The 57671-nt window shown below is 52.9% G+C and carries 29 protein-coding genes, 2 pseudogenes and 1 CRISPR repeat array (1 of these 32 cut by a window edge); of the genes and pseudogenes, 9 read left to right on the top strand and 22 right to left on the bottom strand.

Annotated features, from left to right (window positions below; all coding sequences use genetic code 11):
• The 4 genes from CA13_RS29725 to CA13_RS29710 all read left to right on the top strand — a co-directional run.
• Positions 1–532, top strand: partial view of a serpin family protein gene (locus tag CA13_RS29725; protein ID WP_146402843.1) — the 3' portion only. The gene continues 791 nt to the left of window position 1, outside the view; 532 of the gene's 1323 nt are visible here — the last part of the coding sequence; its start codon lies beyond the left edge, outside the window; the stop codon is at positions 530–532.
• Positions 533–945: 413 nt separating this feature from the next.
• Positions 946–1701 (top strand): HAD family hydrolase, encoded by a 756-nt coding sequence (locus tag CA13_RS29720; protein ID WP_146402841.1) that lies wholly within the window; start codon positions 946–948, stop codon positions 1699–1701.
• Between the two features lie 15 nt (positions 1702–1716).
• Positions 1717–1869, top strand: coding sequence for an IS1096 element passenger TnpR family protein (locus tag CA13_RS29715; protein ID WP_146402839.1), 153 nt, complete (start codon positions 1717–1719; stop codon positions 1867–1869).
• Between the two features lie 56 nt (positions 1870–1925).
• On the top strand, positions 1926–3215 hold the full coding sequence (locus CA13_RS29710; RefSeq protein WP_419195003.1) for a CIA30 family protein: 1290 nt from the start codon (positions 1926–1928) through the stop codon (positions 3213–3215).
• A 335-nt stretch (positions 3216–3550) separates the two neighbouring features.
• Here CA13_RS29710 and CA13_RS29705 read toward each other — a convergent pair whose 3' ends face one another.
• The 4 genes from CA13_RS29705 to CA13_RS29690 are packed head-to-tail and all read right to left on the bottom strand — an operon-like array spanning position 3551 to position 5739.
• The gene (locus CA13_RS29705; protein ID WP_419195002.1) at positions 3551–4156 is read right to left on the bottom strand and encodes an alpha-ketoglutarate-dependent dioxygenase AlkB family protein; all 606 of its coding nucleotides are present in this window, start codon (positions 4154–4156) and stop codon (positions 3551–3553) included.
• Positions 4156–4551 carry a DoxX family protein gene (locus tag CA13_RS29700; protein ID WP_146402836.1) on the bottom strand — a complete coding sequence of 132 codons (396 nt, stop codon included), beginning with the start codon at positions 4549–4551 and terminating at the stop codon, positions 4156–4158. Before CA13_RS29700 ends, CA13_RS29705 begins: the two co-directional genes overlap by 1 nt.
• Positions 4548–5195: a DsbA family oxidoreductase gene (locus CA13_RS29695; protein ID WP_146402834.1), complete on the bottom strand. Its 648-nt coding sequence runs from the start codon at positions 5193–5195 to the stop codon at positions 4548–4550. The genes CA13_RS29700 and CA13_RS29695 overlap by 4 nt, the downstream gene beginning before the upstream one ends.
• A gap of 13 nt (positions 5196–5208) precedes the next feature.
• Positions 5209–5739, bottom strand: a complete 531-nt coding sequence (locus CA13_RS29690) for a hypothetical protein (RefSeq protein WP_146402832.1) — start codon at positions 5737–5739, stop codon at positions 5209–5211.
• Positions 5740–5847: 108 nt separating this feature from the next.
• Between CA13_RS29690 and CA13_RS29685 the strand changes: the two genes are divergently transcribed.
• Entirely contained in the window at positions 5848–6702 is an 855-nt protein-coding gene (locus tag CA13_RS29685) for an endonuclease/exonuclease/phosphatase family protein (protein WP_146402830.1), read from the top strand.
• A 302-nt stretch (positions 6703–7004) separates the two neighbouring features.
• Here the strand turns inward: CA13_RS29685 and CA13_RS29680 are convergent, their stop codons facing one another.
• The 18 genes and pseudogenes from CA13_RS29680 to CA13_RS35865 all read right to left on the bottom strand — a co-directional run.
• The gene (locus CA13_RS29680) at positions 7005–8294 is read right to left on the bottom strand and encodes a hypothetical protein (RefSeq protein WP_146402828.1); all 1290 of its coding nucleotides are present in this window, start codon (positions 8292–8294) and stop codon (positions 7005–7007) included.
• Positions 8295–8738: 444 nt separating this feature from the next.
• Positions 8739–9977: a DUF5658 family protein gene (locus CA13_RS29675; protein WP_146402826.1), complete on the bottom strand. Its 1239-nt coding sequence runs from the start codon at positions 9975–9977 to the stop codon at positions 8739–8741.
• Positions 9978–10081: 104 nt separating this feature from the next.
• On the bottom strand, positions 10082–10753 hold the full coding sequence (locus CA13_RS29670) for a hypothetical protein (RefSeq protein WP_146402824.1): 672 nt from the start codon (positions 10751–10753) through the stop codon (positions 10082–10084).
• Positions 10754–10972: 219 nt separating this feature from the next.
• On the bottom strand, positions 10973–15244 hold the full coding sequence (locus CA13_RS29665) for a sulfatase-like hydrolase/transferase (protein ID WP_146402822.1): 4272 nt from the start codon (positions 15242–15244) through the stop codon (positions 10973–10975).
• A 670-nt stretch (positions 15245–15914) separates the two neighbouring features.
• Positions 15915–17756, bottom strand: a complete 1842-nt coding sequence (locus CA13_RS29660; RefSeq protein WP_146402821.1) for a TolC family protein — start codon at positions 17754–17756, stop codon at positions 15915–15917.
• A 59-nt stretch (positions 17757–17815) separates the two neighbouring features.
• Positions 17816–19165 (bottom strand): HlyD family secretion protein, encoded by a 1350-nt coding sequence (locus tag CA13_RS29655; protein ID WP_146402819.1) that lies wholly within the window; start codon positions 19163–19165, stop codon positions 17816–17818.
• A 6-nt stretch (positions 19166–19171) separates the two neighbouring features.
• Positions 19172–21373, bottom strand: a complete 2202-nt coding sequence (locus tag CA13_RS29650; protein ID WP_146402817.1) for an ATP-binding cassette domain-containing protein — start codon at positions 21371–21373, stop codon at positions 19172–19174.
• Positions 21374–21445: 72 nt separating this feature from the next.
• Positions 21446–24238: a phosphoenolpyruvate carboxylase gene (gene ppc, locus CA13_RS29645; protein WP_146402815.1), complete on the bottom strand. Its 2793-nt coding sequence runs from the start codon at positions 24236–24238 to the stop codon at positions 21446–21448.
• Positions 24239–25040: 802 nt separating this feature from the next.
• On the bottom strand, positions 25041–27641 hold the full coding sequence (locus CA13_RS29640) for a cellulase family glycosylhydrolase (protein WP_146402813.1): 2601 nt from the start codon (positions 27639–27641) through the stop codon (positions 25041–25043).
• 375 nt (positions 27642–28016) lie between these two features.
• Positions 28017–31346: a CRISPR direct-repeat array (repeat unit 35 nt; unit sequence GTTTCAATCCGCGTTCGCTCTCGCGAGCGAACGAT).
• Between the two features lie 196 nt (positions 31347–31542).
• A pseudogene (gene cas2, locus CA13_RS29635) lies at positions 31543–31830 on the bottom strand (CRISPR-associated endonuclease Cas2).
• A gap of 13 nt (positions 31831–31843) precedes the next feature.
• Positions 31844–32875, bottom strand: coding sequence for a type I-C CRISPR-associated endonuclease Cas1c (cas1c, locus tag CA13_RS29630; RefSeq protein ID WP_146402811.1), 1032 nt, complete (start codon positions 32873–32875; stop codon positions 31844–31846).
• Positions 32872–33531, bottom strand: coding sequence for a CRISPR-associated protein Cas4 (cas4, locus tag CA13_RS29625; protein WP_146402809.1), 660 nt, complete (start codon positions 33529–33531; stop codon positions 32872–32874). Before cas4 ends, cas1c begins: the two co-directional genes overlap by 4 nt.
• 12 nt (positions 33532–33543) lie before the next feature.
• Positions 33544–35751, bottom strand: coding sequence for a CRISPR-associated endonuclease Cas3'' (locus CA13_RS29620; RefSeq protein ID WP_146402807.1), 2208 nt, complete (start codon positions 35749–35751; stop codon positions 33544–33546).
• 26 nt (positions 35752–35777) lie between these two features.
• Positions 35778–36626 (bottom strand): type I CRISPR-associated protein Cas7, encoded by an 849-nt coding sequence (locus tag CA13_RS29615; protein ID WP_146402805.1) that lies wholly within the window; start codon positions 36624–36626, stop codon positions 35778–35780.
• A complete protein-coding gene (locus CA13_RS29610) occupies positions 36604–38742 on the bottom strand; it encodes a hypothetical protein (protein WP_146402803.1) in 2139 nt (712 codons plus the stop codon). The genes CA13_RS29615 and CA13_RS29610 overlap by 23 nt, the downstream gene beginning before the upstream one ends.
• Entirely contained in the window at positions 38735–39376 is a 642-nt protein-coding gene (cas5, locus tag CA13_RS29605) for a CRISPR-associated protein Cas5 (protein ID WP_146402801.1), read from the bottom strand. Before cas5 ends, CA13_RS29610 begins: the two co-directional genes overlap by 8 nt.
• A 1696-nt stretch (positions 39377–41072) precedes the next feature.
• Complete coding sequence (locus tag CA13_RS29595) at positions 41073–41246, bottom strand: PDDEXK nuclease domain-containing protein (RefSeq protein ID WP_419195001.1); 174 nt, start codon at positions 41244–41246, stop codon at positions 41073–41075.
• A 34-nt stretch (positions 41247–41280) separates the two neighbouring features.
• Positions 41281–41466: pseudogene (locus CA13_RS35865) on the bottom strand (hypothetical protein); the annotation flags it as partial.
• A gap of 26 nt (positions 41467–41492) precedes the next feature.
• Here CA13_RS35865 and CA13_RS35860 point away from each other — a divergent pair.
• The 4 genes from CA13_RS35860 to CA13_RS29570 form a co-directional block, all read left to right on the top strand.
• Positions 41493–41684 (top strand): hypothetical protein, encoded by a 192-nt coding sequence (locus CA13_RS35860; RefSeq protein ID WP_419195000.1) that lies wholly within the window; start codon positions 41493–41495, stop codon positions 41682–41684.
• A 1-nt stretch (position 41685) separates the two neighbouring features.
• Complete coding sequence (locus tag CA13_RS29580) at positions 41686–41937, top strand: hypothetical protein (RefSeq protein WP_419194999.1); 252 nt, start codon at positions 41686–41688, stop codon at positions 41935–41937.
• A gap of 562 nt (positions 41938–42499) precedes the next feature.
• On the top strand, positions 42500–44344 hold the full coding sequence (locus tag CA13_RS29575; protein ID WP_419194998.1) for an amidohydrolase family protein: 1845 nt from the start codon (positions 42500–42502) through the stop codon (positions 44342–44344).
• 1039 nt (positions 44345–45383) lie between these two features.
• The coding region (locus tag CA13_RS29570) for a cadherin domain-containing protein (RefSeq protein ID WP_419194997.1) at positions 45384–57671 on the top strand (12288 nt) is incomplete at its 3' end.

The following is a 57671-nucleotide window of genomic DNA, read 5'->3' as shown; positions in this document are numbered from 1 at the left end:
CGAGTACCGATACGGCGACATTGACGATATTCAAATTCTCGAACTGCCGTATGGCGATGGCAGCTTGTCAATGGTCGTGCTGCTTCCAAAAGCCGTCGATGGACTCGCTGATCTTGAAACCAATCTTAGCTTCCCCAATTTGAAGCGATGGATGGCGAGCGTCAGACATGAAGACGAAGTAAGAGTCTTCATGCCAAAGTTCAATACATCCTCCGAGTTCGAAATGAGCCGCACGCTTGAGACCATGGGGATGAAGTCGGCATTTGATGCTAATACCGCCGACTTCTCTGGCATGACGGGTGACAAGGATCTGTTCATTTCTGCGGTGATCCACAAAGCCTTTGTTGATGTGAATGAGCAAGGAACGGAGGCGGCTGCGGCGACTGACAACATGGCCTTTGGGGGCGGTGTCGAGACGGAACCGAAGCAAGCACCCATATTCCGAGCAGACCATCCGTTTGTGTTCATGATTCGTGACAACCGGACACAGGCAATCATGTTTCTAGGAAGAATCACCAATCCGCTGGAGTAGCTCTGTGCGTCAATACGCATAGGAACCGACGACGCCGACCAGCGACACGCTCCACCTCGACCCTAAGTGCTGAGACACCTCATTGTTCAGCCAGACCTTCCCATTGGCGTTCTCAACTTGGTCATAGATCCACTGTGATCATAGGCCCACTTTACTCTTCAGGTGTTGGCGGCATCACTGTCGTTCGTCACCCCCGGTATGGAATATCTGGAAGAAGAATTGGGCTGAGACCAATCAAGGTTCCCAACAAAACTTGGCGGTATGCGTTCGTGTGATCTTTTGAGGCGAATTCTTCCGGCTAATATTTTGGAATCTAGCCATCTCGCTCACTTCCTCATTTCAAGGTTATCGATCAGACTCGTGCCGAAGAAGTTCAACACGAACAGAACAAAATAGCTCACAAGGTTTTGGCCATGCCGTTTCGAATAACAGGGAAATACGATCTTGTCATCTGTGACATTGACGGTTGCCTATCTCCCGAGTCACACGCCCCAATCAACATTTCGGGACTGGCGAAGATCGCCGAACACAACCGTCTTGCGATTCAAAATCGTGATCGCCCTGTCGTCACGCTTTGCAGCGGCAGACCAATTGGCTTTGTCGAGTGTCTCTGTCGGCTCATCCAGAACACCTTGATTCCCTGTATCGGGGAAAACGGGGTCTGGCTCTGGCGACCGGCCGACAATTCGTTCGAATGTGATCCGGCCATTACCGACGAGCACATGGAAGTCGTGCATCAGGCTCGGAAACTTCTACGCTCACTTTTTGAAGCGAATGGAGTGATTCAGCAACCGGGAAAGTCAGCGTCGGTGGCTCTCTACCATCCCGATACGGCTTTTCTCCGGTCCATCGTGCCAACGATTGCCCAGGAGTTTCAGAAACGGAACTGGCCGATACGAGTTTCGATGACTTGGCTCTATATCAATTGCGATCTCCAGCACATCAACAAGGCGACTGCGATAGATCGACTGATAGCTCAAAACAGCATCAAGCCGGAACGAACCGCAGGGATTGGCGATACGATGGGTGATAGGTTTATCGCGGAGCGTGTTTCGTGGTTCGGATGTCCAGCGAATTCCGAAGCCGAGATTAAAAAGGCAGCCACCTACGTTTCGCCACACGACGAAGTTGAAGGTGTATTGGATATACTTGACCAATTAGTCCACTGACAGCAATGACGAACCATGCCTGTTTCACGACGAGCATTTTGCGGAGTCTGGGGCTACGCCGAATTCCTGAAATCCATCGCCGATCCGATGCATCAGCAACATGACGACATTGTAGAATGGGCAGGCAAGTTTGATCCTGAAGAGTTTGATGCAGCAAGAACAAATTAGGCGGTTTGGCGTAGATTGCCGGATTGGAGATAGTACCGATGAAAAGGATAAGCCAAATGAATCGAGCGACATTTCTTTTAGCAGCGTTATTGATCGCAGCAGGCATGCCAGCGAACGCTGAAGAGCGAATCCTATTCAAGTTTGACAAGCCTGACGACGCCAAACCTTGGCGGACCGTGAACGACGGCGTGATGGGCGGTCGCTCTGATGGTCGCTTCAAAATCAACGAAGACAAGAATATGCAGTTCTTTGGCAGCTTGTCGCTGGAGAATAACGGCGGCTTCGCTTCGGTCCGAGCCAGACAAGGGAATCTCGCACTGGAAAGTGACGACGTGATTGTGGCCCGAGTCCGTGGTGACGGTAGAGAGTACACGGTGAACGTCTACACGCAGCCCAACCTCGGAGGGTATTCCTATCGCCAATCATTTCAGACAAAGAAAGGTGAATGGATCGAAGTCGAGTTTCCGGAAAACAAATTCGTGGCCACTTGGCGAGGCCGATTCTTTCCAAACGAAAAGCTCGATCCCAGCAAAGTGACTGGTCTGGGGTTTCTGCTTGGCGATAAAAAATCGGGGCCATTCAAACTTGAAGTCGAGTGGATCAAGGTCCGCAACAATCTTGGTGAGATGTTCAAAGCGTTGTGCGAAGGGACGTACAAGCATCACCTTCAAGGCGTTTGCACCGACGAGAAGTCGATCTTTTGGTCGTTCACCACGACGGTCGTTAAGACTAACATGGAGGGGACGTTGCTGAAGCAAGTGCCGGTCGCCAATCACCATGGCGATCTCTGCTTCCACGAGGGCAAACTCTACGTCGCTGTGAACCTCGGCAAGTTTAATGACCCACAGGGCAACGCCGATTCATGGGTCTATGTCTATGATGCTGAGACGCTAACCGAACTTGCTCGACATGAAACGCAGGAAGTCTTCCACGGAGCAGGTGGGATCGGCATTCGGGACGGCCACTTCTTCGTTGTAGGCGGTTTGCCGGATGAGATCGAAGAGAACTACGTCTACGAGTATGACAGAAACTTCAAGTTCCTGACAAAGCACGTCATTCAGAGCGGCCACACGCATCTAGGAATTCAGACTGCGACCTTCGCCCATGACCGCTGGTGGTTAGGCTGCTACGGCGACCCAAAACTTTTGCTCGTCACGGATACTGACTTTCGCATCGAGGGCCGCTATGAGATCGACTGTTCTTTTGGGATCGATGGTCTGTCTGGCGGTCGCATCCTTGTGGGCAACGGGCGTTGTGAGAAAGACAAAGGCTGCAATGGAAATGTGCAGACGGCATTTCCAGACAAGAATGCCGGATTCACCTTTCAAGGCGGTGCGGTGAAGTAATCAAAGTACGCTGCCGTCGGTGCCACTACGCCACCAACAATTCTCTCCAACCCGACCCCAAGTGCTGAAACTCAGCCATGGTCAGCCGAACTTGACCATGGGCCTTCTCAAGCTGCTCGTAGCCGAACCTCAGCATCAAGATTCCACGTTACCCGTTGCATCTCCATTTCTCAATCAAACAAACTGGAATCGTGGAATCGTGGAACAACCTGCGAATGGCCCTTCGAGACAATAAAGCCAACCCAGATCAAGAGTCAAACTCGATTTTGAGCAATATGTTGTCTGGATCAAAGTCGCAAAACGGACATTGATTTTTCGGTCCATGCTCGATCCCTTCAATCGCCAAGCGAACCCTTTGAATCTTGTGCAGGCTTAACAATTTGCCGGTAGGTCAGATTGATCCGCTCTTCGACCGGTTGCTTTGTCTTGGGAATCTCATGTTTCCAGAATTGTTGCATCGTTCCCGCCATGATAATGAGCGTACCGTGACCGACCGGGAATTTCATTGTTTCCTTTGTCTTGTTGTGTTTGATCCGAAAGCTCCGAGTCGCTCCCAACGACAACGACCCGATTACGTTCCCCATTTCGGGCTCGTCATCGGCGTGCATCCCCATACTGTCTTGACCGGAACGGTAGCGGTTTAGCAGGCAGTAGTTGTACTGGCCCTGAACAGCTTCGATCTTCTCCTTGATCTCAAGTAGCGTCGGCGTCCATGGAAGGGCGACATTGACGGTGCCTGAATAGCGATAAGTCGCACCTTCATCCCCATAAGAAGCCGTCAAACGAGGCTGCATGTGACCGAAAATACCCGGCTTCTGTTCCCAGACACAGTTGTCCCGCAATTCGCAGAAGTACCGATCCGCGATTTCAAAAGGCAAGAAAGATTCGGCGTAGAGCAGAATACCTCCATCCGTGAGTTTGATGGTTTGCAATGAGTTCACTACGCCCGCTCCTTCTCTAAATCGACGCCCCGATCCGGTCTTGTATGCCAATAGGCCCACAGGATGAAGCCCCCCTGCAATGGAAGTCGGAGCAGGTGAATGATCGGCGAGGCGGGAAGAATGTCCTGATGCTGGTAGAGATACACGTTGGCAGGAAACACGGCAATCAGCAGTGCGATGATTCCCCACGCCGCCAAATGCGAACATTTTGGAATCAGCAGCAGGATACCCAGCAGAATTTCACAAACGCCGCTGACCAGCACCAATTCACCATGAAACGGAAGATAGGGCGGCACAATTTTCAGGAAGAACTCTGGGTTCACGAAGTGCATCGTGCCAGCCACGATCATAAAAATCGCCAGTAGGGTTTTCGAGATCGGCTTGATGCGTTTCATGGATTGGCCTGTTTGAACGCATCGAGAAAAGTCTCCGGGGCCTGAGCACCCGACAATGCGATCGCATTGTTGATGATAAAGAATGGAACGCCATCGACATGATACCGCTGAGACATTTCTCTGCCGTTGGTGATAACATCCAATCCATCATCACCGTTCAGCATGGTGTCAGCATCTTGCCGGTCCAGTCCAACTTCCGCAGTCACGTCAATGAGTGTTTCGCGATTACCGATGTCTTTTCCCTCCGTGAAGTAGGCTCGGAACAGTGCCTCCACCATGGCGTCCTGACAATTGTTTTTACCAGCCAACCCAATCAGCCGGTGAGCATCAACCGTGTTTGGCGTTCGCTCCGTTTTGTCGAAAGCGAAATGAATTCCTTCGGATTCACCAACCGCAATGACTTGCGCGTCCAGTTCCATGGAACGTGCCCAACTGCCGAATTTTCTAATCCGATATTCTTTGCGACGGATGCCCTCTTTTGGCATCGTTGGATTCAGTTGGAAGGGATGCCAGTGAACCTGCACGTCGTGCGGGTCGTCAACATGCTGATCGTCAACGGCATTAATCGCCTTCTCAAGTCGCCGTTTGCCGATGTAGCACCACGGGCAGATTACATCGGAAATCACATCGACGGAAAGATTCATTGCAACTCCCTGCTTAACGATAAAAATCGATCCAGTTTAACCTGATCGATTTAGGATTGTCCTCAAGCAAGGCTTTGGGCAACTTCATCTCGAAGTAGCCTTCCTTCAGCGGGATTGTTTTCGTCGGTTCCCCATCCTTGTCGACCATTCGAATCTCCATCCACAACGGCTGCTTCACGTCCAGTGGCAAATTTTCCTTGCCGTCCCTCCAGAGTCGCACCTTGCCATCCTGACTCAAAACCGAAGCTTCAAGAGTGACTTTGCCGCTGGTAACTTTGAGATTCTCAAGTCCCTTTAGGTGCAACCGCAACATCATGGTAGTCGGCCATTTGTTGCTACGGCGCTCGATGACTGCCTGACTGATACCGAATGGGCTGCGAACCGAAATGACGGCCTTGTTCTGTTCGACCGTGACTTCAGCTTTGTCGTCATCACGCTTTGTGGTGATTTTGAATGGAGGATCATCCCCGCAAGCGGTGACGCAATTCATCATTCCCAAGATGGGAGGCAAGAAAAGGAACGTGATTGCCAAAAAGTGTGACATGGTGGCGACTTCAACTCGATTCGTTTCAAACAGGTTCTTGACTGCCTTAATTCTATCGAAGCAAGCAAAGTCGGGCTAGAATGGACGAACATAACCTTGGAGATGCCAATGACAATTTCACGCCGACAATTCGGCGGAGCACTCGGAGCAGGTCTCGCCGTAGCCAACGCACATTTGTTCGCGGATGAACCGAATTCCAAGCCGCTTCGAATTATCGCCTACAACATTTTTGGACTCACCGGTTGGCCACACCAACGCAACTTGGCAAAGCAAGCTGTTGCCAAAGGCCAGATGACAAAGCGGCTGGCGATGGAATTAGCTCTCCACGAGCCCGACATCATCAACTTCTCAGAATCACCCAAGGAGGAACTGACCAAAGAAGTAGCCGAACTTCTGGGAATGAATCATGTTCGACTACCGAGCGGCGGAAATTGGCCGGGAACTCTGTTGAGCAAGTTTGAAATCACCGAGTCTCAGAACGCACCCATGACGGGCGCGAGACCAAAGGAATTGTTCACTCGGCATTGGGGGCGAGCCACAGTGAAATTGCCTGGCCACGAAAAACTCATCGTGCATTCGGCACATCTGTACCCAACCGCCGATCCTTCGGTTCGGCTGAGAGAGATCCGAGCAATGATCGAATCGATGAAACCAGATCTCGATGCCGGGCGGTCGATGCTTTTAATCGGCGATCTGAATCACGGTCCTGACACAGACGAATACAAACATTGGATTGACGCTGGATGGGTGGATACGTTCGCCAAGACCGGTAACGGCGAAGGCCCCACGATCAAGTCTGACATTCCCCAGTGGCGGATCGATTACGTCATGGCTGCTGGACCAATCGCAGATCGGATTGTGGAATCAAGGCCGTTGTTTGAGGGAGCCTTTAGACTACACATCAACGACAAGGAGTCTTTTGCCTTGAGTGACCACTTACCGCAGTTGGCAGTTTTTCGATAATCAAAACAATTCGACGTGACCACGTCCGAAGCGCTAGAACTCTTTCTGATTCCACCCGAGATTGCCAACTGGTTGCGTGTCTCACCTGACACCGTTCTTGGCTGGATCCGCCGTGCTGAACCTAGGGCGGTCAATGTTGCCATCGGAACGAAACGGGCGAGGTGATCGAGACAGTCATAAGAGCCTCGACGAGTTTCTGCGGCTTGGCGACACTCACCACTCTTTGCCATTTTGGTTCTGTGTTCGTCCCTGAATGTTGGCCGCCATGGCCACATTCGATGCGGCTTTCGTCTTGCCTCTGACTACGCCACGATATCGCTAACGTCAATCAGATGCACTTGCCGCCCCTCACCGGTGTGTGGCGAGTCGATCGCGACTCGCTTTCCGTCGTTGCTGCTGCGAGGGTGCGTGTCGCAGCGCCATTCGCCAGTGTATTGCCTTGGTGAGCGGAAACCGCCCAACTCAACCTTGCGGCCCGAAGGCACATGAAACAGATACGGCTTTTGCTCGCGTGTTTTTGCGTCGGGATATGTATCGTTTAGAATCCACTCGTCGTTGGTATTGGGCACATAGGTGTTGTGACCGTTTCGCGTCATTACACCCTCGCCGACGATCTGTACTTCGCCGGTTTGGTCTTTGAAAAGGTAGAATGCATCCTTCTTTCCAGCGGGCCGAGTCCAAGCACAGACGTGCGTCGAATCTCGCCAAATGAAGTGCGATGTGTTGCCGGATGGATCGAGGATGTAACGCTGTGTACCGTCCATATTCACCGTGAACATCCGCGTGGTGAACCGACCGGTTGGCTCGGCGTTGGCACCGCTACCGATGCTGTCACGCCAACGATGCAAGACAATGAAGCGGTTGCTATCGGGGCTGATAAGCAGATGATTGAAATAGTTCCATTTGTCAGCCAAGGACTTGCCCATATGATCGATCTTCGCGGCGTCGGCCAGCGAGAAGATCAATTCAGATTCACCAGTCTCGATGTTCATCTTCCAGACGCCGGAGTTCTCCGGAGCGTGTTCTTGCGGGTACCTACCGTCAAGCCCAACATAGCCATAGCCGGGTCGCATGCGTTGAATGCGCGCGAAATCAGAGGTTACGGCCCATTTTCCATCAGCACTCAGTGCGTACACGGGCCGCGGCAGCGTACGAGTTTCTCGCGTCTTGACGTCCATCACTCGGCACACATATTTGTCACCTTCGCGATCATTCCAGACAACTTCCGAATCAGACTGCGGACGCCACTGCAACATACAACCTTGTTGCCATCCCCATGCGCTACTTGTGCCCAGTTCAATCCACTTGTCGTTGTCACCAGTATCGACCATGCCGACTTGGATCACATCGTTATCGCGTGGCGTACGGCCTTCAAAATCGGTTTGATTGGACAGCACAAAGCGGTTCGTCGGATCAAACTCCAACTTGTCGTAGTAGCCGAACCAATGGTGCTTTGGGCCGTGTGTGATCGTGCGAACCAAAGGCCAAGGTTGTTGTGACTGTTGGCCGTTCGCGATTGCCCCCAACAACGGAATCGCCGAAGCCGTTGCAATGGATTTCAGGGCCGCTCGTCTTGAGAGGAGTGAGTTCATTTAAGAGTTTTCGGGTGGGATTTTGATGCGACTGGTATCTTGAAAGAACGGGCAAAGACAGTCAGCGTCGGCAGGAAAGCATACGTCCATTTCACAGATGTGAATCAGGTAATGGGCGTGTTGCACACCCAAAATAGTCTCGCACACCAGATTCCAACAAGCAAGTCTCTTCCCAAAATCAGCCATTCCAAGTCCACGGTTCGAGCCAGCTCATCATTTACCAGATAGTGCCTGGCTTAGCATAAACAACCTAAGTGACCTGCGTCCCAAAAAATGAATTATGAGTTGTGCGAGTGGACCGGCCCCGGGGAACGCAAACGCAACTCTTCCTGGTTTTCCATAAGACTTTCCAGGCGTTGCATTGGTACGTGTGATGCCCGCCTTCGGAGAATTCCCAAATGTACAAGGGATTGTTATTCGCAATCGTCCGCAATCGAAATCGGATCATGCCAACAGCGAATGAAACGTAAGCCATCGCGCCGTCAGTAACGTCAATACCAGACAACACCACCACGTCGCTTTGCGTGTGAGCGGCAGACGACGATACAAAAAAAGTATAGCGACGGCGAAGGAAGTGACTCCCATCTTAAACGCCAACAATTGCAATGGATCGGCAATCAACTTGCTGCCAATTGGATTGAGTTCCCTCATCGAACCCGTTTGATGTGCCAACATGGTCCAAATCAAGTCAACAGCCGACAATATCGCGATAATCGACAGTGAGCGAATTGCGTTACCTGTAAGTTTGTCGGTCGGTTGGTCTGCATCATCCATTGTGAAGGTTGGCTGCGCGATTGTCATCAGATGTCCCACCGCAAACACGACAACGATCAAGGCCAACATCGTCAATGGGTAATGAAGACGACGCGAAAGCTGGTGAACGGCGACTTCGCCATCAACAATCAACCGGGCCTCATTCAACTCATCTACTTGTTTTTGAGCTCGACAAAGAAACTCTTCCGTCGGTTGAAATTGACTGGCAATGTGTCGCCAAATTTCTCGATCGGCTCCCACACCTGCGCTACTGGGAACTTCGATCTCGTCGCCACCGTCCGCTAACTTCACTAGCAGATATTCAAGAAAATCGTCTGCACGTGAATTAGGGTACATGACGATTCGCCTCTGATTTGAAGTGAGGATCACAACACAATTTTGTTTCAGTTTTCCGATGTCGCGGTACAGGCTCGTCAACGGACTTGCTTGAAACCCGCCGCGAGGCCCACCGCCGCCACGAGGCCCACCATCACCGCGTGGCCCACCATCACCGCGAAGCCCACCATCACCGCGAAGCCCACCATCACCGCGAAGCCCACCATCACCGCGAGGCCCAACATCACCGCGAGGCCCACCGTCACCGCGAGGCCCAACATCACCGCGAGGCCAATCAATCCCTCCGCCGCGTCTGCCTGCTCCCCAACCTCGATTTTCATATTCGGACAGATCAAAATCCGATTGACTGTACTCGGTGCCATTGATAACGATTACATCTTTTCCAAGCTCTAGTTGATACGGCGGCGAAACATATTCACCGTTCACGAAAAGATACCCACTATCCGTTGTTAGCGATGACTTCGACGCCGGGCCACCAAACGAATCGTCGGGTTGAGCAAGGAGTTCTCCGCTGAAAAACAGACAGCAAGCAATTGCGACAACGAGTTGGTTGAGAGATTGTGACTTAGCCATGGGAACAAATGTGAGAGATGAAAGGAACGTTGTTGGCAGCCAACGGCACTGGCCAGCCAAAGGTTTCAAAATTTTGCTTATCGACGACTTAAGGAGACATCTTTCTATGCTTCCCCCCGCGTTGGGGATTCGCCTTGCAAGCTCACAAACCTAACTTGCTTCTCGATGACGTCGTTTGAAATGAGTTCATTTCCTTGCAACCCGGGATAGTCCGCAGCATAGCGGTAGGCAAGACAGATCGGAGTTAAATGATCGCCGTCAAAGTCAACCGGTATCGTTTCGCCTTGGACCATTGGCCCGCTTCGTTCGACCGGGACGACATACTTCCACACCATTTCTGGAGCGGGCGTAAGCCTCTGAATACGTCCCTTGACGGATTCGAATAGCAACGTGTTACCGTTAGGCAACCGATTACCGCTGGCCATGTTTCCAGCATGAAACGGCTCGCAAATCGGTTTGGAAATTGCGTGCTTTGCCCAATCGAACGTCCCGTTCTTTGTGATCGGAATATCGCCGCCTTTGAAAGTTGAATGATCGCTTCGGTAATTCCTATAGAGAACCATCACCTTTTCGGCATCGTTCCGCGGCGAAGGAACCCAGTGAGCGTTGGGAAACGTCTTGTTAGGACGCGGCGCGAATAGTGTGTAGCCCTGAACCGCCCCCACTTCATTGCGAAACAGTCCAACCGCATGTGTTGATTGTTTACTAAACGCAGGAAATCCCGCAAACATGCTCAAAACAAACACTGTGGTTTGCAGGATCTTCTTGATGCCCACTGTGCACTCACCTTCTTCGTCGTGGTGGAATTTGGCGTGCGGATTGCCAAAAGACACTCCGCCGACACCTGTGCATTAGCGGACCGTTGTATCGTTAAACCGCAGTACTCCGAAAAGGTTTCGCAAAACCTCCGCAGGCGGATTCGACAAATCAAAGAGCACGCGGAACACGTGAGAAGAAGTTTCTTAAGGCACTTCAAGAGGCGATCGCCAACCGACCTATCGGTATGTCAATTGCATCGTAGCGGAAGTGGCACTATCGCTAATCGCACGCACCCAGCAAGCAGAGAAACCGGAGGGAAAATCGTGCCTCAGTGCTTCGTTTTGCCGCACCACAAAAGCTCGGTACGGCACCCACAACCCGCTACCCTCAATGTCAACTTCCACAGTTATGGTGACAGGATTCGGTGATTCATGCGACAATTCGAGCGATTTTTCGTCATAACCTGTCATCAGATAAGGATCCGACGGAACACCTGCTGTGACTTTCGTATTGCGCCAAGGCCCCCCACTTCCGATTGGTTTGCCGAACTTCCAAAGGTCGTCGATACTGCCGAACCATAACGCCGCATCGGCTTTCTGGTCCGAATTAAGGTTATCCGCAAAGACATGACCATCGTTTTTGGCGTCGCTGCGGACACCTGCCAGAACAAGCAAGCCATTCCATGTACAGAAGTCAGTGATCTGCTTCGAATGGCTCGACACCGGACGCATTCGATTCCATGCCGGTGGCGCTCCGTTGGTAACCAGAGGTACTTCATAAAACGTGCCGTGAATATTGGCAAGATGACGCTCCGATTCCACTTCACGCGATGTACGAGGCCACATCGAAGCAAACGGCTTGTCGAATGCGGAATCCCCTTTTGGTAGTCGCAAGACCCCATCCCCTGATTCCAGAATGACCGATGCTTCATCGACAGTGAATTCTGGTTCAACGTGCAGTAACGAAGCAAGATCCGTATCCGGTTTGTCGGTTTGAAAAACAAAGTCGGCCTTGGTGAATTCAAGAAAACGATTATCCCCGGTGATCACTCGAAGGTTGCGGTTGCGTTTGGCAGCATAGATGCGAGCCTCGTGAACATCCTTGTCGCCAACCTCTGCCAGACCCGCAAACAGTTCCTTGTTTTGCGGAAGCTTGCCATCGATGAAACGGCTGGTGGTCTGGTGTAAGAACGCAGTCGCTACACAGTCGCGGTCGGTTTTAAAACGAACCCAAACGGCATCAAAGTCATCGGGAAAAAAGTACGTAACATTACCATCCGCCGGAACGTTGACCTGAGCAATCTCAGCCCAGTCCCCCGTCCCTGTTTGATCCGCTTCCAACGTGAACGTGACGGATCCGGATTCGACCATCGCCGGAGTAGAGATTGGCCAAGTGACCATTGCACCCGCAGTAGGAATGATCTGTATATCCGTGTTGTCTGCGGCAACAAACGCAGCGTGAGGCATACCATAGGAACCGGGCGTGTGCTCAGTATCGTTTCCCGGAATGGAGACGTTTCCGATGGGAAATTCGCGTCGGTAAACCTGGTCGCGGAATGTTTTGTGCCACATTACGGTCATGTCCGTTGGTTCCCATTCGGGATCAAGCTTTGGTTTACCTCGTTGGTCCACCGCAAGATAAACGGTCACGGGTGAATCAACTCTGAAATCGAATCCCGCAGCCGGATTGTGCCAATCACCGCGAGCGACGGTGACTCGGGGCAAACGAGCAAGTGGGTTCGGCATGGCGGTGATCTTGAACCGATCGTTTGTGCGAAGCGTTTTAACTGCTTGGGGCGTCTTTTGTCCGACCGCCAAGTGCACAACACGGCGGTCGAAGCCGGCGACCAGAAATGGATCCGACGGCTGGTCGGTCTTCACATCATCTTGGATCCATGGTCCACCATATCCACTCGCCGGTCCCCACGTCTTCAAATCTTCGTAATTGCCAAACCAAAGATTGCTCTGAGGTTGTCCCGCTAACTTGTTTCCCTGAATACTGGTCTCGTCGGACGCCAGAACAAGTCTTCCATTCCAACTGCAAAAATCGGGGACATATCGCAAGTGACTACCGATCGGCTTGATACCCGCCGACATGTTTGCTGAAAAATGCTTAGGGAAATCAAAGAACATGCCATGCATGTCCATCATCCATCGATCATCGGTGATTTCGCGAATGCGAGGCCACTCGGTATACCAACCGTGACTTGCGTCGTTGCAGTAGGCAGCTTTCGGAAGCAAAAATGTGTGCCAGGTGCCATCGTCCAAGACTTTCAAACGCACACTGCGACGATCCCAACCCATGGTCCAAATGGGATCATCGCCGTCACTTCCACCGGTGATGCCCGACGGCCCAGTAACTTCCGTGAACTGACGTCGTTCAACGATCTTCCAATTGGTTCCGTCGAATTCCGCCAGCACGCCGCGTTCCTCTTCGTTCTTTGCCTTGCCGCCCACCAACACGTCGTTGTAGTCGCCAACGTGAAGTTCGCCATTGTTGGAAATGACCAATCGGCCTTGCGACGTATACCCACCTTTGCTGTGCCAACCGGGAACAGGTTTCTTAAACAGACGCTTTACGGCCAACGTGTGGACGTTGGCTTCCCAAATCGCCCCTTCCATATCAATGTAGTAAACCATGTCCTGCGGATCGCTCAGGTGACGCGCAATCGCCGTCACTCGCATCGGCATAACGTTCGGCGAAATCGTTCGAATCTTCCCACTGGCGTCGATGAGATAGTGAGCGATCAAGAGCTGATTCGATTCCGGATGGATCATCCGACCGGCCGGGGTGCCGCCAACGCTTTCCGAATGCACCGTCATCGGTTTCGACAAATCCGGATCGACCGAAAACAGCTTATGCTCGCTTCCTTTGGGCATGTGCGGGGCATAGTTGACCATCCAAAGTTTTCCGGCCCAGGGAACGATAGCACCAATACCGCATTCGTTGTGTCCACTTTTATAGTGGGCGCCATTTTGGCTGTAGATGCCATACGTTGTCAGCTGCGGATAGACCCCGCTAATGAAAAGATCCGTGCGTGGTATTGGCGGTGGATTTTGGGGAATCGCATGAGGTTGAGCTTGGGACGGAGATTTAGGCTTGGGCGATGCGGCTGTTATCCGCTTTTTATGTGATTGAAGTTCCGTGACAAGCCGCTCGGCGATGACCTGATTCGCAGGTTCATCCATGACGTTTTCTAATTCCACGCGGTCGGTTGACAAATCGTAGAGTTCATGGAAAACGTGATCCGCCCCGACCTCAGTTTCAACATACTTCCAGCGGCCATTTCTGACGGCCCAAAGAGGTTCGCTTCCAAGCTGGGGCGTCGGAGCCTCATACAGAAAACTACGCCGCCAATCGATTGGTGATTTTCCTGCAACGATTGGCAACAGGCTACAACCGTGGAGTGAACTGGGCACAGACAAACCCGCGAGTTCGTAAATCGTTGCCGTAAGATCGATATTCAGCACGAGCTTTTCAGAGATTTGAGCAGCGGTAGACGGCCCCGCAATGGCCATTGGGACTCGCATCGATTCCTCGTAAGGAAGCACCTTGTTTGTCATACCATGCTCGCCGAGAAACCAGCCGTTGTCGCCCATCAGAATGATCCACGTCTTATCGCGAATTTGCCGCCGATCCAACTCGTCGAGCAAGCGTCCCACCGAAGCATCCATCTGCTCAACACTAGCGTAATAGTCACGCATGTGGTTACGAATATTCGTTGCATCGTCGTAGCCGTATTTTGTCGCCTGCGTTCGATTGCGGGATGTCTTCAAATACTCGGGCTTGCCATCCAGATCGTCATTCCATGTTTTGGGAAGCGGCATTTGGCCAGCATCATATTCAGCAAGGATCTTTTCGTCCGCGGGCCACGTGTGTTTCTGATCCATGTGCGGAACTTGCGTGCATAGCCACAGCATGAACGGTTTGTGTTCTTTGACGGCCCCATCGATAAAGCGAATGGATTCTTCGACGGCGACATCATCGACAAACCCTGGCATGACCTTCGTTTCACCATCAATTGTAAATTTTCGGTTGTACCAGGGACCGTTGGACCAACACGTCGAGGCAAACTCGAATCCACATTCATCCGGTGTTGATTTCAAGTGCCATTTGCCAACCACCCCAGTCGCGTATCCATGTTCGCTGAGCGCATGCGAAAAAGTTCGTTCACCATCCGCCAACGAGACGACTCCGACCGAAGTGACGCCGTTGGCACTTCCGTATCGCCCCGTCAAACATGCCGCACGACTAGGCGAACAAATTGCCAGGGTTACAAACGCATTTTCAAACCACGTTCCCGATTTGCAAATTCGATCTAAATTTTGCGTTGCGATTATCTCGTTTCCACCCGCGGCAAGACAATCCCAGCGATGGTCATCGGTCAGGATAAACACGATGTTGGGTCGCTCAGCAAAAAGCTCCGACGCCTCTACAATCGCAAACACAGGCAACCAGCAAAGGACGAGAATGTTTATCTCGAACAGTCGTCGATAACAAGATTGCATGATTGGGCTTTTCTTTCGGTTGCAGGAAAAACGAGGCTAGTTAACTTACCAGGATTCTTTCATTCAGCCATTCTCGCTGAACCAACATGGCGTGTGTTTGAGAATGGCTTACCGTGGGCAAATTCACTCATCTGTTCGCAAGTGTTCGCAAGTGTTCTTGGGTCGCGCGGCCAGACGTCGTAGCGGTGCGGTGGGACGTAGGGGATGGCGCCCCGTGTCCAGCCCCTGCGGTGCATCGCTGCGCCGCAGGACGTGGTTCGCCAATATTCATTTGTGGGCGGCGACACGCCAAAAATACACCATGCAAACACCACCGCAGGTAAATATTATCTTAGCCCTTCCCACTATGCTTGCCACCGGCAAGTTTTCACCGGCAAGCTTTCACCGTGATCTTGTGGCGAATGAAACGTTGACAACCAGTTCATCGAGATGATTGTTTGCTTAAACATACTGCCCAAGGGCAGTTCGCCAACGACGCCAACCGGTTTAGGAACCTCGCAAAACTTTCCTTTTCCAGTCTCAATATTGCCCTGGAAATCATACAGAAAAATTGCTTTGATCAACGGAGCAATAAAATAGCATGATAGAACGCTCACCCCAGACTTTGGAAATGGCAATCGCTTCGACGTTGTTGCGACCGATATCCCGCGATCAAAGTGGCGTTGTCCAGCTAGTATGAATCCGTCTCTGCCGGCTGATTGTGAAGATTCCAGTCGTCGTCCAAAAGATCGGGTTTGATTTCCACCGGGTCAGGCAAACGACCTGGTCCGGGACGATTTGTTTCAGGCAATGCCGCGACGGCCATCGCCTGATCAAGCGGATCAAGCCCGAGTGCAACCTGCATTTCCGCTAAAGCTACGAACCAAAATCGTTGAGCTTCAACCAATTTGATTTCGGTTTCGTTTGCCTTGGATTCAAGAAGGTTTAGATAGATCAAATCGATCTTTCCGCGATCAAAAGCAAAGCGGTACCGATCGAGTGTCTCAAAGGCCGCCCGCAACGACAAGTCACCTTGTTCGACCATTTGCTCAGCAAGCACAAGGGCGTTGTAGGCGGTTTGCAACTCGACACCGATCTTGTTGCGTTGCAGCAGTAACATCTGATTGATTTGGGCCATCTTTGCGGTTGTCGATTGAATCTTACCGCGTGCTTTTCGTCGTTGGATGGGCACTTCACCTTGGATACCGATCACTAATTCGAACTCGCTTTTGTCATCTGACTTGGTAGCCGCTTTTCCAATATCCTGCGAAGCCTCGGCAACGAGATCCAATCTCGGCAACAAATTGTTACATGCAACTTGTCGTTCAAGTTGCATACTGCGCAATTGCAATTGCAACAACCTTGGTTCGGGTCGTCGCATCAGAGCTGCCGCTAGATCTTGATCATAGTTTGCCTCGGGTAACCGAGTGGCGGGGAAATGATCGGGCAACCACTCCTCGCAAGGCACCATGGGTTCGCCAAATGCATCACGCAAATACAACGATAGTTTGAACGCGGTCGCGCGGAATTTTTGTTCGGATTCAAGCACCTTTCCACGACGTTCGGCGATCAATTGTTGGTTCAAAAGCAAATCAATTTCAGCGAACTTGCCAGCTTTGAAACCAACTTCAAATTTTTTGCCGCGAATGATTGCCAATGCTAATAGCTCACGTTGAGCTTGCCAGATCGCTCCGGCTGATACCCACTGCCAATACACCAACGCGGCGTCGCGGGAATAGTCAAGAATCGCTTGTTGAATCATTGGCTCGGCAGCTTGACGTGCCAATGATGCTTGAAACACGGCCAACCGCTGCATGTCGATTGCGCGCCCTTGCAATAGCGGCTGCGCTAACGAGAGTTTAAATTCACCCGCTTCATCGGTTTGACGTTCTTTGTACCACGGTTGAAACTCGCCGCGGCCCATTCGGTAACCAGCCGATACGTAGCTGCCCCACCAAGTTTGTCGAGCGACGCCAATGCCATGTCGATAGTTCTCGTAGTAACCCAGCGATTCGTTAATGGTGTGCCCGTATAGCTTGGTATCAAAACTGCCGTATGCCTGAGTGAGCTCGCCGCTGGCTAGGTTCGGTTGTTGGCGAGCTTTGACGATTTCTGGATAGGCTCGATACAAACTGGCGATGACGTCGGCTAACGAAAGTTCACCATCCTCATTCTCATTTTCGATTTGGGCTGGTACAGAGTCTTGGCTGGGGGCAGAATCTTGATCCGACGTTTGCTTCGAATTTGGGGATTTCGGCTCTGCAATCTTTGAAACGTCATTCCGTTCGTTGTTCCTGGCTTCATTTTGCAGCAACACAAAGAACTCGTTTTCGGTAACGTGAAGGGATTCGCCATCCGCAGCGTTAAGGCCTGAAACGCCTGAATCGGATTCGAGCAACTCAAAACGTTGCCCAACCGCCGTGTCGCAACCACCGAGAAAAAGAAACGCGTGGGCCAGCAGTAGAGCAAAAAACGGCAGAGTAAAACCGCGTAAATGCGGGAAAGTCGAAACGCTCTCAATGCCGCGGGCCATTGGTCGTCGCTGGAGCGGCATAGGGATCGAATTGGCACCGGCATAGCGTAAGCAAACGTCTACAACTTCGGCAGCTTTACCTTTTCTACCTTGCCGTTGGATTTGCCTGGCTCCTGTTCGGCAATTGTCGGTGGAAATCCGTTCAATTGTCGCCATATTTCGTAACCAAGTGAGACCTGATTGAGCAGCACCCAGCCGTTTGCGCGCACTCCTTGACGAAGGTATCGGTCATCCGGCCAACCTTTCTCCCCCACAATCTCTTCATCGGGCGTTACGACAATACGAAAATTCCCTTTGCCATCATCAGTTGGAAAAACTCGGTTGACTTTTCCGCCAAAAGTGCCGATCGCGACCGATGGCCAACCGACAAATTGGACCGCTGGCCAACCTTCGAATCGCAGCCGTACTTTGTCACCCTCGTGAATCAGAGGCAAATCATTTCCGCTAATTCGCATTTCCACCGCCAAATCGTCGGTGTCCGGCACGATCATAAATAGTTGGTCCCCCTCTTTGATGGTGTCGCTGCCCTCCAATCCGAACCACTGTTGGATAAAGCCCGCTCGAGGAGCTTTGATGTCGAGCCGATTGAACTCTTCACGTTTCACTTCCAAATCGATCAACTTCTTTTCAATCGTCCGAAGCTTTTGAATCGAGTCGAGAGCATTTTGATTGGCACTTCGATTCTTAATATCGATTTCGCGTTTTTTGGACTCAATTTCTTCTTCCTTGGACATCAAAGCCGCATAAGCTTCTTCGACGGCGCCCTCTGCCTTCAACACCTTGGCCTGTTGCGCCTCGACAGCTTGACGTTTCGAGAATACTTCTTCGCGTGAAACAAGTCCTTCGAGAACAACTTCTTCGGCAATCCTCAGCTGATTGCGTTTGTCATTCAACTCTGCCTGCAGCGCGATCACTTCGTTTTTTGCCTGCTCCCATTTCTTGTTGGCGGCTTTGTAATCCTGATCGAGCGACTGAGTCATGCTTTCTCCGGCGCTCTGTTGCAATTCAATGCGTTGTTCAGCAAGATCCAAACCCGATTTCGCCGCGGTCAATTCCGCCTTGGTTGCTGAAATTTGAGTTTCCAACTGCAACACGCCTCCTTCGGCAAAAGGAGTTAGCCGTAGCAACAGTTCACCATTTTCAACGTAACTGCCTTCGCGCAGTCCTGGTTTCACGTAACTGACAACCCCTTTGGATGGACTCATCACTGGCTGCGGACGCTGTTGTGGGTCGAGTGCGACGACATATCCCGTCCCGCGAGCCGTTTGCCGCCATGGCGCAAAAATCATCGCAACCATTGCCAGGACCAATGTCACAAAGGTCAACCGGGAAAAGAATCGAATAAATCGCCCGGCACGAACGAGTTGTAATGCCGGGAACGCGGTCGATAATCTTTCAGTCTGATTCATTGTTCTTTAAGCTGTTTTGAACCACAATTTACGGGTACATCGTTCGGCAATCGATTGATGATTCGTAACCAGTACCAATGTCCACGGGGCGTCGGGGTCGTTTAACGTATTCCAAACGGTTTCCTGCGATTCAGGTGTTAAATCGTCAAGCAATCGATCGACCACCAACAACCGAGGTTTCGCAGCAATGGCCCGGGCAATGACCAATTGAGCGATATGGTTACGTGCCAGCGGAAATCCGTCGGTCTGTAGCATCGTCTGGACACCTTCGGGAAGACGAATCACGGTATTCCACAAGCCAACTTGCTGAAGGGTTTCGCGAACACGGTTGTAACCGATACCGACTCGTCCCAAATCAACATTCTGTTGAAGTGTCGAATGGAAAATCTCGGGATGCCCCGCGTAGGCAACCCATCGCCCACGTCCGGCGAACGCCGCTTGCCGAGCCTCAAATCCGGCCACTTCGGCAAGGCCCTCGTCGGGTACCGTCAAACCAGCCAGCGTCTGAGCCAGCCAGGATTTTCGAGGCAAATCGTTCCCCAAAATGGCAACACGACTTCCAGGTTCGATCTCCGCTGCAGGAATGTGTATCGAACGTGTAGCGTCTTGGAAGCGGAGGTCATCCCACCGAACCGGAATTGGTCCGTTGGGTAATTCGCTCAGCTCGTATCGCGGGTCGACCGGAATATCTAACAAATGCCCCACTTTATCAATGCCCGCCATCAGGTCGTAGTATTTTTCCAGCGACTTGCCTGCTTTTGCAAAGGCGCCAACGACCACCGTCACCACCAATTCACTGGCGACCAATTGACCGAGAGTCAATCGACCCTGAATCACCAACCATCCGCCCAGGCCGAGCACGGCGGTTGATGCGATCGCGTGTAATCCAATCGCGAAAATGACTTGGCGAATGATAACCCGGAACTGGCTTTTTCTTGCCGTTAAATATTCGGTTGTCAGACGATTCGCACGATCAATCGCGAGATTTTCGCCACCATTTACTTTGAACGCTGCCGGCGACGCGATCACATCCTGCAACCAATGCACGACTTTATATTTGACAATTGATTCATCGATTGCTGTGCGAATCCCTCCACGGCCAAGCAACCAAGTGATGGAGATCATGCTAATCAATAAAACAATGTCAAAACCTAACAGGAAAGGATGGTAAAACGCTAACAGCAACAACCCTAAAATCGTCGTCAGCACGATCGAGACGCCATCGAGCAGCAACGTCGCCGTCGCTTTTTGAATCGTCATGATATCGAACAGTCGGTTCGCCATTTCACGTGGATACTCGCCTTCGAGCGATTGCTGATTTGCACGTGGAAACCGATGCGCCAAATCACCGACGATTCGAACAAATTGCCGGCACTGAATGATTTCAACCACAATCGTTTGCAGGACGCTTAGCACCCCCGCGAGCCCCAAGCAGCAAAGCAGGATCGCGCCGATGACCACCAACGGTTGAAGATAAGTTCCCCAACTGACAATGTTGACCAACGATTCCACTGCCAAGGGAACCGCCAACGCCAAGATACCAGCGACGAATGCAAACAACGTTACCGTCCAAATGTCGCGTGCATCGAGCCGAAGCAAAGTCAAGAAACGACTCAGCGGTGATAGATGCCCGTGCCCGTGCCCGTGCCCGTGACCCTGGGCATGCCGCAACGTCGCTTGTTCGTAAAAGGGTGACGCACTACCCGTAGCGGACAATGATTCACATTCAAGTTCGCTCTTGGCGACACACACACAACCTTGAACCTCGTTGGTCAAAAGGCTACGAACTTGACGACGGGGCATTGTCGAAGTCGTGGTTCCTGCCCCAACATTCGAAGTGTCCCTGACATGGGTGACTTCGATATTTCGTCCAACGAGTCGTTCGAACACGACAATCGCCCCATCCGGCTTAATCAAAATTAACGCATAGCCTTCGCCAATTAAACTGTAGGCTTCCGTCGCTGTTGCCAAATGCACGCGCCGAATGGAAATGCCGATATGATTCGCGCCGGCAAGCAACAAATCAATTTCGTTCGGCTCCGAACCATCGCGGCGTACATCCCCTAAGTCGAGTTTGTTAGGTTCCACCGTAACATGCAAACATGCGGCCACTCGGGCGAGCGCCGCATAAACGACCTCTTCACGGAGGGGATCGACGAATGAATCTTTGAACGGTTCCGAAGGATCGGATATCGCTGTATCGGACATCGCGGGGACCAAATTTCGAGAACGAGTTGGTTAGAAATCGATTTCAAGGAATTGACAACCATACAAAGCGCATCAACCGCTGGTCCGCATACCGGACACGAGTCCATTGATTGTCAAACGGGTCAAATGTCGGATCTCTTCCGCATCTTCGCTGGTGTCATCCTCGCTGAACTCTTTTGACCGACGAAGAAGTTCAACTTGGATCAAGTTCAAAGGGTCAATGTAGCGATTTCGAACACGAATGGATTCTTTCAACCACGGCACTCCATCGAGCAATTCCTTATTTCCGGAGAGTGACAGGACGGCTTCGCTGGCGCGATTGAACTCGTCGTAAATCATCGTCGAAATTTTTTCCAACGACTCATCATCGCTGGCCAACTCTGCATAATGTTTGGCAATTCCAAGATCCGTTTTTGCAAGTGCCAATTCGGCGTTGTCGATCGTTGCTCGGAAAAATGGCCACTCATGATACATTGCTTGTAACGTTTCATGACATCCATCTTCACGACTCAATTCGAGTATTGCCGAACCGAGTCCGTACCATGCAGGAATCAGCAACCGACACTGTGTCCACGAAAATACCCAAGGAATCGCTCTCAAATCACTTAGGCTGTTTCCACCGCGGCGGCGTGACGGTCGCGATCCAATCGGCAATTGTTCAATCCCGGAAATCGGAGTCGCGCGGCGAAAGAAATCCACAAAACCAGGCCGTTCGACCAATTTTCGATATTGGTTATACGACATCTCCGCGAGCCGATTCATCGTCTCGCTCCACTGCTTTTGTTCGCCGTGCGCTTGTCGCCCCGTTGCCATCAACGCGGACCACAGCACTTGCTCTAAATGTCGATGTGCGATCGCTTCATCATCGTACCGATCCGCCAACACTTCGCCTTGCTCGGTCAATCGCAACGCTCCGTCGAATGTCCCCGCAGGTAAAGACAGAATACTGCGAGCAGTCGGTCCCCCACCACGCCCAAGCGAACCGCCACGACCGTGGAAAAAGGTTAACCCAACGCCGTCCTGCTTCGCGCGAGCGACTAATTGCACCTGAGCACGTTGAAGCGACCAACATGCCGATAAGTAACCGCCGTCCTTGGTGCTGTCGCTATACCCAAGCATTACCATTTGGCGGTCCGACTGTTGCCGTAACAAATCTCGGTACGCTGTGACACCAAACATGCCTGACAAAATATCCGACGCGTTCTGCAAGTCATCAATGGTCTCGAATAGCGGCACGATCGGAAGGCAATATTCGGTATCGTCGCCATCCTCTTCCGCTGGATCGGGCGCGGTATGTCGCCATAGCCACAACACCGTCAACACGTCACTCGGACAACGCGTCATACTAATCACGTGGCCGCCAACGGCGTCTTTACCAAATGTCTTTACGACGCGATGCAGAAGTGTGAATAGATTGAGCGATTCGACCGTATTGTCGGTAAGTTCATTCGATTTCAACTCAACGTTTTGTCCCAACGTCGCAACGATGAGATTCAGTCGATCGTTCTCGTTCAGTTTTTCTGGTTCTTCACAGATTCCACTCGCTCGGAAAATCTCGTTCATGACTTCGAAGTACTGACGCGAATCCTGACGGACGTCCAATTTCGCCAAATGGAATCCGAATGCTTCAATACGATCATGCCATGTGCGAACTTCATCAGCAATAAATATGCCGCTTGGACAATGACTGATCGCATCTAGCAAGATATCCAAATCGAGCGACAAATCGGCTGGCCGATTGTAAGTACCATTCTCGGCCAATTCGCTATTCGACCCGCGAATCGACCCGCGAATCGACCCGTCCTCGAGCGAAATGGCTTTTGTTTGATTAAGCCGCCAATGAATCACAGCGATCCAGCGCCGACAAAGCTCATCCGGCGGAATCTCAGCGAGTGTCTGCTTCAAATGAGGCCAACGCTCACATGCATTATCGATCGCGTTCAACAATGAAGGTGAAAATTTGACTTGACGCTGCGATAAACTGAGCGAGTCAAACAAATCCTGGCAAGTCGCTAGATGGAAATCAATCGCAGCATGTCGAAGCCAAGTAAATGTCTGTTGCGTGACGTCCGACGTTACACCGGGATGCCCGTCGCGGTCGCCACCGATCCAAGAACCAAACGTCAAACAGGGATGCGTTAGTTTCACGGTGTCGTCGTAGCTGAACGACAACGCCTTGCGCAGTTCTTGCAGTAGCTTCGGAATTTCGTCCCATAACACTGGCTTGAATGACAAACCGCGTCCGACCTCTTGCATCACCGAGGGACGCCACGGCCGAATAAAATCCGTTTGCCACAATTTTGCAATTTCAGAGCGAAGTTGACGCTCGGTTCGCGTACGCTCGGTCGGCAATTGATCTTGGTCGTGCTCGGACAACAATTCTCGCATCCGACGAAGCTTGTGACGTACACTGCGACGCTTCGCTTCGGTTGGGTGTGCAGTAAATACCAACTCGACTTGCAAATGATCGAGTAAGCTCTGCATATCCTCGGATGACTTGCCAAGCGATTTGAGCTGTAAGATCGCTTGCCAAACCGATTCAGCACGAGCTTCGGGGTAGATTTCACGCGAACGCTCTCGCAACACACGCACACGTTGGCGGTCTTCGGCCAGATTCAACAGATCCAAAAACACGCTGAAGCCGCGAATCACCACGCGAAGCGTGTCATGGTCAAACGAAGCGATCTGGTCACGCATTTGCTGCTCGGCATCCGAAGATCCCGTTCTGCGATTCCAAGACAGCCGCCGCAGATTCTCTAGCTTCTCAAGCGCTGCGCCCCCCGCGATGCGACGAACCGTTTCGCCCAGCATGGTTCCTAAAAACGAGATCTCATTTCGTAGTTTATCTTCGTGCTTGTTGATCAATTCTTCTATCTCTGCTGAATACTCTCGGGACCCGCTGGCTGCGCGATCCAAGGAAAGGGCGATGAATGAGTGCCTGTGCGTGACGCTCGCAGTAGTGGTGTGTGACGCTCGCAGTAGTAATGTAGCTTGATGACGAGTGTATCGGCAAACTGAATTTGGAGCGCCCACGTGTTGAAAAAAACGGAACAACGGGTATCAACAAGAGCAAGAATGCGTGGAAGGGGGCGTTCTTCCCCAACAGGAAAAGTAGAAGGGTGGCGTTTTTCGCCAACCAGACCATTTCGCGTCCGTTCTCGACAAAAAAGTTTCATTTGTAGAAGCCTCGCCAATGCCAACAACAAAGCGCCCCAATGAAGTTGGCCGCACGGAGGGTGCACTTAGGATGCACTTAGTCAAAGCAATGCGACGCCAGAACTCCGTCTCTATCCATCCAGACGGCTGTACGCATTTTTCAGAACGCTTCACCACCGATTGGAAAACGACCCATTCGACCTCTTCCGCTTGGGCCGAATGCCAACTGCTCGCCCTCGACCATTTGCCTGTGCTTGTTCGCCACCACGGAAAAGCATGGCCAATAGGCACGCTTCCCACAAATGCCCCCTTCGCCTTTGCTTCGCCGCAGCATCGCTACTGCAATTCCATGGCACCCCTGTTTCCCACTGCCGAAGAAAGATCAAAGATACGAAGTCAATCACGATGATGGATCGACTCGTTCATCAAAAAGGATCCACTAAATGCTTCAGCCGGGGTTGAATATCCGAGCGTCGAACAAGTTCGATTGCCAAGGATCGTAAACATCAAATCATTGCCGCGTTAAGAATACCCAAAGCGTCTCGTGCTCGGGGCGCAGTTGCATGATGCCATTATTCAGCGGCAATTCTTCTGCTTTTCGCGCATCCGCAGTTAGTCGCCACGCTCGGACGGGGCCACCGGGAACGGTCAGGTCCAAGGGAACACCTTCGCTGACCGTCGGAGATTGCCCCCAATTGTTAGAGGTGAAACCAGTACGATCTTCGTTCCACGGCATTTCGCTGTTCTCGCAGCGTGCCGACGCCGCCAACAACATTCGCTGACTTTCGGCCAGCGGTTTGCCGTCCAGCGCGACAAGCGAAATGCATGCGTAGGCCGGCACATCGCCAGGCCAATCCCGGTCATGCACCGCAAACTGAACGTCGCCAACATCAAACGTTCGTCCGCCGACATGTCCAATCAAAAAACGGACTGCCGGAGCGTCTAACGAGAACCAAGATCCGTCGGGATCGTTCGGATTCCATCGAATTTGGTTCGTGTCACTAAGCCGAACTCCCGGCGATACGCTGGCATCTCCACTCAGCGTCGCGTCCTCACCCGACTGGACGAGGTCCACGGTTACCTTTCGCTGCCACACCGCCGCAGGGTCACCGCCTTGGCTGCGCCAAACGTCCTCCACTGTTCCGGCTTGAAACGTCAACGGTGGCACTTGGTCAACGGGAATCCGACATTCGGCGCCATCGGCGGACGTCGCAATTAATCCTTTGCGGAAAGCAAGTGAGCAGGCCGGGGCATGAACCAACACATTGGCGCGACCGATCAAATGAAAGTAACTCCGCATGAACGTGTTCGCATAGTCCTTTCCAAAATCACGATAAGTGTAGCTGTAGAACGCATCCCAATCCTGCATGCTGGCAACCGCCGTAAACAGCGGAAGCAGTTCCGCGCCATGGTCGTTGGGCGCCGGCGTGTTGTATTCGGAAATGCTAAAGGGACGCCCCGCGATCCGATAGACTCCCATCCGAGCCAAAGTTCCGCCGTCGGCGTCGGCTACTTGGCTAGTGTTCGCAATTCGAAACGATGTTACGTGGCCAGCGTCGTTGCGCGTGTACGATGGATGTTGCCAATAGCCATGAATGTCGACGTAATCGGACAATGTTGATTCACGCAGCACCCCCGCAACGCCACCGTAAGACACCTGCGTGTCGGCCACCGCCATCTTGCATCCGATTTCATCTTTCAACAATTGCACGATTCGCTTCGTCGTCGCCATTTCCGTGTCAATTAGAAACGCCATCCAATCCAACCGCACTGCGGCGACGGCGGTTTCCGCAGGTAGTCCAACGCCGTCTTCCAAACTGTCGGACTCCATCAACCCCTGGCCACCTCCCGGTCGCAAACGGACGTTATCCAATTCTACTTGGCCCGTTTTGTTTCGCAACGAAATGTTCAACCGCAGCTTGCCGGGGGCCGACGCCGCTTTGATCGGTCCTGAAAACGTAAATGATTGCCAATTCGGCGAAAGCTCGATCGTCTCATGAAGTCCGACGTTGCCGTAAGGTACCGCGTCAAGCATAACGTTGACGCTAACACGAAGGGAGTCACGACTGCGGGCCCGAAACGTCAACGTGTATCGGCCAGGGTCCAGTTGCAAATCCTTGTATTGCAGCTGCAAATTCCAATCCTCGCTGCCACTTTGTGTAGCGGTCCAGGTCAATCGCGAGTTGTCCTTTTCTAACGTCGATTCTGCTCCACCCGCGTTCTGTGCCTGCCATGCGTCTGTGTTGGTAAACTGCTCGTCGCCCAGCGGCACAACGTCGGCATCCCATGCTTTGCGTAATGCCTCGGTCGAGCCGTAGGTTTTGTGCAACCAATTAGTCCACTGCTGCTGCAAATCACCAATCAACGGCTCAGGCAATCGTCTCAGATCCGATAGCTCGTCACGGATCATCGTATTCTCGTTGTTGATCTCAACACAAGCGATCGTCGGTTCATCGGCGTACCGCCGTTGGGTGTGGGGATTTACATGGCCCAATAGGTCACGGCAAAACGCTTCCATTTGGCGAATGTATGGTTCGTGCCAACGATCCAAATTCTTGCTGTACCGGAATGCTCGGCTACCAGCCACGGTTGGTTGCCCTGGGTATTCGCGACCGACATGCAAATTCAGATTCAAATAGATTCCATTGGCGGCGCACTCGGCAATCAGTCGATCCAGTTTGGCCAGGCTCGGTTGGGAAAGTTTGCCGGTATCGGGATCGTCCCACAAACTATCGCGGCTCGAACCGCTCCAAGAGTGGTCCATAAAATGTAGCCGCAAACAATTGAAACCATATTGCCGCAACCGACGAGCAAGCAACGCTGCATCGCCTTGGTCCGGGAAACAGCTATCGCCGGTCACGTTCGTACCAAACAACCGCAACCGTTGGCCCTCGGCATCCACAAAGTGTCCGTCCCGAACGCTGACAAAACCCGTATCCGGGATCCCACCCGAATTCAGGTAAGAAAGATCGGCAAGCCCTCCGTCCGGCACGGCCAACGCAGGCACATCGAATACAAACCAGCCGTCCGTAGCGGGTGTAACCTGTCCGTAACCCGTTGAAGCCGCAGTCAAAAGAACTGCCAATGCTACAAACATAATCTTACGAATCATCGCTTGCTGCCTTTATCGATCGTCGGTGGGATGTTGTGGGTGGGAAGCTTCAAGTTGGGCGTTCGCAAACGAACCCTTAAGCGGGAAGCGGACGCCGCCTGGCATTCCGAAGCGGCGCAATTGTAGGGCAAGAGTTCATTGCAGCGATTCAATTCACTCCCCTGGATATTAGACACTGCCCCAACCAGCGGTACAAGCAATCGAGCCCCCTCTCTAGATCAACAAGTTTTTCATTCTAAACAGAAGTTCCAGTAGATCGATTGAATTGTGGCGAAGGTCCGAAGGGCGGAGGCAACCACATTGTGTCCTGCGTCGCGAAGAACAGCCAAGCTAGCACTACGCACAAGTGCCAAATTTACGATACCATGGAAGTGAGTTTCAATCCGCGTTCGCTCTCGCGAGCGAACGATCGCAACTGCAATTGCGACCAGTCCCCAGCTCAGTTTCAATCCGCGTTCGCTCTCGCGAGCGAACGATGATTCGTCTTCGGTGCTGCCATCGATGATTACGCGTTTCAATCCGCGTTCGCTCTCGCGAGCGAACGATCTTGCCGACGCGATCGACGAAGCGTTGCAGACTGTTTCAATCCGCGTTCGCTCTCGCGAGCGAACGATTTTGATTCGCGGTCGATGTCTAGAGCTTTTGATGTTTCAATCCGCGTTCGCTCTCGCGAGCGAACGATGGTTCACGACAAGGAAAACGATCTCATTGGGCTGTTTCAATCCGCGTTCGCTCTCGCGAGCGAACGATCCTTTTGTCCCATAGTAAAACCCTGTCCACTAAGAGTTTCAATCCGCGTTCGCTCTCGCGAGCGAACGATCTTGCTTATGTTTTCATCTTGCCATCGTTTTGCGGTTTCAATCCGCGTTCGCTCTCGCGAGCGAACGATATTCGCAACCGGCCCCCTAGGTGTTGCACTCGCTGTTTCAATCCGCGTTCGCTCTCGCGAGCGAACGATTTCGGGTCAGCGAAGTCTTTCCGGTGACACCGATGTTTCAATCCGCGTTCGCTCTCGCGAGCGAACGATCCAAAATCGATAACCAAGCGAATGCACGTGAGCAGTTTCAATCCGCGTTCGCTCTCGCGAGCGAACGATTATGGCTCGATTGCTCCGCAAGTATCATCGTTCGGTTTCAATCCGCGTTCGCTCTCGCGAGCGAACGATGTGAAAAATGAGTAGTTACAGCGACATGAACAAGTTTCAATCCGCGTTCGCTCTCGCGAGCGAACGATGAAATCATCTGGTTGTAAACCGAAGCTACCCTGTCGTTTCAATCCGCGTTCGCTCTCGCGAGCGAACGATAGATTTCCTCGATTGTCGCCGCGAACCCGGCCGTGGTTTCAATCCGCGTTCGCTCTCGCGAGCGAACGATGTAAAGTCTGCCAAGCCATAGATTCGATCGACGTGTTTCAATCCGCGTTCGCTCTCGCGAGCGAACGATGATTGCCGGACAATCGGGAAACGAGCAATTAGGCGTTTCAATCCGCGTTCGCTCTCGCGAGCGAACGATTTTCGGGTCATTAGGCTGCATCCAATGGGGTCACGTTTCAATCCGCGTTCGCTCTCGCGAGCGAACGATAGAAACGCCGAATGCTTTGCCGGCTGCATCACGGTTTCAATCCGCGTTCGCTCTCGCGAGCGAACGATAAGTCGTCGCCAGTCGCGTTCTCGACATTGGCGAGTTTCAATCCGCGTTCGCTCTCGCGAGCGAACGATCGTCGACCACGTCGGCGGCGCGTAATGAATGAAGTTTCAATCCGCGTTCGCTCTCGCGAGCGAACGATCGTAGACCATCTTGCATTTATCGCCGTTCCACTCCGTTTCAATCCGCGTTCGCTCTCGCGAGCGAACGATGGAGAATTAGTAGATGATAGACGACTTACAAATGTTTCAATCCGCGTTCGCTCTCGCGAGCGAACGATGGTCAAACCCGCTGCATAACTGAGTAAGTTGTCGTTTCAATCCGCGTTCGCTCTCGCGAGCGAACGATCGGAAATGAAGTTGGTGAATTGTCCAACATCTACGTTTCAATCCGCGTTCGCTCTCGCGAGCGAACGATAACGACCACACCTACTATACACGCACTGGTTCAGTTTCAATCCGCGTTCGCTCTCGCGAGCGAACGATCGACGCAACAACAACGCTTTCGAGTCATTAGGCGTTTCAATCCGCGTTCGCTCTCGCGAGCGAACGATACCTTTGGCTACTGAAAAATCCGCAAATCGTCGTTTCAATCCGCGTTCGCTCTCGCGAGCGAACGATCCGCCCGTAGCAACCTCCGACACATTCCAGGACGTTTCAATCCGCGTTCGCTCTCGCGAGCGAACGATATCCAACAGCCAACGCACCGCGAAATTGTTATCGTGTTTCAATCCGCGTTCGCTCTCGCGAGCGAACGATGGTTCATGACAAGGAAAACGATCTGATTGGACTGTTTCAATCCGCGTTCGCTCTCGCGAGCGAACGATTTCACCCCCGATGTGATCATCTATGTCAGCAATGTTTCAATCCGCGTTCGCTCTCGCGAGCGAACGATGAAGAGACACGAACCGGCAAAAAGCTAATCGAATGTTTCAATCCGCGTTCGCTCTCGCGAGCGAACGATGTGCGAGACGTCGGGGGTGGATCTTAGTGGGATTGTGTTTCAATCCGCGTTCGCTCTCGCGAGCGAACGATTTGGTTCATGACAAGGAAAACGATCTGATTGGACTGTTTCAATCCGCGTTCGCTCTCGCGAGCGAACGATATCAAGAAAACATTCTCACCAAGTGATTGCACCGTTTCAATCCGCGTTCGCTCTCGCGAGCGAACGATATACGCAGACGAGACGATTAAGACGCTGATTCGTGTTTCAATCCGCGTTCGCTCTCGCGAGCGAACGATATTGAGAACGCATCGGTGAGACTGAGTCGCACAGTTTCAATCCGCGTTCGCTCTCGCGAGCGAACGATTTATTGGCGAGTGTCACACGAAATCATGCTACTCGTTTCAATCCGCGTTCGCTCTCGCGAGCGAACGATAGTTCGGCAGTCACACGTACAGTCACGAAGTTTTGTTTCAATCCGCGTTCGCTCTCGCGAGCGAACGATACGATCGGAAGCGACCACAATTACGGAGCGATTGTTTCAATCCGCGTTCGCTCTCGCGAGCGAACGATAATGGTGAAAGTTAAAGATGCAAAGTTGACCGAGTTTCAATCCGCGTTCGCTCTCGCGAGCGAACGATACCTGCGTTTCGATTTCAGCTCTGACGATGTCTGTTTCAATCCGCGTTCGCTCTCGCGAGCGAACGATGCAGAAAACTTCAGCGAGAAAGTCTGGCTGATTAGTTTCAATCCGCGTTCGCTCTCGCGAGCGAACGATAAGACGTGAAGACAGTCGAAGTGCTGTTGAAGCAGTTTCAATCCGCGTTCGCTCTCGCGAGCGAACGATGCGATCCGACAATTTGTTGTATTGGTGGCACTCCGTTTCAATCCGCGTTCGCTCTCGCGAGCGAACGATACGATCGCGTCAATCTGTGCGGCCAATTCGCTTGTTTCAATCCGCGTTCGCTCTCGCGAGCGAACGATCACCGGCTACGGTGGCGGATGTGCAGGGGATTTCGTTTCAATCCGCGTTCGCTCTCGCGAGCGAACGATAAAAAGAGTTAATCGAACAAGGGTGGGAATTTGTTTCAATCCGCGTTCGCTCTCGCGAGCGAACGATCCCTCATTCTTAACTCTTAGGGACCAACCGAGTAAGGGGTCTAATTTCGCGAACTCATCTTTTCTTGGTGCCTGATTTCGCAGAGTCGTCGGCCTGCCATACGTAAAGCCAGATATCCAGCCATGTTGCGACAGTCGCGATCCCACCACGTTTCGGCCGGTCGCTATGGGTTCGCGGTCGATTACCTTGCTTATCGCTAGAGAATTAGTGGATCGTCCATCGGTGAAACCGGCTTAGCCCCAATGTGTTCCACTCGATGCTTCCAATTGTTGCCCAAAAAGTAGAATCTCAGGCTATCAGACGACGGATCCAACACGTCCGTCAATTCGCCTCTCAGTCGTACGAACTGCTCCATCGAAACGTCGCACTCAAAAACTGAATTTTACACGCGTTGACCAAAGTTTTGACATGTTTTTGCAACTTTTTGTAATCGACGTTGACCAACTCGATCGGAGGTTGCAACATCGTAGGTGACTAGTACCATCATCGACATCTCCTTATTTCCATGCAAACGGAGGGTAGGCGTCCGAGTCGCCTCGCAAGTGTCTTGCCAAGAGTCGGCCTTGGATGTGCGGCACCAAGCCGAGCGTCATCTTTTCGTTCAGGAATGGATGCGTGACAGTCTCCTGCTTGCGTTTTTGGTAAGCCGCGACAATCGTCTTGCGTGTTGCCTCGTTCATCCGGATCCCGTTTCCCGGCTCCTCGACAAATCCGTTGGCTTTGACCTGCCCACGATTGATTAGCGAAAGAACTAATCGATCGACCAACACAGCACGGAACTCTTCCATCAAATCGAGTGCGAGGCTTGGCCGTCCAGGCCGGTCACGATGCAAAAAGCCTACCGCTGCGTCCAAACCAGCGGCTTCACAGGCTGACCGCAAATCGTTCGTTAACATGCTATAGAGAAACGATAGCATCGCGTTAACTTTGTCTTTGGGAGGCCTGCGTGTCCGACCGGAAAATACAAACTCGCCCTTACCCGATGTAATCAAGTCGTTGAAGACGCCGAAATACTCGGCACTGAACTCGCCTTCCATGCCACGCAGTTGATCCAGCGATAGCGAATCGTTGAGCGTTCGGATTGCCATGTCGATGCGGTTCGCCGTACGGGTCAGACGTTTGGTTGCATCGGACGCTGATTGATCGCGAACTCCACGTCGCAGAACCGTACGATAGTTTGCCAGCTTGCCGATGATGCAGGCTCGTGCAATCAGTTTGGCGGAATCCTGATCATCAGCGCGTCGATACTGCTCCCGCCGCAGCAGTACGTTTCCCGGCGTGAATCCGTGGACCGCCGCCAAAAAACGTCCATGTTCAGTCATGAATGTGATCGCGATCCCTTTCTGACCGCAGAATCCCATCAATTGAGGACTGATGCCAACACGCCCAAAACACGCAATGGAGCCAATGTTCAGCAGTGGCAGCCGTGTCTTGGATTCCTTATCGATCCGCACCACTACGGTTTCGGATTCCTTCCGTAAGTAGGCACCCTGCGTAAAGATAAACAACGTATTGAGGTGATGCTTCATAGTGAGTCCCCATCGGAAGGTTCGGCAATTCCGTCATCGACAATCGATTGCAGGTATTTCGCGGCAGTGGCACGAGGGCGTAGCGATTTCGGCATGCACCACTCCAACAACGAACAGCCTTTGCACTTTTGCTTGAACTTTGCCGTCGGCGTCTCACTCGACTCAACAAGTTCGCGCAGCCGCTTGGCTGTGTTTTCCGTCAAAGATCGCAGTGTTTCGTCGAAGACAACTTCTTCGCGATGCTGACTCTTAATGTGAAAGATCGCACCGACCGGCACGTCCACGCCAAGCATCTCTTCCAAGCACATGGCTTGAGCGCACAGTTGCGCCTCGTTATTGTCCCAGCGTCGCTTTTTTCCTCGTTTAAAGTCGACCGGATAAGGACTCGGCGGGCCTTCATCGTTGTCTCGCAGTTCCACCAAGTCACCGATGCCGATTAAACCCAGTCGATAGGAAACTAACCACATTCCAGTCACTTGCCGACGATCGGACCGACGTAAGCTCTTCGGTATGTCGACACGCTTATGAGCCAAAAGCCCTTCGCTGGTGAACTGGTTGTCCTTCCAAATCTGTTCATTCAAATGCAAAGCGGCCCTTCGCTCGCAAAACAAAAAGTCGTTGAGGTAGCGAATTGAAAGCAAGTCGTCGTCACTCATCTTTGCCCCTCGCTATGCAAATGCAACACCGCCATCGAGCAGTTCGACATTGTCAATGATTCCAGCCATGTAGCCCAGGAACTTGTCGTACTTCAACGTCCATTCAAAAACGCCTGGCCGCTGAACGATTGGTGACAAGGCAAAGTCGGCTCGCCGATTCGAATAGATTTGAACGCTGCCACTTTGCAAATCCTGAAACGAAACATGTTTATTGGCACGCAAGCGATTCTTGAGCGAAGGAAGCACGACGGCAACGTCGGTGTTAGAGTCGATCACTTTGAATCGCGATTGAACCTCTACAAACTGTTGCTTTTCTTCGGCCTCCAACAGCAACTTAGCATCGCTTTTCATTCCACAACGTCGAATCTCTCGCCGCATTGCCTCAGTGCAGAATTGAAGGGCCACTCTGTCTTCGCTAAACAATTGACCAAGAACTTCCGCGGAATCTTCAAAGGCGGGATGTTTCCGAAGGCGATGATCGAAGACGAGTTGAAAATCCCAAACATCTGCAGCCCCGTATTCACCCGATCGATTTACTCGTCCGGATGTTTGCAAAAGGCTGTTGAGCGACGAGCGTTCACGGAAACCTGTCCGGAATGAGATATCCACACCGGCCTCGACACACGATGTGGCGACCAATGTCCAATCGGTGTCGGATTTGTCATCAAGTCGTGATCGGATTCGCGATAGCGTCCGCTCCCGATGAACAGGGGCAAGCGCAGTCGATAGGTGTTCGACCGACCGCCTACCGGTTTTTGCCTTGATCTGCATCGCAATGTACCCGGCGGATTGAACTGTGTTGACGATCAGTAACCTTGGCCCAGAATGCCGGTCGACCCAATCAACGAGTTGATCCAAGTCCAACGGTTCTGACTGGGATTGGTAATGAATTCGCTCCGCCTCGAATTCACTACTGGCTTGACTGTGCGCTTCGTCAATCAATTCGGGGATTTGCACCGGCGGGCTAGCAAACTCGGGTAGGGTCCAGAATTGTGAAAGGGAACCGGAACCCATCACAAAATGACAATTCCATTCGTCCCGAAAACTTTGTAACCATTTCCACGCTATCGGCCAAAGCGATGCCGGAAGTGCCGCATGTGATTCGTCTATAAAAACAGCAGATGCAGCCAATTGATGCAGTTTGCGTAGCGTCCCTGTTCGTGCGGCAGCAAGTGTCTCGAAAAACTGAACTGCCGTGGTGACCACTATCGGTGCTTCCCAAAGATACGTCAAATGGCGTGATTGGGGATCAGAGAATTCGGCACGGTGATGATGTGCGGCAACGACATGTTCAGGATTCTCACCAGCTAGAACGAGGCACTTGCGGTAAACGTCAACACTTTGTGTGATGATATTCGTATAGGGTAGTACGACGAAAATTCGTCTCATTTTATGTTTACGCCCGACTTGCAGTAGGTGCGCCATGACCGCTGTGGTCTTGCCAGAACCAACCGGACTGTCGCAGGCGACGATTCCTCGCGGAACGTTTGAGCTGCGGCATGACGCGTAAACTTTCCCTCGCAGTTGATTGCGTTTGTCCTCTTTGTTGCTCTTCAGGCTTGCGACGTAGCGATCCAACTGCTTCAGTCGCTCGGATGGTCGCAGGTGAACCTGGGGCGATGGGTGAGCCTGTCCATAATTCGCAGACGTATCAAAGTGATCGGCGTCGACCAAACAAGACAATGCGAACCGGGATAGCAATTGCAGGTTTTTTGGAGATTGATAAGACACCTTTGATGAAGCAATCGGAAAGTCGGTTTCACCCTCATGAGCGTTCACGTACTCATCTAGGAATCGATCCGTTCGCAATTTGGTTAGACCCAAACTCTCGTCAACGGTAATGTCGCGCAATTGGTTCTGTTGCAACTCCGAGAAATCGGGCAGCCCACGATGATGAGAATAGATTAGTAGTGCCGCAACCATTGCGGCTCTTGATGATGTTCGTCGCAACATCTCCGCAGTCCCTGCATCAACATGATTGATTGGTAGCCTGCCTTTCCCTTCCGAAGACAATACGGCTTGATTCAATGGATCAAGCTTACCCAGATCATGAAACTCAGCGGCTAAGCGAACGGCGTCGTTGAAAAGGGAGGCAAACACCGTTTGCCCACTTGCCCCCATTGCTCTCTGAACTGCACCTGCATAGACCGCTTGGATGTGGTCGCGATAGGTCTGCGCGGTAATGCCGTCTTTGGCTTTGGGGCTATGGGCGTAAAGCATGGTTACTGAATTAATTGGAGATGAGGTCAAACCAAATCTTCGAGCATCACCTTTTCCGAAAAATCCTTCGGAAGCGTTGTTGGTACCTCGTAATCAGTCCAGGCTGTTGACGCTTTATCCGGTTCGTTCTTCTTGGTCGGCGCCAGCGCATCGATGAGTGCAAAGTCAGAGCAAGATCCAAGCTGTGACTTGTGTGTCATCACCCAAGCATGCCTGATTTCCACCATGGGGCGAGCGTGAGAACGCGTATGGGAATACGCAAGAGGAATCAGTGCCTTCATCAGATCGATATCACGCTGTGTACAACCCGATTTTGGTGCCATGGATGGGTTTACGAAGAATGGCATGCAATAGACGCCATGCGGTACGAATCGATAGCCCATCGGAGCCATTCCTCGATCTTTTCCTTCCTGAACTCCCGATTTATTGGTGTTCGTGTGCCGGCTGATTTCAATCGGCGCCACACTGATGCCGAGCCCAACTTGCACGACGCCCGTCTTAATCGATCCAGATGTGCCTTCTTCAAGAAACGTATTGCCAAACACTCGCCCGTCCCAATAGGCGTCTTTGAAAGTGCCGTCCTTGATTTGTCCTTCAATCGTTTTACGGTCACGACCTCGCGATTCAAGAATCCCAAACTCTTCCGCTGCGATTTTCAAGTCGCTTGAAATTTGATCCCAGACGATTCCGTCCTTGTCTTCGACTAAGTCACGCAGCTTTCGCTTAAACGAGACGGGTGAGATCTCGCCACGCCAATCTGGCCGCTGACGAGGATCGCTTTCCCGGTCAGGGTCACCGTTGGGATTAGAGTTGATGACTTCGATCACTAGCAATCCAGTCACTCGCTGCACATCATTCTTGGTCGCTGTCGTCATTCTCGTTCTCTCCGTTGGTGGTACGTGTATCTTTTGCAGGACGTGATAGGTAGCCGAGCAACATCGTTGCTCGATCGGAATCGTTGGTTCGGGTCGGAATGTCAAGTTCGGCGAGTTGGATCGAAACGGCACTGAGATGCGACAAAAGGTATTTCGCCAAACCGACGTTCTCACCCGTGTGTACGGTTTGCGCCCATGCTTGGTACGGTCGCATGCGTTCAGCGAGAACGGACAAAGCGTGTTCAGGCGTGCTGAGCGCCGTGGACATCAGCGAATTACCGACCAGCTGTGGTGGAATTTCTCCTTTGCGCACATGATAGCAGTATTGCAAATGAAGTTGATCGGCCAGGCCGAGCATGCGACCAACCCAGAACGCGGGGGTCTTCATATAATCTCCTTTGGGAATGCCGAGCTTCCAGAGCAACAAGCCCAGGATTCGTGGGATCAGAAGTTGGTGTTTTTGCTGGTTGCGAGCCACCGCATGAACGCGGCCAAGCCTGCTGGCTTGTCCGACTGCGAGCATCAAGCCGATTGTGTTCTTGAGCGTCACTTCGAGCAGGTTCGATGCTGTTCGATTCAACGTTTCGCCATGGTCAAGTAGAATAGAAAGCGAGTCGGCGACACCGACGGTTTTGCAAGAACTGGCGTGGGTCCCCTGTCGCAACCAAACCGTGTTGAGGCAACCAATGATCTCCGTGGTAAACGGTATCAGTGGCGTGCGCCACTGTGGTTTGTCACCTTTCTCACGCCCAAATTGCCGAACTTGGATCTCGGGAATGTTCAAACAGCCGTGTTGCCAATCTTCCGCTGATTTGATGAGGTGCGACTCGCTGCACCGGTGACTGTAAAGGACCTTGGTGCGAAATCCATCCGGTTTCGCGAGCACGAAGATGACTATTTCCTTCGAACCCTCCGATTCCTTGCGACCAGACAACGCCTTCGCAATCGTTTCAGCACAAGCTTCAAACTGACCTTCCGTTTGGAGTGATGTTGGATCTTCATCGCCATTGAGCAAGAACGCTAGCGCAGGTATCTGCTCGGGCAAATGCGAAGGATACGCAAAAAGTATCGACGGCGAACCGCTAATCGATGTGATGTCACACCATGTCACATCTTTCCGTTGGTCTCGCGAGATCCATTCCAATGCATTCTTGCACTGTTGCCGGATTGTCTGGGCAACCGGGAACGATTTGGATTCAGCGACTCCGTAGCGAACTTGACACAAAGATTCACGCGACATCGCCCTTATATTGATGTTCCCAAACCGTGACATTTTCACCGTAGGAAAACTCTTCTCACGTCCTCCATCCGTGGCTGCGAACGCGTCCGGCCGCAATGCCTTGCTGTTGTCCGACGCGGAAGCGTCACTGCCTTGAAGGCAGTTATTCAGGTGGTCAAAAACCGCCGGATGATTGACGGGATACTCAAATTCGTGTTGTTCACTCAGTTCCAATACGACCGAAAAGGACTTCGGTTTTTTCCCACTGGCGAAGAACAGTAAATCGAACCAAGTGACCGAGTTGTCTGAAGGCTTTGCGAATTGCTCGACGAGCCATGCCGAGAGGCGATTGTGAAGCTGTTCGCCGTCGAGTAGCTTGGCGCGTTCAATGATTGCATGCAACGGAGCCGATGCCTTGGTGTCGCTTACTTCGACGATCGCGGCAACATCATCAACAATGCTTCCGACGCACCCGTTTACCTTGTCCATCGCGTCACGTCCACCGCTTTTCTTGTTTGGATCGACCCAGCAAGAACGTGCGACTGCGACAAGTTCGGCAATCTGTTGCGATGCTTCTTCGATCGGAGGTCGCTTTTTGCTTCCCATTGACTTTCGCAATTTAGCTGCCGTTTCCCTGTGTTGTTCCTCGTCGAATTGCCATAGTGGCAGAATGTTGAATGATGGGAATGAATAGCCGGCTGCCTTTTCATACTTGCGTAGATTACTTAAGCGATCTGGATCAGTAATCGGGCGAATCGCAGTCACATTGGAGTCTCTACCCAAGTCCACAAAAAATGATTTCCCGCGTGGGCACTCTTTCAAAAACCGATGCCACGAAACAACTTCGACCCCCAGTCGATCGAGACTCTTCGACAGGTCGTAGAGTTCGTTAAGCATAGTGAAGCACTCCTTTGCGGATTTCAACACTTTGACGGAAGCTTGGTGAATACGTGCCGTGACTGGTTTCCGAAAAAACAGATTGCAGCATGCTTGGTAAGCAAGCGTTGACGCTCGGGCATGCCTTAGATTCGTCGCGGAGCGGCCCGACATAGTTCGGTACAAATTCCTTCCAACCTAAACAAGGCGTCGAATACCACTGGCCCTTGAGCAACCGACGTTGGAATATTTCTTGATAAGCATGGGCACCATTGATCTTGGCTTTTCTGTACACACCGCTTCGTTCGGTTTGCCCACGGTCATGTTCAACGCCAACTGCTTCGCCATAGATCCGGTAGCAAACATTGACCAATACAGTCGCTAAGAGTTGAAAGCTGTTGCCCTCTTTGACCGACTTTGATTTGCGCAGCGGTCCGCCGTAATTCGTCGTGAAAGTATGCCAAACCGGCATTGAACATATCTCAACTCGCGTCGGACGAACCACAGCCGACTTGAGCCAACATACGGATTCAAAAATTCCCTTGGCCGCGGAATAAGTGGGCGCCAGGTAACTGACAGGTGCGTCACCGGTGTCAGGTCGGGTCCACATGGCACTGGGGCCAGCAATTTCGATGGCAATAGGGTAAGAATTCATAACGTCACGTTGACCGCATATTCAGGAAGGAGATAGGTGGGGATGATTCTCAAGTTCATTGGGCCGGTTTGGAGAATCTAAAATGGGCAGGACCGCTTTGATGCGAGGTTCGACTGGGCACCACTGGCTATAGCAAACTCGGACCGATAGTTTACAACAGCTTGAATCGGGTGGCAATCTAATTGGTTTTGCTTTCGTCTCCAACTTGACGACTGAGTTGGGCCAGACGCGACTGACGCGGAGTTCTTTTTCTCCTATTGGGTTGTTGAACCGTGGTACCAAACGGGGCAATCGGCCCATTCGAGAAGAAATCCGGATCGGGTTACGTTTTTTTAAGCAAACGCCATAATGATCTCCATCTTTAATCCTCTGCCCATTCTTTCAGACTGGGACGCAAGGCTTTGCGTTCAACGCACGGACAGACGACTTGAACGTGTTTATCGGCTTAGATCGGGAAGCTCTCGTATCGCTGCGTGTAACCATGGCCTGTCCCTCAACTGGAATAGACTTCATTATAACGCATCGTGTGAGTGCCGCCTATTCAACGCACGAATCGGCTTGTCTCACCGTCCACAAATCCCTTTGCAACATTTGAAAATATTTCAGCATCCATTCCTATGAATGCGATTTACAGGATCTTCGTCCAAATGCGGCAACATCGGCTCCTTTGCAAAAGCTCCTTCTCGGACAATTTCATCGAGCGGACTCTTTTGATCAAACTTGGCCCGAAAGGAAATCACTTCGGGATCGAGATGTTCGTCGACTGGCACCGCTGATCGGTCTGTCTTAGTTTTATTAATGACGTGTCCTTGTGCCCATTTCGGGTCGCTGGGGTGTGATGATTCCAGCAGGATGCGCCACCTTTTTCGGATATTCAAGAACACGACATATGACAATACCTAAGCAGAAACAAATACGATAGTCTCCGCCCGGTTCATCCATAGAGCTAAGAAACCCAAGGGAAGAAGCAGCGGAAGCCATACGATTGCCCAACGGACAAGCAGTTGCGATTGGAAGCGAGTTCTCCATTGGTATTGACAACCGCCAATCTGAAATTGGCGTGACTCATCGGAGTACGAAGCGGCAGTTCCTGAAATTGGATCAGGGGGTTGCTGGCCAGTACCCAAGCAACGGTGTATGTGATGATCCATCCCAGCGAACCATACTATTGCTGGGGTCCTTCTCCTGTATAGAGTCCGACAAACAGCATGATCCAAATAAAGACGGGCATCATGAAGATCGACGTCGCTCGAAGCCCCCTGCTAACCTCAGCGGGTTTTTCCAGAAGTCCACTCAGGGTATCAGTCAGGAAGCTGACTTTTTTAACTTCACATCCTCAAGATTCGGCAGCACATGCGTGGCATCAACTGGTTGACTGCACACCAACGGCGATGTCGCTGACGGTTTCTGTAATCTCAGATCGTAGAAGTTTTCGTTAACGTTGACGCAGTCGATGCCACTTTTATTGGCCGACCGCGATGCCGCGGCTTGGCAACTGATGGTGGAAAGGGACGATATCCGATGATGGCCTGATCGCCCTGTTCCTGCATCGGAAGAATTTCCCCATCGGACAACAACCCGTACACTGCCGCCTTGCTCTTCACCGCAGTAATGAAGTCACGACGTGCCTCAGAGGCATATTTCTTTAGGTGCTTGTTTCCATGGCTATGCAGTGGGCAGTGGGCAGTTACTTGAGTTAACCGGCTTGCTGGTCGACAAATGCTTGAAGCTCTTCTTTCGTGGGCAACTCCAATTGATACTTTGAAATCAACAGTTGGTTATCCATGCCTGCGAGAGCGTGCTCGGCAAGCGTGTGGTCCTTTTGCGTGCAGAGCAGGACGCCGACGGGTGATTTGTCGCTTGAGTTCACGAACCGACCAATTTCCCTGCACGCATTGCGTTAGATAAAACGCCCGCTTGGAATCGTCGTCCAGATCAACAATCTGTTCGATGTGCGTGTACGAAAGTTTCTCTAGAATCGGTTTTACCGAGTCGATGGATTGTGGGGTCAACGCACCCACAATTTTGTCGAGAAAGCATCTGTCTAGTCTGCTTGGGCGGCAAACTTTCTCAGCTGCATGTCGTTGCATTTAGCTGATCGCCGAAACGCCTCCGGTTGTTTAAGGATGCGTTCAGCGATCGAGTCGGGGATGCGGCCTACCATCCGCGTCCGTTCGTCGGTGTCGAGCGTTTCGGCGATGCGGATGATAAGTTCCGCGGAGGGGGAATCCGCGTAGCCCAGTTTGCCGCTTTTGACTTTGCTGAGGTAGGTGAAGCCGACACCGACCCGCGGTGCGAGGCTGCGTAGCGTGTCCCCGGAGACTTTCTCAGTTCGTGGATTCAAAGGGCGCCAAGCGAGTGAGCGAGCTTGGAAAGTCAACGCCACCGAGATCAAACAGAACGGCTACAACCTAGACATCAAGAACCCTCACAATACTGGCACTGGTCCCGGCGATCCGGATGCGTTGCTGGCGGAACTGGATTCGATCCGCACCGCCAGTCGCCAGACACTCGACCAGCTTAAGAGTGAATTCGCCGCCGCGTTGGCAAAACAAAAATGACCGCTATTTCAAAAGTCGGCAATATTCTACAATCAGGACATGGCTTCCACCGGTCGCCATAGTTCCCGCGCCTACAACGGGTCTGGCGTACGGTTACCCGGCAGTGGCGGGGTCTTTCATGTATCGATTGTGACGCGGAGGCTCTTGGGGGGGACGCAGTTCCGTTGGCCCTAGCCGCAGTTCCCCGATCTTGGCAAGCCGATTGCCCCACTGTCCTTCTCGCTTCGCTTTGCCAGCGAGCGTGCTCTATTTAAATTTGCGTCTTAGACTCGCGAGCATGAAGTTCAACACGCGATTCCAACACGGGCCAGAGACGGCCAGTTTGAATCAGCGGTAGAGTTTTTGGGATTCTTGCACTGTTATGCCGGGAATTGGAAATGAACGTGTCATCAGCCATGGTATGGTGCCGTTTCCAAGTTCGCATGAGTACACATTGAAGCCGCGTTGCTTTTCATCCTGTGGCGGAGATAACAGCGGATGTCGATTCGCCGTTATTGACCCTTTGGACCATGCGATTGCGTATCCTCTTGTCCTCTACATCCATTCCGCCCCGGAGTTTCTAATGAGAATTAGATTATTTTGCGCACTCGCGTCATACAGCATCCTTCTTGCGTTCTGGCTTTGCGGCATTTCGCAAACCGAAGCACAGGAATACGACGTCGTTATCCTTAACGGACGAGTGATGGATCCCGAAACGGATTTCGACGAAGTTGCCAATATCGGCATTCAAGGCGGCTGGATCACAAAAATCACCAAGGACCCGATTAGTGGCAAGCAAACGATCAACGCCACCGGACATGTTGTAGCGGCGGGATTCATTGACACCGAACAACATGGCCTGACCGATTGGGGTATCAAGGTTAATCTGCGTGACGGCGTGACCACACAGATGGATTTCGAGGTGGGAGCGTTGAATATCAGTCAGTGGTATGCAAAACGCGATGGGAAACTTCAAGCGAACTTCGGGACGGTTGTGGGTCAAGAGTTCTCACGAATGCGAGTACACGATGGGTTGAAACTTGAAGGCCCCGACGTTTCGATGCCGTTCTTTTTTGATTTCCGTGCCGAGGCTGCCAAAGATGGCGTTGACGGATGGTCCGTGACGCGAAGCACGACCGAGCAAATGAACAAGATTTCGGCTACCCTCGACGAAGGACTAAGAGAAGGGGCTCTCGGGGTTGGTTCGACCATCGGCTATGCCCAGCACGGGATCACAACCTATGAGATGCTTGAAGCTCAGCGTGCCGCGGCGCGTTACGGCCGGTTGACGGCAGTCCATCATCGGTTTCACCCCAGCGCATCGACGCCTACGGAAGGGCCGACCGGGGCCAACGAGATCATTGTCAACGCGATGCTGCTTGATGCGCCGCTGCAGATTCACCACAACAATGATTACGGATGGTGGGAGATTGAGGAGAAGACCCAGCTTGCTCGCGAGAAGGGCTACAACATCTGGTCAACTTGGTACCCGTGGGATGCCGGATCCGGAAATGCCGGCGCTTCGATTCTTGCGCCGGCAACGTGGGAAACGTCGATGGGCTATAAGTACGAAGAAACAATCTACGATCCACAAAATGACAAGTACTTGACCAAGGACGAGTTCCTCAAACTGGCCAAAGAGGATCCCGGTTACATGCTGGTCGCATTTAGTCCACCGCGCAAGGAGTGGTTGAAAGAATGGATCAAGCTGCCTCATTTCGTGGTTGCGGGTGATGGGATGCCGACTGTCAACAGCAAGGGGGAACAACTGACATGGGATTCACCGTTCGAAGACTACGCCGGACATCCACGGAGCTCTGGATCGCACGCGAAAGTGCTGCGACTTGGCAGGGAGGCCAATGTTCCTTTGATGCACACTCTCTCTCAACTGAGTTACTGGACGGCCAAGCACCTGGGCGACACGGGGATCAAGGCGATGCAGGTGCGCGGCCGGATGCAAGAAGGAAAGATCGCTGACATTGTTGTCTTCGATCCCCAAACAGTGAAGGAGAACTCTGAGTATGCCGCAGGCAAGAATGGGTTGCCCTCGTCCGGGCTTCCCCACGTTCTAGTTTTTGGACAAATTGTGGTGAGTGATTCCAAGGTGCTCAAAGGAGTCACGCCTGGGCAACCGATTCGCTTTGCAGTTGAAGAGAAGGGCCGATTCGTTCCTGCGACGAAAGAGATGTGGCTAAAAACCTTTACGATTGATTCCGGTGGCGTCGCGCCACGCAAGAATGCCGCACCGAATTTACCAGCCAGTGAAGATCAATCCAAGTTGACGCCAAAGCAAAATTTATCCGAGCAATTTTGGTGGGGCGATCATCAACGACTCAATGACTTCGCCGGTTACTGTTGCGAGTATCACCAGTTGCAAGCGCGGTTCGCAGCCATGGAGCAACGTCGAACGCTTTCGCCGCAAGAGTAGGCGGGCGGTGAGCAGAAGCTACGAGTGCTTAGAGATCGACATCCTAGTACGTATTTCTTTCTCCTTTGAGGTCACTTAACCCGATCTCGCGGATGTTCGTTAACGCGTATCAAGTCGCGTTTCCGATCGATTATGCATGAACATGTCGAAATCAGGGATGATTCGGTCCGTTGCCTACGCCCGTTGTCGCGGGGACGCAAATGATTGCGCAAGACGGGCCGGCTCAGAATGCGGCCATTTCGGGGCGTCCGTTTGACGGTGTTGTCGTCCAGCCCAGCATTTATCAGGACATCCTGAAATTCGGCGGGCCGTGCAGCGTTGCTGGGTAGTTGGCTGCAGACATCCTTCAGTACAGGACTCGGCCATCAGCAAGAAAATTGAGATGTCGACGGCATTGGCATCGGCTGGGGGAAACCTGCCGACGGAAGCCTGCGTGAGCATTTCACCAACGAGCTGTTCTATCGCTTTTAGCTGACTGAGTTTTTCACAGTGACACCGGACATTCCACTGGTCGTCGATCCGGCGTTCAACCCAGATGTTGATGGGCTCGGATTCTTCGGAGTTCGCCTACGAGCCGCATTTTGAGCTGATCGGGACGCCGTCACGAGCCGCGTCTCAAAGTGGTTCCAACAACGCGTGGCTGGAGTCCGATCAGGCGAACAGCTAACCGGTGATGACAAAAGGAATGCAGAATCAGCCTGATGACTTTGTGGGTGATGACACGTAACGGCTTTCGTAATTCAAAAGTCACACATCTAAATTCGATTTCGTTACGGTGCCCCCCAAAAGAGAAGGTGCCGGTAGTAACGAAGTTTCTGATTGTAAACGCCGACGAGTTTCCTTCTCGCCCGGGTAGCGTTACGTATTCCCCGGCTTCAACAACAAGATCAATCCTCAAAATCCGAACATTCATCCTTGCGATTGAAATCGGCGTGGTTTCTCCGCTCCCGCCGAAAACCACTTTCGCTCATCCACCTATGCATGTTGTAACGTTTCATTGATGCATTGCGCAAAAAACGGAGCGCAATGGACTTCAAAAATGATACGGACAATGACCGTTAATGATTGGTGGATTCAAGCACGCCTAGCTTTCGACGAGCTTAAAGCGTCAGCCGAACGTGCTTTCCAAACCGAAACGCAAACGGGAAAGTTCACTGAACTAACCCAACTCGAAGATCGTGTGCTGATGAGTGCATCACCGATCGCGATCGTCGCTGCGCCTGAAGCAGATGTTAACCAGGACGCTGCTTCGCCGTCATCATCCCAGTCCGCTGATGCAATTTCGGAAACGGACCAAGCTGAAACCTTCGCAGAAGAGTTACGCACGCCCAGTGACACTCAGGCTCTACTAGACCAAGTTAATGGCGACCTACTGTCGGTTATCGATGGCCTGAGTTCTGATCCTGACTTGGCGACCTCGGACGATTTGGAACCCGATCACGAGCAATGGGTTACCGAACGAACCGATGACGCGGATACTTCAAGCTCACAAAGTGAGATTGTATTTGTCGATTCCAACGTCGCAAACTATCAGTCGATTGTCAGTCAGTTCGGTGACGGTGTCGAAGTGGTTGTGTTGGATTCGGAAACGGATGGATTAACGCAAATATCTGAATCGCTTGTGGGGCGAAGAGAAATCGATGCGATTCATGTTTTTTCGCACGGTGTGGATGGTGCTTTTCAGGTTGGTGCGACTTGGATTGATCAGTTCTCTGTTGAGTGGCAGGCGGATGTCATTGCATCATGGGGAACGGCATTATCAGCGGATGCCGACTTGCTTCTGTACGGCTGCAATGTGGCTTCCACCCACGAAGGATTGTCGTTCATCGAGCGAGTTGCTGACTTGACGGGTGCGGATGTGGCTGCCAGTAGCGACGATACGGGGCACGCTTCGCTCGGCGGTGACTGGGACCTTGAAGCTCAAACCGGCGCGATCGACGTCGATGCGATCGATGCAGATGATATGCGCGACTGGCAACATGTCCTGGCAATCACAGCAAATGGGACAGCAACGTCGGAACAATCGACCTCGGCTTCAACCTTGACTTGGTCTCATACCGTCGCAAGTGGTTCTAATCGAGCGATGTTTGTGACCCTCTCGATCGACGGTTTAGGATCAAGCGTCACGAGTGTGACTTACGATGGTGTTGCATTGACACAGGTTGGGCGAACCGCTGGAAACCATGCCGTTGAAATCTGGCGACTCGTCAATCCGACCGTTGGAACAGCCAACGTCGTTGTGAGCCTTGACGCAAGTACCGCTATCAGCGCAGGCGCAGTCACTTACAACGGCGTCCATCAATCGACTCCGACCGGAACGTACGCTAGTGGGAGTGGAACCAGTACGATCGCATTGCTTTCTGTATCAAGCGCGAGCGATGAACTTGTCATTGATGTAACGAACTGGGACAACCATCCGGTTGGCTACATGACTGGGGGGGGGCAATCTCAAGTATGGACGGAAACGAACGTGTTCCACCGAGGTGTCTCAACGACCGAAGCTGGTGCTGCGTCCGTGACGATGAGCAGTTCTGTATCCACACCCACTCAATGGGAAAGCGGTGCCGTATCCATCAAAGCAGCGGCCGATACGTCTGGTGGCGCCCTCTGGCTGACCACCGGCGCCGACGTTTCCTCGCCCAGCGGTGCTCCAGGGTTAGCCTTCTGGACCGAACAGACGGTCATCAAATTGGGTGATCCAAATTTGGAGTTCGAACCGGAAGCGGGAACCTCCAACGGCACTTTTTCCAGCGCCATCGACTTTGAGAATTTTGCTGACGCCAGCGGAGACGTCAACGCGATTCATTACGTCGGCAGCGCGATGACCGTGGGTGGCGTCGACCTACAAGCGGGCGACGTTCTGTTTACTGTAACGACCAACATGGCCTACACCAGCGCCAATTCAGTAAGTCCGGAACCAGGTGATGTTTATGTTTTCCAGCCCACTACCCCCGGCGACTACGGCAGCGGCACCTTCACGCAGGTGATCGATAGTTCGACGCTCGGCATCCCTAGCATCACCGCGTTTAGTCTCGTCGAATCGAGTGTCACCGTGGGTGGCAACGCATTGCAGGCAGGCGATTTCTTGTACGTCGCAGGGGACCAGGATATTCGGTTCTACGATGTCTCGGCGGGAAACGATTTCATGCTCGTCGATGGTTGGGGTAGCAACTTCTTCGGCGACTTTGGTGGCATCGATCTGGTGGAGCAGACGATGACGCTCGGTGGAACCTCTTTGAACGCCGGGCAAATTGTCGCTGTCAGCATGGATGACGCAGCCAATATGGGCACCAACTCAGTATCAATCCTGCAACAGGATGTGTTGGTATTGGATGTGCATCCTAGCAATACAACGGCAACCGTCGAACTGTTAATGGAAGGTGCCGATTTTGGCTTCGATGGAAGCAAGGATTGGGACGGTTTAGCGCTGGTGCCCGCTGCTGCGTCAAACACAGCGCCCGCGATCGGTCTGCCCGGCGCGGCAGTGAACTACACCGAGGGCGACGGCGCGGTGATGATCGATGCGACGGCGACCGTGGCGGACTCCGACTCAGCCGACTTCGACACGGGCACTCTGACCGTTGACTTCACGGCCAACGCCACGGCGAACGACCGCTTGGCGATCCGCAACGAAGGAACGGGCGGCGGGCAAATTGGTGTCAGCGGCTCGGACGTAACGTATAACTTTGGCGCCGGCGCGGTTACCATCGGCACCTTCGCTGGCGGTACCGACGGTGCCACACCGCTAGTGATCACGCTGAACGCCAACGCGACACCCGCCGCAGCGCAGGCATTGCTGCGAAACATCACGTTCGAGAATGTGTCGGCGGATCCGAGCACGCTGGCCCGTACCGTGCGGTTCGTCCTGACCGACGGCGACGGAGGAACCTGCGATGCGGTTACGCAAACCGTAAACGTTGCCGGTGTACCTTCCGCGGTTGATGCCCTGGACGACACGTTCAACACGAATGAGGACACAGCGGGTGTGTTTGACGTTGTGGCGAATGACGTCGACCCGGAATCGCAGCCGATCACGGTACTTGGGTTTGCTCGCACGGTCGCCAATTACGACGCGGGAACGAGCGGGGCTGCGCCCGATCCGACCAGCGGGGCGGGCGGAAGCTGGACACTGGATGAAACCGAAGACGGCGACATCGGCGGTGGGTCGGTGACGGCTGGCGCCGTGGCCGATGACCTTGGAACCGGCTTCGACGCCTGGAATTTACAGGATAATTCCAATGTTGCAGGAGCGGTCAGGTACACCACCAGTTTGTCTGGAGCAGACACGGCACTAGCGACGGCCAATGGCTGGATGTTGTCGACCACAGCTCGGATCGCGGACGACCTCGCTGACGATGGAGCCATCTACTTTGCTTACGGCGACGGGACGACTCGATTCCTTGCTTGGTTCGACCTGAACATTGATGGAGATCTGGTGGTGGCGTTGCCGGACAACGACGGCGGCCACTCTCTCACCATCACCAGCGGCGGCACGGGGATTGCCGAATACCACGAATTCGCCATCGCCTACGATGCCGGTACTGGAACCGCGGCCTTCCTGGTCGATGGAGTTCGTGTCGATGACGGGACTTGGGACGGATATTCCACTGCGTCGACGGTGGGCGTTGTCTTTGGTTCTGGTTCGTCGGCACAACAAGGAAGCGTCAATTTCCACCGTATCACGATGGAGGTGTACGACCAATCGGCGACGACCGCCGCCGGGGCCACGATCACCAACAACGGCGACGGCACCGTTACCTATGACCCGGCCTCGAACTATCACGGCGCCGATAGTTTTCGCTATACCGTTCGCGATGCGGACGGTTATCTCGACTCCGCCAACGCCGCCGTCACCGTCGATTCGGTCAACGACGCGCCAATAATCGATTTGAATGGTTCCGATGGCGGCGGAACAGCTTTTGCCACGACCTTCACGGAAGCCGGTGGCGCAGTCAACGTGACGGATGCAGACGCGGTGATTACCGACGTCGACGATAACACCTATCAGAATCTGAATGTCAATCTAATCGGCTTCTCGGACGGCGCTGACGAGCAGGTCGTCTTTGCCGGTTACACCTTTACCTATGGAACGGCCGAGGTGGTTGTCCAAACCGTCGGCAGCACGGATATCGAAATGGACTTCGATGGCTCTGGGTTCAGTGTCCAGAAGGATGGCGGCGGTGTGTTGCCGCAGGTTGATCTGCAGGCATTGATACGGGGAATCAAGTACGACAATCTCTCGCTGAACCCGACCGCTGGCGATCGTGTGATAGGATTAGCAACGCAAGATGCCCTCGGTCTACTCGGTCCCACGGCCAGCAGCACGATCACCGTGACACCGGTCAACGACGCCCCGGCGACCAACGACGAAAACTACAACGTCGATGAAGATACCACGTTGGATGTCACGGCGGGGGGAATCCTGTCCAACGACACCGATGCCGAGGGCGATCCGCTGACGGCTCGACTGGTTAGCGGACCCAACAATGGAACATTATTGCTGAATCCGGTCGGTGTCGCGGGCCAATCAAACCTGACCCTGAACGCAGCCGACGACCGACATGCGTCGTGGTCGCCAGATGGATCAAAGATTGCATTTCGCAGCGACCGAGACGGAAATGACGACATCTACGTGATGGACGCCGACGGATCCAATGTCACTCGGTTAACCTTTACGGGAACCGCGACTGAAGGAATGCCGCGATGGTCCCCCGATGGAACCAAGATCCTGTTCCACAGTGATCAAGATGGCAACGACGAGATCTACGTGATGGATGCCGACGGTTCGAATCAAACTCGACTGACGAATGATGCATCATCAGACAACGGAGCGTTATGGTTTCCCGACGGCAGCAAGATTGCCTTCCGCAGTGACCGCGATGGTGACTACGAGGTCTATGTCATGGATGTCGATGGATCGAACCAAACTCGTTTGACCTTTACCGTTGGTGATGATAGCGCTCGGGACTGGTCCCCGGATGGATCGCAGTTGCTGTTCACTAGCGAGCGGGACGGCAATAGCGAACTTTATCTGATGGATGCCGATGGATCGAACCAGACTCGGCTGACCAACGATCCGGGATCGGATGGCGGCGCATCATTCTCGCCTGACGGCTCTCAGATTGCATTTCGCACCGATCGTGACGGAAACAACGAGCTCTACATCATGGATGCGGATGGCACCAATCTACGGCGGCTGACCAATAGCTCAGGCACGGATTCCGGTCCTGATTGGTCCGCCGATGGCTCGCAAATTTTGTTCAATGGCAACAATTCAGGCAACTTTGAAGTTTCCGTCTTGGATCTTGAGTCGGACGGTGGATTCATCTATATCCCCGATGCCAATTTCAACGGGGCTGACAGTTTCACTTACGTTGCCAATGACGGAACCGAGGATTCATCGGTTGCGACGGTCAGTATCACGGTTGATCCGGTCAACGATGCCCCGATCGGAACGGATAAGACGATCACGGTGGATGAGGACACAACCCATACGTTCACATTGGCCGATTTTGGTTTTTCTGACATCGACAGTGATTCCTTTATGCAAGTATGGATCACTGCGTTGCCCAGCAGCGGAGACCTGCTCTTAAACGGATCGACGTTTGCCGCGAACAACTACATCGATGCCAGCGACATCACGCTCGGCCTTCTAACTTACGTTCCGAACGTCGATGAAGCCGGCACCGGTTACGCGACATTTGAATTCCAGGTTCAGGATGACGGCGGGACAGCCAACGGCGGGCAAGATCGGGATTTAACCAGCAACGCGATTACGTTTAACGTCACGGCAATCAACGACGCTCCAACCTTCGTTGCACCGGATGGCGTAGCCCTGACCGACCCCAGCGGCGCGATTGACTTTGTCCAAGCGATTGTCGTTCAGGATGACGGTAAGATTCTTGTCGGAGGATACGGAACCGGAACCAACTCGTATGACCAAACGATCATTCGTTACAACGTCGATGGATCATTCGATCCAACTTTCGGCACCGACGGGGTCGCGCGTGTCGATACGGGTGGTGCCGATTACCTGCACGGCATGGTCCTTCAGTCGGACGGCAAAATTGTTCTCGGCGGACGGACCGGTAGCGACTTCCTGTTAGCGCGACTCAACCAAGACGGCTCGCTTGACACAACGTTCGATGGCGACGGCAATAACGATGGCATGATCACCACCGTCTTCAGTGGATCACTGGACGGAATTTTTGATCTGGTGATTGATCCGAATGACAAAATTGTCGTCACAGGGATGGCGTCTAGCGGGGGTGGAAACGAGGATATCACGATTGTCCGTTACAACACCGACGGAAGCCTTGACGGAACCTTCGGCACCGGTGGCGTTGTCCAAACCGGCAGCCCGCAGGACGAACAGGCCAATGCGGTGCGGATCGATGCAAACGGCCACATTGTTGTCGCCGGTGAAATGCACAATGGAACATCCTATGACTTCTTCTTAGCTCGATACGACAAGTCGACGGGTGCGCTCGACACGAGCTTTGGCGGCGGCGGAACCGGTTATGTGTTGACGGATTTCGAGGGCGGGATCGATGAGATTCAAGGGATGGAGATCTTGGCGACCGGTGAGATTCTGGTGTCGGGATATGCAACCGTCAGTGGATCGATGGACCTCGCTGTAGCACGCTTCGACAACAATGGTGTTTTGGATGCGACATTCGGTGGTGGATCTGGATACGTGACGGTGGCAATCGGACTAGGAACCGACAAGGGTACGGAGTTGGCAGTACAAAGCGATGGCAAGTTTGTTGTCGTCGGAGAAACCCATAACGGCACTGACAACGACGTGCTGGCCGTACGATTCAACAGCAACGGCACGTTGGATACGGGGTTTGGCACGGGAGGCACAGGTGTTGCTACCTTTGACCTTGGCGTCCAAGAATATGGCAAAGCGATTGCGATCCAGAGCGATGGCAGCATTCTACTTTCCGGCTATACCGGGGAACTATCCAGTTACGATGCGATAACCATTCGCCTGAACAGTGACGGAACACTCGATACAGGTTTTGGTCCTGAAGACACGCTCGATGGCGCCCCAACGTTCGTCGAAGATGGGGCGTCAATTGTCCTTGACGTAGACGTGCAGATCTTAGATGCAGAACTAAGCGGGAGCGACGATTTCGGTGGCGCATCGGTGACTCTGGAACGGAACGGCGCAGCGAACGCCGAAGACGTTTTTAGCGCGACGGGCAATTTGGTTTTTAATACAGGGGCATTAGAACTTTCATCGTCAAACATTGGCAGCTATACCAACGCGGCCGGGACGCTGACGATGACGTTTGCGGCGGGAACGACCAACGCCCAGGTTAACGAAGTCATGCGATCGATCGCATATAGCAACAGCAGTGGTGCCCCTCCGACAAGTGTGCAAATCCATTGGAGCTTTGACGACGGGAATGTGACGGATCAGGGCAGTGGCGGAGCGTTGTCGATTAGTGGAAGTACCACCGTTACGATTTCTGCGGCAAACGACATTCCCGTTGTGGCGGATCTTGACGGCGACACGCTTACCTACAACGAAGCCGATGGAGCCGTCTTACTGGATCAGGGGACCGCTGCGGCCGTTTCGGATGTCGATTCCGCAAATTTTGACGGCGGGACGATCACAGTTGACATTACCGCCGGTGGTGACTCAGCAGAAGATGTCTTCGGGATCCTGCATGAAGGAATTTCGGCCGGTCAAGTGGCGGTTAGTACCAACGACGTACTATACGAAAATGTCTTGGTCGGTTCCTTTTCGGGCGGCAGCGGGGGAAGCCCGCTTGTGATTACCTTTAATGCGAGCGCAACCGCCGAGACTGTCACACAAGTCCTGAACAATATCACGTATGAAAACATTGATACTGTTACCCCAACAACGACAACGAGGTCCGTTTCGATCGTTGTGACTGATGGAGACGGCGGGACTAGCAGTACGATATCAACGTCGATCAACGTGGTTTCGACGAACGCGCTTCCGAGTACTGGAATTTCGAGTACAACCGCTCCGAAAAATGTCGCTTCGACCCTCATTGTGCTATCAGGTACCGACTCGGATGGATCGATTGAGAGTTTCGTGCTTAGTAATTTGCCAGCGAATGTTACTCTCTATACTGATCCCGCTCTCACAGTATTGGCAACGACCGGGGGCGACCTTCCTGCCAGCAGTGGTTCGCTCACTTTGTATGTTGTGCCAGATGCCGATTGGATTGGCACCACGACATTCCAATTTGCTGCGAGAGACAATGAAGGTGGTCTTGACGCGACCGCAGCTACTGGGACGATCACAATTACTTCCGTTAATGACTACGCTCCGATCATCAGCTCCGATGGCGGCGGTGCGACGGCCACCGTAAGCGTAGATGAAAACAGCGTCACGGTGACGACCGTCGTCGCCAGCGATGCGGATGTACCAGCCCAAACTCTTACGTATTCAATTTCTGGCGGGCTCGATGCGGCAAAATTTACAATCGATAGTTCCACCGGCGTGCTGACGTTCATTGCCGCACCCGACTTCGAAACGCCAACGGATGTCGGCAGCGACAACGTTTACCAAGTGATTGTCGAGGTCAACGACGGTGCAGGCGGAACGGATTCGCAGGATCTCGCGGTCACGGTGAGCAATGTCAATGAGCTTCCCGTTGGTGTCGACGACAACACCAGCACGGATGAAGACACTGTACTAACAGTCGCTGCGGATGGAGTATTGGCGAACGACACGGATGAGGATGTCATTGCTACAGCAACCCCCGGAAGCACGCTGAACTATGACGCGTTTCTGGACAGCGATGGCAACTGGGGAAATACAACGGCCGAAGCTGGCTTTGACTTCACGCTGGATAACTTTGGGACGGAGGTCACTTACAACCCATCGCCGACGACCTCTTACGGCGGGATCACTGCGGCCTATTCGTTCTCCGGAACAAACAGCGGTGCCTGGATGCCGTCGCTCGAAAGCGTCAGCGGTAACCCATCGGACGCTTCTGCAAGTTTCGAAGTCTGGTTTCGTACAGACTCACTCACCGGCCAGCACATAATTTTCGAAACGGGTGGAGTCAATAATGGTACGAGCTTGTATCAGGACGGCTCGGTCATCCGGTTTGCCACGCTCACTTCAGACGCGGTGCCGGATGAAGTTGCCGTTGATCTTTTGACACTCTACGCCGATCCAACCGCAGAGTTCATTCAGGTGATCGCAGTGATCGACCTGGAAGTTGGTGAGCTCCGGCTCTATGTGGACGGGGCTGTTCAGGACACAACGCCTTTGTCAGGGATCAATGGAACACGATGGGCTGGTCCAGATGGAACCGGGCTGGGTAAGGAATACACCAACGTCACCACTGGTCCAGCTGCGGGAAGTGGCAACCTGGATGGCGAGATCGCGATCATCCGGTTCTATGAAAGTGCGTTTGATGGTGCTGAAGCCGCCACCAATTTTGCTGCGATCACGGGCGACGTCCTAACGGTAAGCGAAGTGGAAGGCAATGCAGCCAATGTCGGTACGCAGTTCGCTCTGGCCTCAGGGGCGCTACTGACGGTGAATGCTGACGGGTCGTACGAATACGATCCAAATGGCCAGTTTGAATCACTTGCGTCCGGCAACAGCACTACGGACAGCTTCTCCTACACCGTCCGTGACCGAAGCGGTGCAACGGACACGGCCACCGTCACCGTGACAATAAACGGGGTCAATGACTCCCCCGTGATCACCAGCGACGGCGGCGCAGCAACGGCGGCACTCAACGCGGCAGAGAACTCGACGGCAGTCACCACCATCACATCCACTGACGTGGACCTGCCAGCCCAAACGTTGACGTATTCGATCGTCGGAGGAGCCGATGCAACATTATTTACGATTGACGGCTCGACGGGAGTTCTAGCATTTGGTTCCGGACCCGATCGAGAAAGCAATACCGATGATGATCTTAACGGCGTCTATGAAGTGACCGTGCAGGTATCCGATGGAACCGCCGCCGATACGCAGGCGATTAGCGTGACCATTACCGATGTTGACGAATTCGACGTCGGCAGTATCAGCGACAGCAATGGAACGACCAACGAACTCAATGAAAACGCGGCTAACGGCACAACCGTTGGCGTGACCGCGTTGGCGTCTGACGCCGATGCAACCAACAACGTGATCACTTACTCGCTCGACGATGACGCGGGCGGACGGTTCGCAATCGACGGTTCGACCGGCGTGGTCACCGTGGCCGACGGGACATTGTTGGATCGGGAAACGGCAGCCAGTCACGACATTACAGTGCGGGCAACGTCCAGTGACGGCAGCTTCGACACGGCGGTGATGACAATCAACGTCAATGATGTTGATGAGTTTGACGTAGGAACGATTACCGACAACGACGCTGCTGGCAATTCAGTCAACGAGAATGCAGCCAACGGCACGACGGTTGCTGTAACTGCGTTGGCCGCTGACGCTGACGCGACCAATAACACGATCACCTACAGTTTGGATGATAACGCTGGCGGACGGTTCGCGATTGACGGTGCGAGTGGCGTGGTCACCGTGGCCGACGGCACATTGTTGGATCGGGAAACGGCAGCCAGTCACGACATTACAGTCCGAGCCGCCAGCAGCGATGGCAGTTTTAACACGCAACTGATGACAATCAATGTCAATGATGTTGATGAATTTGATGTCGGCACGATTACTGACAGCGACGCTGCAACAAACGAAATTGCTGAGGATGCAAATAGCGGCGACTCGGTTGGCGTGACGGCCTCGGTCGCGGACGCCGATGCGACCAACAACACAATCACGTACACGCTCGATGATAACGCCGGCGGACGGTTCGCGATCGACGGATCGACCGGCGAGATTACCGTCAATGCGGCTCTCGACTATGAGACGAATTCCAGCCATATCGTCGTGGTTCGCGCCGTCAGTAGCGATGGGTCGTTCAATACTCAGAGCTTCACGATCAACGTGACCGATGTTTCCGAATCGGGTGCTACCGCAATAGTTGACAATGACTTAGCTGACGATTCAGTATCGGAGAATGCAACAAACGGAACGACGGTTGGAGTGACTGCGTTCTCGGATGACGTGGACGCCACAGATACGGTCAGCTATTCGCTAGACGACAATGATGGTGGCCGATTCTCGATCGACGCCAGCACTGGAATTGTCACCGTCGCCGGCGCGATCGATCGCGAAACCGACGGAGCCACTCGGTCGATCACCGTTCGAGCGACCTCCACCGACGGGTCGTTCCAGACGCGAGTCTTTGCCATCGCGATTGACGATGTCGACGAATTCGATGTAGGAGCGATCACCGACAATGATGCTACTGCCAATTCCGTTAACGAAAATGCCGCGAACGGAACGACGGTTGCCGTGACTGCGTTGGCATCGGACGCCGATGCGACTAACAACACGATTCTCTACTCGCTCGACGACGATGCTAGTGGACGGTTTACGATCGACGGTTCGACCGGCGTGGTCACCGTGGCCGACGGCACCTTGTTGGATCGGGAAACGGCAGCCAGTCACGACATTACAGTCCGAGCCGCCAGCAGCGATGGCAGTTCGAACACGCAATTGATGACGATCAATGTCAATGATGTTGATGAATTTGATGTTGGCACGATTACTGACAGCGACGGCGCAACAAACGAAATTGCTGAGGATGCAAATAGCGGCGACTCGGTTGGCGTGACGGCCTCGGCCGCGGACGCCGATGCGACCAACAACACAATCACGTACACGCTCGATGATAACGCCGGCGGACGGTTCGCGATCGACGGTTCGACCGGCGAGATTACCGTCAATGCGACTCTCGACTATGAGACGAATTCCAGCCACAGCGTGAACGTTCGGGCGACTAGCAGTGACGGATCCTTTAATACGCAAAACTTCACGATAGCCGTTACCGACGTGTCCGAGTCCGGTGCGACGCCGATTGTCGACAACGATGTGGCGTCGGATTCCGTGGCCGAGAATTCGATCATCGGAACACCGGTTGGAGTGACTGCGTTCTCGGATGACGTGGACGGTAGCGATACGATCAGCTATTCACTGGACGACAACGATGGCGGTCGATTCTCGATCAACGTCAGCACTGGAATTGTCACCGTCGCCGGCGCGATCGATCGCGAGACCGACGGAGCCACTCGATCCATCATGGTTCGGGCAACCTCCACCGACGGATCATTCCAGACGCGCGTTTTTGCCATCGCGATTGACGATGTCGACGAATTCGATGTAGGAGCGATTTCCGACAGTGATCTCGGTGCGAATGGGGTCAATGAAAACGCAGCCAACGGAACAACGGTTGGCGTGACCGCGTTTGCTTCGGATGCCGATGCG

This window comes from Novipirellula herctigrandis, from assembly GCA_007859835.1.
Lineage (GTDB): Bacteria > Planctomycetota > Planctomycetia > Pirellulales > Pirellulaceae > Novipirellula_A > Novipirellula_A herctigrandis.
This window is presented reverse-complemented; position numbering and strand designations above follow the sequence as displayed.

Bases quoted from the DNA above. Each gene is read 5' to 3' on its own strand.
- CA13_RS29720 (WP_146402841.1), top strand. From the start codon at position 946: ATGCCGTTTCGAATAACAGGGAAATACGATCTTGTCATCTGTGACATT.
- CA13_RS29715 (WP_146402839.1), top strand. From the start codon at position 1,717: ATGCCTGTTTCACGACGAGCATTTTGCGGAGTCTGGGGCTACGCCGAA.
- CA13_RS29710 (WP_419195003.1), top strand. From the start codon at position 1,926: ATGAATCGAGCGACATTTCTTTTAGCAGCGTTATTGATCGCAGCAGGC.
- CA13_RS29700 (WP_146402836.1), bottom strand. From the start codon at position 4,551: ATGAAACGCATCAAGCCGATCTCGAAAACCCTACTGGCGATTTTTATG.
- CA13_RS29695 (WP_146402834.1), bottom strand. From the start codon at position 5,195: ATGAATCTTTCCGTCGATGTGATTTCCGATGTAATCTGCCCGTGGTGC.
- CA13_RS29690 (WP_146402832.1), bottom strand. From the start codon at position 5,739: ATGTCACACTTTTTGGCAATCACGTTCCTTTTCTTGCCTCCCATCTTG.
- CA13_RS29685 (WP_146402830.1), top strand. From the start codon at position 5,848: ATGACAATTTCACGCCGACAATTCGGCGGAGCACTCGGAGCAGGTCTC.
- CA13_RS29680 (WP_146402828.1), bottom strand. From the start codon at position 8,294: ATGAACTCACTCCTCTCAAGACGAGCGGCCCTGAAATCCATTGCAACG.
- CA13_RS29675 (WP_146402826.1), bottom strand. From the start codon at position 9,977: ATGGCTAAGTCACAATCTCTCAACCAACTCGTTGTCGCAATTGCTTGC.
- CA13_RS29665 (WP_146402822.1), bottom strand. From the start codon at position 15,244: ATGCAATCTTGTTATCGACGACTGTTCGAGATAAACATTCTCGTCCTT.
- CA13_RS29660 (WP_146402821.1), bottom strand. From the start codon at position 17,756: ATGGCCCGCGGCATTGAGAGCGTTTCGACTTTCCCGCATTTACGCGGT.
- CA13_RS29655 (WP_146402819.1), bottom strand. From the start codon at position 19,165: ATGAATCAGACTGAAAGATTATCGACCGCGTTCCCGGCATTACAACTC.
- CA13_RS29650 (WP_146402817.1), bottom strand. From the start codon at position 21,373: ATGTCCGATACAGCGATATCCGATCCTTCGGAACCGTTCAAAGATTCA.
- CA13_RS29640 (WP_146402813.1), bottom strand. From the start codon at position 27,641: ATGATTCGTAAGATTATGTTTGTAGCATTGGCAGTTCTTTTGACTGCG.
- cas1c (WP_146402811.1), bottom strand. From the start codon at position 32,875: ATGAAGCATCACCTCAATACGTTGTTTATCTTTACGCAGGGTGCCTAC.
- cas4 (WP_146402809.1), bottom strand. From the start codon at position 33,531: ATGAGTGACGACGACTTGCTTTCAATTCGCTACCTCAACGACTTTTTG.
- CA13_RS29620 (WP_146402807.1), bottom strand. From the start codon at position 35,751: ATGCTTTACGCCCATAGCCCCAAAGCCAAAGACGGCATTACCGCGCAG.
- CA13_RS29615 (WP_146402805.1), bottom strand. From the start codon at position 36,626: ATGACGACAGCGACCAAGAATGATGTGCAGCGAGTGACTGGATTGCTA.
- CA13_RS29610 (WP_146402803.1), bottom strand. From the start codon at position 38,742: ATGCTTAACGAACTCTACGACCTGTCGAAGAGTCTCGATCGACTGGGG.
- cas5 (WP_146402801.1), bottom strand. From the start codon at position 39,376: ATGAATTCTTACCCTATTGCCATCGAAATTGCTGGCCCCAGTGCCATG.
- CA13_RS29575 (WP_419194998.1), top strand. From the start codon at position 42,500: ATGAGAATTAGATTATTTTGCGCACTCGCGTCATACAGCATCCTTCTT.